This is a genomic window from Caulobacter sp. DWR2-3-1b2, from assembly GCF_049896345.1.
Classification (GTDB): Bacteria; Pseudomonadota; Alphaproteobacteria; order Caulobacterales; family Caulobacteraceae; genus Caulobacter.
Window position 1 is genome coordinate 297,328 of record NZ_JAFCUC010000002.1, and the last position, 56,598, is coordinate 353,925.

At 67.2% G+C, this 56,598-nt stretch carries 48 protein-coding genes, 1 tRNA gene and 2 pseudogenes (1 of these 51 only partly in view); 17 read left to right on the forward strand and 34 right to left on the reverse strand.

The genetic code is table 11. The annotated features are described in order from the left end of the window. The 3 genes in view from ACP694_RS07765 to dusB are tightly spaced (each overlapping or abutting the next) and all read right to left on the reverse strand, a layout consistent with a single transcriptional unit that may run on beyond the window. Positions 1-721: the 5' portion of a sigma 54-interacting transcriptional regulator gene (locus tag ACP694_RS07765; protein ID WP_426011563.1), read on the reverse strand. It extends 701 nt beyond the left edge of the window; only the first 721 of its 1,422 coding nucleotides appear in the window; its start codon is at positions 719-721; its stop codon lies beyond the left edge, outside the window. Beyond that, entirely contained in the window at positions 718-1,848 is a 1,131-nt protein-coding gene (locus ACP694_RS07770) for a two-component system sensor histidine kinase NtrB (protein ID WP_426011564.1), read from the reverse strand. Before ACP694_RS07770 ends, ACP694_RS07765 begins: the two co-directional genes overlap by 4 nt. Further along, positions 1,845-2,852, reverse strand: a complete 1,008-nt coding sequence (gene dusB, locus ACP694_RS07775; protein ID WP_426011565.1) for a tRNA dihydrouridine synthase DusB — start codon at positions 2,850-2,852, stop codon at positions 1,845-1,847. The genes ACP694_RS07770 and dusB overlap by 4 nt, the downstream gene beginning before the upstream one ends. 98 nt (positions 2,853-2,950) lie before the next feature. Here dusB and ACP694_RS07780 point away from each other — a divergent pair, with 98 nt between their 5' ends. From ACP694_RS07780 to ACP694_RS07790, 3 genes are all read left to right on the forward strand, one after another. Further along, complete coding sequence (locus ACP694_RS07780; RefSeq protein ID WP_426011566.1) at positions 2,951-4,102, forward strand: bifunctional 2-C-methyl-D-erythritol 4-phosphate cytidylyltransferase/2-C-methyl-D-erythritol 2,4-cyclodiphosphate synthase; 1,152 nt, start codon at positions 2,951-2,953, stop codon at positions 4,100-4,102. A gap of 103 nt (positions 4,103-4,205) precedes the next feature. Then, a complete protein-coding gene (locus tag ACP694_RS07785; RefSeq protein ID WP_426011567.1) occupies positions 4,206-4,697 on the forward strand; it encodes a CinA family protein in 492 nt (163 codons plus the stop codon). Between the two features lies 1 nt (position 4,698). Next, positions 4,699-5,826 carry an FUSC family protein gene (locus ACP694_RS07790; RefSeq protein WP_426011568.1) on the forward strand — a complete coding sequence of 376 codons (1,128 nt, stop codon included), beginning with the start codon at positions 4,699-4,701 and terminating at the stop codon, positions 5,824-5,826. On the opposite strand, the gene ACP694_RS07795 is transcribed toward ACP694_RS07790, so the two are convergent. Together ACP694_RS07795 and lipA are read right to left on the reverse strand one after the other, a co-directional pair. Continuing rightward, complete coding sequence (locus tag ACP694_RS07795) at positions 5,823-6,275, reverse strand: type II toxin-antitoxin system RatA family toxin (RefSeq protein ID WP_426011569.1); 453 nt, start codon at positions 6,273-6,275, stop codon at positions 5,823-5,825. The two genes, ACP694_RS07790 and ACP694_RS07795, sit on opposite strands and share 4 nt — an antisense overlap. Positions 6,276-6,277: 2 nt before the next feature. Further along, positions 6,278-7,252, reverse strand: a complete 975-nt coding sequence (gene lipA / locus ACP694_RS07800) for a lipoyl synthase (protein WP_426011830.1) — start codon at positions 7,250-7,252, stop codon at positions 6,278-6,280. An 82-nt stretch (positions 7,253-7,334) separates the two neighbouring features. On the opposite strand from lipA, the gene ACP694_RS07805 reads away from it, so the two are divergent. The 3 genes from ACP694_RS07805 to ACP694_RS07815 all read left to right on the forward strand — a co-directional run bounded on the left by ACP694_RS07805 (position 7,335) and on the right by ACP694_RS07815 (position 10,647). Then, entirely contained in the window at positions 7,335-8,372 is a 1,038-nt protein-coding gene (locus ACP694_RS07805; protein ID WP_426011570.1) for an alpha/beta fold hydrolase, read from the forward strand. Positions 8,373-8,529: 157 nt separating this feature from the next. Further along, complete coding sequence (locus ACP694_RS07810; RefSeq protein WP_426011571.1) at positions 8,530-10,083, forward strand: AMP-binding protein; 1,554 nt, start codon at positions 8,530-8,532, stop codon at positions 10,081-10,083. Positions 10,084-10,251: 168 nt separating this feature from the next. Further along, the gene (locus ACP694_RS07815) at positions 10,252-10,647 is read left to right on the forward strand and encodes a DoxX family protein (RefSeq protein ID WP_426011572.1); all 396 of its coding nucleotides are present in this window, start codon (positions 10,252-10,254) and stop codon (positions 10,645-10,647) included. Between the two features lie 173 nt (positions 10,648-10,820). Here ACP694_RS07815 and lpdA read toward each other — a convergent pair whose 3' ends face one another. The 13 genes and pseudogenes from lpdA to secG all read right to left on the reverse strand — a co-directional run bounded on the left by lpdA (position 10,821) and on the right by secG (position 23,822). Next, a complete protein-coding gene (lpdA, locus tag ACP694_RS07820; protein ID WP_426011573.1) occupies positions 10,821-12,221 on the reverse strand; it encodes a dihydrolipoyl dehydrogenase in 1,401 nt (466 codons plus the stop codon). Positions 12,222-12,307: 86 nt separating this feature from the next. Beyond that, a complete protein-coding gene (locus ACP694_RS07825) occupies positions 12,308-12,784 on the reverse strand; it encodes a glutathione peroxidase (protein WP_426011574.1) in 477 nt (158 codons plus the stop codon). Between the two features lie 13 nt (positions 12,785-12,797). Further along, a complete protein-coding gene (locus ACP694_RS07830) occupies positions 12,798-14,108 on the reverse strand; it encodes a pyruvate dehydrogenase complex dihydrolipoamide acetyltransferase (protein WP_426011575.1) in 1,311 nt (436 codons plus the stop codon). A gap of 12 nt (positions 14,109-14,120) precedes the next feature. Beyond that, positions 14,121-14,204, reverse strand: a pseudogene (locus tag ACP694_RS07835) (aldehyde-activating protein); the annotation flags it as partial. Positions 14,205-14,854: 650 nt separating this feature from the next. Further along, positions 14,855-16,240 (reverse strand): pyruvate dehydrogenase complex E1 component subunit beta, encoded by a 1,386-nt coding sequence (locus ACP694_RS07840; protein WP_426011576.1) that lies wholly within the window; start codon positions 16,238-16,240, stop codon positions 14,855-14,857. Beyond that, positions 16,240-16,839 (reverse strand): hypothetical protein, encoded by a 600-nt coding sequence (locus ACP694_RS07845; protein WP_426011577.1) that lies wholly within the window; start codon positions 16,837-16,839, stop codon positions 16,240-16,242. Before ACP694_RS07845 ends, ACP694_RS07840 begins: the two co-directional genes overlap by 1 nt. Before the next feature lie 37 nt (positions 16,840-16,876). Next, positions 16,877-17,902 (reverse strand): pyruvate dehydrogenase (acetyl-transferring) E1 component subunit alpha, encoded by a 1,026-nt coding sequence (gene pdhA / locus ACP694_RS07850; protein WP_426011578.1) that lies wholly within the window; start codon positions 17,900-17,902, stop codon positions 16,877-16,879. A 162-nt stretch (positions 17,903-18,064) separates the two neighbouring features. Beyond that, positions 18,065-18,361 (reverse strand): FtsB family cell division protein, encoded by a 297-nt coding sequence (locus tag ACP694_RS07855; RefSeq protein WP_426011579.1) that lies wholly within the window; start codon positions 18,359-18,361, stop codon positions 18,065-18,067. A 354-nt stretch (positions 18,362-18,715) separates the two neighbouring features. After that, a complete protein-coding gene (gene eno / locus ACP694_RS07860; protein WP_426011580.1) occupies positions 18,716-19,996 on the reverse strand; it encodes a phosphopyruvate hydratase in 1,281 nt (426 codons plus the stop codon). Between the two features lie 93 nt (positions 19,997-20,089). Continuing rightward, positions 20,090-21,088, reverse strand: a complete 999-nt coding sequence (locus ACP694_RS07865; RefSeq protein ID WP_426011581.1) for a retroviral-like aspartic protease family protein — start codon at positions 21,086-21,088, stop codon at positions 20,090-20,092. Between the two features lie 182 nt (positions 21,089-21,270). Further along, positions 21,271-21,453, reverse strand: a complete 183-nt coding sequence (rpmF, locus tag ACP694_RS07870; RefSeq protein ID WP_007671126.1) for a 50S ribosomal protein L32 — start codon at positions 21,451-21,453, stop codon at positions 21,271-21,273. A gap of 117 nt (positions 21,454-21,570) precedes the next feature. After that, positions 21,571-23,223, reverse strand: a complete 1,653-nt coding sequence (locus ACP694_RS07875; RefSeq protein ID WP_426011582.1) for a CTP synthase — start codon at positions 23,221-23,223, stop codon at positions 21,571-21,573. A gap of 77 nt (positions 23,224-23,300) precedes the next feature. Next, positions 23,301-23,822 (reverse strand): preprotein translocase subunit SecG, encoded by a 522-nt coding sequence (gene secG / locus ACP694_RS07880; RefSeq protein ID WP_426011583.1) that lies wholly within the window; start codon positions 23,820-23,822, stop codon positions 23,301-23,303. Between the two features lie 141 nt (positions 23,823-23,963). On the opposite strand from secG, the gene ACP694_RS07885 reads away from it, so the two are divergent. Both ACP694_RS07885 and ACP694_RS07890 read left to right on the forward strand, forming a co-directional pair. Further along, positions 23,964-24,482 carry a GNAT family N-acetyltransferase gene (locus tag ACP694_RS07885; RefSeq protein ID WP_426011584.1) on the forward strand — a complete coding sequence of 173 codons (519 nt, stop codon included), beginning with the start codon at positions 23,964-23,966 and terminating at the stop codon, positions 24,480-24,482. Positions 24,483-24,762: 280 nt separating this feature from the next. Further along, positions 24,763-27,147 (forward strand): DEAD/DEAH box helicase, encoded by a 2,385-nt coding sequence (locus ACP694_RS07890; protein WP_426011585.1) that lies wholly within the window; start codon positions 24,763-24,765, stop codon positions 27,145-27,147. Positions 27,148-27,295: 148 nt separating this feature from the next. Here the strand turns inward: ACP694_RS07890 and ACP694_RS07895 are convergent, their stop codons facing one another. Next, positions 27,296-28,474: an NAD(P)/FAD-dependent oxidoreductase gene (locus tag ACP694_RS07895; protein WP_426011586.1), complete on the reverse strand. Its 1,179-nt coding sequence runs from the start codon at positions 28,472-28,474 to the stop codon at positions 27,296-27,298. Positions 28,475-28,668: 194 nt separating this feature from the next. Here ACP694_RS07895 and ACP694_RS07900 point away from each other — a divergent pair, with 194 nt between their 5' ends. After that, on the forward strand, positions 28,669-30,009 hold the full coding sequence (locus tag ACP694_RS07900; protein ID WP_426011587.1) for an Hsp70 family protein: 1,341 nt from the start codon (positions 28,669-28,671) through the stop codon (positions 30,007-30,009). On the opposite strand, the gene ACP694_RS07905 is transcribed toward ACP694_RS07900, so the two are convergent. The 3 genes from ACP694_RS07905 to ACP694_RS07915 all read right to left on the reverse strand — a co-directional run bounded on the left by ACP694_RS07905 (position 30,006) and on the right by ACP694_RS07915 (position 34,642). Further along, a complete protein-coding gene (locus ACP694_RS07905; RefSeq protein WP_426011588.1) occupies positions 30,006-30,548 on the reverse strand; it encodes a GlcG/HbpS family heme-binding protein in 543 nt (180 codons plus the stop codon). The two genes, ACP694_RS07900 and ACP694_RS07905, sit on opposite strands and share 4 nt — an antisense overlap. A 44-nt stretch (positions 30,549-30,592) precedes the next feature. Beyond that, positions 30,593-33,292, reverse strand: a complete 2,700-nt coding sequence (gene ppdK / locus ACP694_RS07910; RefSeq protein ID WP_426011589.1) for a pyruvate, phosphate dikinase — start codon at positions 33,290-33,292, stop codon at positions 30,593-30,595. 273 nt (positions 33,293-33,565) lie between these two features. Next, positions 33,566-34,642 (reverse strand): carbohydrate porin, encoded by a 1,077-nt coding sequence (locus ACP694_RS07915; RefSeq protein WP_426011590.1) that lies wholly within the window; start codon positions 34,640-34,642, stop codon positions 33,566-33,568. A gap of 320 nt (positions 34,643-34,962) precedes the next feature. Between ACP694_RS07915 and ACP694_RS07920 the strand changes: the two genes are divergently transcribed. Then, a complete protein-coding gene (locus ACP694_RS07920; RefSeq protein WP_426011591.1) occupies positions 34,963-36,777 on the forward strand; it encodes a methyl-accepting chemotaxis protein in 1,815 nt (604 codons plus the stop codon). Between the two features lie 60 nt (positions 36,778-36,837). On the opposite strand, the gene glyS is transcribed toward ACP694_RS07920, so the two are convergent. From glyS to ACP694_RS07935, 3 genes are all read right to left on the reverse strand, one after another. Further along, entirely contained in the window at positions 36,838-39,003 is a 2,166-nt protein-coding gene (glyS, locus tag ACP694_RS07925) for a glycine--tRNA ligase subunit beta (protein ID WP_426011592.1), read from the reverse strand. A gap of 4 nt (positions 39,004-39,007) precedes the next feature. After that, entirely contained in the window at positions 39,008-39,919 is a 912-nt protein-coding gene (locus tag ACP694_RS07930) for a glycine--tRNA ligase subunit alpha (RefSeq protein WP_426011593.1), read from the reverse strand. Positions 39,920-40,018: 99 nt separating this feature from the next. Next, the gene (locus tag ACP694_RS07935) at positions 40,019-40,408 is read right to left on the reverse strand and encodes a hypothetical protein (protein WP_426011594.1); all 390 of its coding nucleotides are present in this window, start codon (positions 40,406-40,408) and stop codon (positions 40,019-40,021) included. Positions 40,409-40,816: 408 nt separating this feature from the next. Here ACP694_RS07935 and ACP694_RS07940 point away from each other — a divergent pair, with 408 nt between their 5' ends. Both ACP694_RS07940 and ACP694_RS07945 read left to right on the forward strand, forming a co-directional pair. Beyond that, entirely contained in the window at positions 40,817-41,155 is a 339-nt protein-coding gene (locus ACP694_RS07940) for a P-II family nitrogen regulator (RefSeq protein WP_007665036.1), read from the forward strand. Between the two features lie 27 nt (positions 41,156-41,182). Then, positions 41,183-42,718, forward strand: a complete 1,536-nt coding sequence (locus ACP694_RS07945; RefSeq protein WP_426011595.1) for an ammonium transporter — start codon at positions 41,183-41,185, stop codon at positions 42,716-42,718. A gap of 165 nt (positions 42,719-42,883) precedes the next feature. Here ACP694_RS07945 and ACP694_RS07950 read toward each other — a convergent pair whose 3' ends face one another. The 3 genes from ACP694_RS07950 to ACP694_RS07960 all read right to left on the reverse strand — a co-directional run bounded on the left by ACP694_RS07950 (position 42,884) and on the right by ACP694_RS07960 (position 47,309). Further along, a complete protein-coding gene (locus ACP694_RS07950) occupies positions 42,884-43,765 on the reverse strand; it encodes a 4-(cytidine 5'-diphospho)-2-C-methyl-D-erythritol kinase (protein ID WP_426011596.1) in 882 nt (293 codons plus the stop codon). Between the two features lie 61 nt (positions 43,766-43,826). Beyond that, positions 43,827-45,548, reverse strand: a complete 1,722-nt coding sequence (locus ACP694_RS07955; RefSeq protein ID WP_426011597.1) for a tetratricopeptide repeat protein — start codon at positions 45,546-45,548, stop codon at positions 43,827-43,829. 87 nt (positions 45,549-45,635) lie between these two features. Next, a complete protein-coding gene (locus ACP694_RS07960) occupies positions 45,636-47,309 on the reverse strand; it encodes an electron transfer flavoprotein-ubiquinone oxidoreductase (protein WP_426011831.1) in 1,674 nt (557 codons plus the stop codon). 174 nt (positions 47,310-47,483) lie between these two features. Here ACP694_RS07960 and ACP694_RS07965 point away from each other — a divergent pair, with 174 nt between their 5' ends. Both ACP694_RS07965 and ACP694_RS07970 read left to right on the forward strand, forming a co-directional pair. Further along, complete coding sequence (locus ACP694_RS07965; protein WP_426011598.1) at positions 47,484-48,305, forward strand: uracil-DNA glycosylase; 822 nt, start codon at positions 47,484-47,486, stop codon at positions 48,303-48,305. Between the two features lie 80 nt (positions 48,306-48,385). Beyond that, positions 48,386-49,933, forward strand: coding sequence for a lytic transglycosylase domain-containing protein (locus ACP694_RS07970; protein ID WP_426011599.1), 1,548 nt, complete (start codon positions 48,386-48,388; stop codon positions 49,931-49,933). 230 nt (positions 49,934-50,163) lie between these two features. Here ACP694_RS07970 and ACP694_RS07975 read toward each other — a convergent pair whose 3' ends face one another. The 3 genes and pseudogenes from ACP694_RS07975 to ACP694_RS07985 all read right to left on the reverse strand — a co-directional run bounded on the left by ACP694_RS07975 (position 50,164) and on the right by ACP694_RS07985 (position 51,897). After that, a complete protein-coding gene (locus ACP694_RS07975) occupies positions 50,164-50,649 on the reverse strand; it encodes a glycosyltransferase (RefSeq protein ID WP_426011600.1) in 486 nt (161 codons plus the stop codon). 26 nt (positions 50,650-50,675) lie between these two features. After that, positions 50,676-50,781, reverse strand: a pseudogene (locus ACP694_RS07980) (hypothetical protein). A 24-nt stretch (positions 50,782-50,805) separates the two neighbouring features. Further along, positions 50,806-51,897 carry a PA0069 family radical SAM protein gene (locus tag ACP694_RS07985; RefSeq protein WP_426011832.1) on the reverse strand — a complete coding sequence of 364 codons (1,092 nt, stop codon included), beginning with the start codon at positions 51,895-51,897 and terminating at the stop codon, positions 50,806-50,808. Positions 51,898-52,101: 204 nt separating this feature from the next. Here ACP694_RS07985 and ACP694_RS07990 point away from each other — a divergent pair, with 204 nt between their 5' ends. Together ACP694_RS07990 and ACP694_RS07995 are read left to right on the forward strand one after the other, a co-directional pair. Beyond that, on the forward strand, positions 52,102-52,254 hold the full coding sequence (locus ACP694_RS07990; protein WP_426011601.1) for a hypothetical protein: 153 nt from the start codon (positions 52,102-52,104) through the stop codon (positions 52,252-52,254). A gap of 44 nt (positions 52,255-52,298) precedes the next feature. Beyond that, positions 52,299-53,090 carry an exodeoxyribonuclease III gene (locus ACP694_RS07995; protein ID WP_426011602.1) on the forward strand — a complete coding sequence of 264 codons (792 nt, stop codon included), beginning with the start codon at positions 52,299-52,301 and terminating at the stop codon, positions 53,088-53,090. Between the two features lie 14 nt (positions 53,091-53,104). On the opposite strand, the gene ACP694_RS08000 is transcribed toward ACP694_RS07995, so the two are convergent. From ACP694_RS08000 to ACP694_RS08010, 3 genes are all read right to left on the reverse strand, one after another. After that, positions 53,105-53,178, reverse strand: a tRNA-Cys gene (locus ACP694_RS08000). Positions 53,179-53,265: 87 nt separating this feature from the next. After that, positions 53,266-54,327 (reverse strand): class I SAM-dependent methyltransferase, encoded by a 1,062-nt coding sequence (locus tag ACP694_RS08005; RefSeq protein WP_426011603.1) that lies wholly within the window; start codon positions 54,325-54,327, stop codon positions 53,266-53,268. Between the two features lie 42 nt (positions 54,328-54,369). Further along, complete coding sequence (locus ACP694_RS08010; protein WP_426011604.1) at positions 54,370-55,596, reverse strand: class I SAM-dependent RNA methyltransferase; 1,227 nt, start codon at positions 55,594-55,596, stop codon at positions 54,370-54,372. Between the two features lie 266 nt (positions 55,597-55,862). Here ACP694_RS08010 and ACP694_RS08015 point away from each other — a divergent pair, with 266 nt between their 5' ends. Beyond that, on the forward strand, positions 55,863-56,525 hold the full coding sequence (locus ACP694_RS08015; RefSeq protein WP_426011605.1) for a hypothetical protein: 663 nt from the start codon (positions 55,863-55,865) through the stop codon (positions 56,523-56,525). Positions 56,526-56,598 lie beyond the last annotated feature (73 nt).

Below are 56,598 nucleotides of genomic sequence, written 5' to 3' on the forward strand. Positions count from 1 at the left end.
GCATGTCGCCGATCTCGTCGAGGAACAGCGTGCCGCCATCGGCCTCGATCAGCCGGCCCTGGTCGCCCTCGCCGCGTCCGAAAAGTTCGGTCTCGACCCGCTCGCGCGGCACGGCGGCCAGGTTGATGACCACGAACTTGCCGTCGCGGCGGCGACCCAGTTCGTGCAGGGCGCGGGCCACCAGTTCCTTGCCTGTGCCGCTTTCGCCGAGAATCAGCACCGTCAGATCGGCGCCGACCAGCCGGGCGATCGTGCGATAGACCTCCTGCATCGGGGCCGAGCGGCCGATCAGCGGCAGGCGCTCGTCGCGCATGGCCCGGGCCTGGGCCTTGGAGGCCTCCGCGTCGGCCGGACGCGACAGGGCGCGGCGGGCGGCGGACGTGACGTCGTCCAGATCGAAGGGCTTGGAGATGTATTCGAACGCGCCCGCGTCGGCGGCGTTGACCGCCGTCAGCAGGGTGTTCTGGGCGCTCATCACGATGATCGGCAACTTGGGCCGTTCCTTGCGGATGCGCGGCAGAACGTCGAACACGTTCTCGTCGGGCATCATCACGTCGGTGACGATCAGGTCGCCCTCGCCGTCCATCACCCATTTCAGCAACGTGGTGGCGTTGCCCGTCGCCCGGACCTGATAGCCCAGCCGGGTGAAGGCCTGGCTGAGCACCAGACGCACCGAGCTGTCGTCGTCGGCGATCAGGATTTTCTTGCTGGCGGCGTTCATGCGTGGGCGTCTCCAGTGGAGGAAGCAAGCTTTCCGGTGGCCATGGGCAGCAGCACGCGGAACACCGTGCGGCCGGGCTCGGATTCGAAATCGATCAGTCCGCCGTGGCTGGTCACCAGCTTGGTGACCAGGGCCAGGCCCAGGCCCGTGCCGTTGGCCTTGGTTGTGACGAACGGCTGGAACAGGTGGTCGCGCAGGCTGTCGGGCACACCGGGACCGTTGTCCTGGACGCGAATCTCGATCGGCGCGCCCGCCGAGGCCTTGCCGTCGGCGCCGCGCACCCGGACGCCGGGACGCCAGGCGGTCTGGATCGACAGGATGCCCAGGCCGTCGCCGCGCATGTGGGCGGCTTCGGCGGCGTTCTTGACCAGGTTCAGGAACACCTGGATCAGGTGGTCCTCGTCGCCCCAGACATCCGGCAGCGACGGATCATAATATTCCTCCAGCGCCAAGCCGTCGGCGACGCCGTTGACGACCAGGGCGCGGACGCGGTCCAGAACCTGGTGGATGTTCACGGCCTCACGCGGGCTCGGGACCTCGTCGGAGAAGGCCTCCATGCGCTCCACCAAGCGGCGGATGCGGTCCGTTTCGTCCACGATAAGCTGGGCCAGCGGCTGGTCTGCGGCGCTGGCGCCGGTCTTCAGCAATTGGGCCGCGCCGCGAATGCCGGCCAGCGGGTTCTTGATCTCGTGGGCCAGCATGCGCCCCAGCCCGACCACCGAGCGCAGGCCGGCGGCGTCCGAGGCCCGCTCGACGCCCAGCACGCCCTTGACGTGCAGCGTCAACAGCACCGAGCCGTCGCCCAGCGGCGCAGCGGCGCCGTCCGCCTCGAACGGCGGCTGGCCGAACAGGTTGACCTCGACGCCGTGCTCGCGGACCAGCGCCCCTTCGAACAGGGCGCGGTCCATCATCGAGACCAGCACCGAGCCCGGCGGCAGGGCGGCGCGGAACCGGCCCCGGGCCAGCAGCGACAGGCCTTGGCCAAACAGCGCCTCGGCGGCCTCGTTGACCGCCACCAGGGCGCCTTCCCGGTCGACGACCAAGGCGGGTTCGGGGCTGAGGTCGAAGGCCGCGATCTTCAGGCTGTCGGCGATCTTGGTGGGGACGACGCGGGCATGATCGGTCATGCGGCGAGCCTCCGGTCGCCCAGCCACAGGTTGGCCAGGCCATCCTCGATCGCGGCGGGATCTTCCAGCCGGCACAGCGCCGAGCGGGCGATCCGGCGCGCTTCCTCGCTGTCGGGCCACGGCGCGGCCTCGATGTAGGAGGCAAGGTGCTTGCGGAACATCTTCAGGCCGACGCTCTGGCCGTAGAAGTCCAGGCTGCGGCGGAAATGGGTGACGGCGATGGCCAGGCGCTCGTCAGCATCCGGTTCGCGGAAGCCTTCGCCGCGCAAGGCCGCCTCGATGGCCTGGGCGATCCACGGACGGCCATAAACGCCGCGCCCGATCATCACGCCGTCGGCGCCGGACTGTTCGAGCGCCCGGCGGGCGGTGTCGCCGTCGACGATGTCGCCATTGACCAGCACCGGCACGCCGACCGCGGCCTTGACCGCCGCGACAGCCTCCCAGTCGGCCTCGCCCTTGTAGAACTGGCAGCGGGTGCGGCCGTGGACGGTGATGGCCTGGGCGCCGGCGTCCACCGCCCGGCGGGCGATGTCGGCGGCGTTGCGGCTGTGGTCATCCCAGCCCAGGCGCATCTTGACGGTGACCGGCACGTCCACGGCCTTGACGGCGGCGGCCACCAGGGCCTCGGCCAGGTCGGGCTCGCGCATCAGGGCCGAGCCCGAGGCGACGCCGCCGGTGACCTGTTTGGAGGGACAGCCGAAATTGAGGTCGATGATCTGGGCGCCGGCGTCGGCGGCCAACCGCGCGCCCTGGCCCATGAAGACGGGGTCACGGCCAACCAGTTGGACGACCATCAGCGGCAGGCCCTTACCTACCGCCGCGCGGCGCACGGCGTCGGGCCGACCTCTCGCGAATTCCGCGCAGGCGACCATTTCCGTCGCCACATAGGCCGCGCCGAGGCGGGTGGCGGTTTCCCTGAAAGGCAGATCCGAGACACCCGTCATCGGCGCGATCCATACGCGTCCGGGTACCTCGACCTTGCCGACTGCGAGAGTGTTGCTCATTTTATACGCATCCCCACCGCACTGTTTTTAGGCATATTGTGCGGCGCAGTAAAGCCCACATCGCTGGACAAGTTTCCGCATGCGGCTAAACAGCCACAATGACCTTCTCCGCCGTCATCGTCGCCGCTGGCTCCGGGACCCGCAGCGGCCCCGGCCAAGCCAAACAGTGGCGTATTGTGGCGGGCAAGCCCGTGTTGCGTTGGTCAGCCCAAGCGTTGCTGAACGCGGGGGCTCAAAGCCTTGTGATCGTGGCCGATCCGGGCGCGCGCGAAGCTCTGGACAACGCGTTACACGGCCTTTCAGGCTGGACGACGACGGCCGGCGGCGCGACGCGCGCCCTTTCCGTCCAGGCCGGGCTGGCCCTGTTGGCCGACCGCCCGGCCGATGAGCCCGTCCTGATCCACGACGCCGCCCGTCCCTTCCTCGGCGCCGCAACAATCGCCGCGCTCCTCACCGCCGTCGCGACCGCCGACGGCGCGATTCCAGCCTTGCCGGTGGCCGATACGCTGAAAAGCGCGGCGCTCGACGCTGGTCTTGTCACGAAACCGCGTGACAACCTCTGGCGCGCCCAGACTCCCCAGGCCTTCCGCCGGGAACGTCTGGTGAAAGCCTATACGGCATGGTCCGGACCGAGCGAACCGACCGACGATGCTCAGGTGGTCGAGGCCGACGGCGGGCGCGTGGTCGCGATCCCCGGCGACCCGATGCTGATGAAACTGACCTATCCGGAGGACTTCGCCATGGCCGAGCTGTTGGCGGGCGCCGCGCGCATCACCCGCATGGGCCAGGGCTTCGACGCCCATCGCTGGGGGCCGGGCCAATCCGTGTGGCTGTGCGGCGTGGAGATCGCTCACGACGAGACCCTGATCGGTCATTCCGACGCCGACGCCGGCCTGCACGCCCTGACCGACGCCATCCTCGGCGCGATCGGCGAAGGCGACATCGGCGACCACTTCCCGCCCACAGATCCGCAATGGAAGGGCGCGTCGTCGGACAAGTTCCTGATCCATGCCGTGGATCTCGTGCGAGCGCGGGGTGGGGCTTTGATCAATGTCGACGTGACCCTGATCTGCGAGCGGCCGAAGATCAAACCGCACCGCGCGGCCATGCGCGCGCGACTGGCCGAGATCCTCGACCTGCCGCTCGACCGGGTCAGCGTCAAGGCGACCACCACCGAAGGCATGGGCTTCACCGGCCGCGGCGAGGGTTTGGCGGCTCAGGCCATCGCCGTGGTCGAGACGCCGGCCTAGGGGCTGCGAACGGAGATCGGGACACACACTCCCCCATCGACATTGCCATGCGATCACCGGCCGTGGTGTGAGTGTGTCCCCGCATCAGCCGCAGGAGTCCCTTATGTTTCCGCTCGAAATCCAGACTCTGGCCCGCCTGCTGATCGATGAGGCCCGGCAAAGGTCCCTGCGGCTGGTCACGGCCGAAAGCTGCACCGGCGGCCTGGTGGCCGGCGCGATCTGCAACATTTCCGGGGCCTCCGACGTCTTCGAGCGCGGCTTCGTCACCTACACCAACCGCGCCAAGTCCGAGATGCTGGGCGTGCCGGGCGACTTGATCGCCGACCATGGCGCGGTGTCGGAGGTGGTGGCGCGAATGATGGCCGAAGGCGCGCTGGAGGCCAGCAACGGCCACGTCGCCGTGTCGATCACCGGCGTGGCCGGCCCCGGCGGCGGCTCGCCGCTGAAGCCGGTGGGCACGGTGCATTTCGCCGTGGCCCGCGCCAACCGCTCGGTCGTCCATCGCCACGAGCTGTTCGAGGGCGAGACCCGCGAAGGCGTCCAATTGGCGGCCGTGCGCACGGCGCTGGAGATGCTGCGCGAGGCGGTGGCCTAGCATGGCCGACCACCCGCCCAGCGACTCGCCCGGCCATTGGCGGCGGTTTGTCGGCCTCGGACTGTCTCGCGCCGCCCTGGCCAAGGCGGCCGGTCGCCAGACCGAGCTGCGCCACGCCGTCCGGGTGTCGGCGGCGGTGCTGGCGGCCTACGCCCTGGCGACCCTGTTGCGCCTGCCGCAGGGCTATTGGGCGGTGTTCACCGCCGTGATCGTCGTCCAGTCCAGCCTGGGCGCGACCATCACCGCCTCGATCGAGCGGCTGATGGGCACCGCCGTCGGGGCCGTGGTCGGCGCGGGGGCGGCGATGCTCCACGTCCGCTTCCCCGAGGCCGGCGGACCGATCCTGGCGATCACGGCGGCCCTGCTGGCCTTCATGGCCGCCGTCCGACCCGCGTTCAAGGTGGCCCCGGTGACCGCCGTAATCATGCTGATCGGCACGACCACCCACATGGACCCGCTGGTCGCCGCCTTCCTGCGGGTGGCCGAGATCACGGTCGGCAGCGTGGTCGGCATCGCAGCCACCCTGCTGATCTTCCCCGCCCGGGCCCACGCGTCGGTGGTGGAGAGCGTCGACAAGGTCACAAGCTTGCTGGCCGATTTGCTAGAGCATTATGCCCGCAAGCTGCGCGGCGGCGAAACCGAGTTCGACGCCCGCGCCCACTATGACGACACCCTCGCGGCCCTGGCCAAACTGCAGACCGCGATGGCCGAGGCCGAGCGCGAGAACGCCAGCAAGCTGAGCGACCATTCGGTGACCGACGCCCTGCCCCGCACGCTGTGGCGGCTGCGCAACGACTGCGCCCAGATCGGCCGGGCTCTGCGCGAGACCCTGCCCGCTCCGGGCCTGACCCTGCAGTCGGCGGCCATGCTTGGCGCCTGCGCGGCGTTCCTGCGCGCCTGCGCGGCGCTGCTGGCCGGCGCGCCTCGCCCCGACCGCCTGGCCTTCGGGGGGGCGCACCAGGCCTTTCAGACTGCGGTCGAGACCCTGCGCGAAACCGGCGGGACCCGCGCGCTCGGCTTTGACGACGCCGCCAGGGTGTTTGGGTTGGTGTTCGCCGTCGAGAACCTGTTCGGCAATCTCGGCGACTTCGAGGAGCGGGTGGAGGAGACGGCGGGGAAGCGGGGTTAGCTCTTCGCCCCATAGATCGCCGCCGCCCGCGCTTCGAAACAGCCGATCAGGGTATTGGCCGCGCGATCCAGATTGGCCGCCAGCAGCGCATCGAGCACGCGCGACTTGAACGCGAAGTCGATGACGAATTCCACAGATGTTCCAGAGACATGCGGCGAAAACCGCCACTGGTTCGATAGCCGCTTGAACGGCCCATAGAGCAGGCTGACGTCCACGCTCAGCGCCTCGGCGTCGCGCCGCACGCGGGTGGCGAACTTCTCGCGCAGGAACGAGAAGCCGACCTGGGCCTCGGCGTCGACGGTCGAGACCGCGCCTTCCACCCGGCTGTTCCAGGTACGCATGCTGGTCAGCCACGGCACGAACTGCGGATAGGACTCCACGTCGCCGACCAGGGTGAACAACTGCTCGGGCGCATAAGGCAGCACCCGGGTGACGACATGGCGATGCAAGGCTAGGCGCTCTTGAGGTCCAGCGCCCGGCGGGCCGCCGCCAGCTTTGCGAAATCCTCGCCGGCGTGGTGCGACGAGCGGGTCAGCGGGCTGGACGACACCATCAGGAAGCCCTTGGCCCGGGCGATCGCCTCATAGGCTTGGAACTCTTCCGGCGTCACGAAGCGGTCGATCGGCGCGTGCTTGCGGGTGGGCTGCAGGTATTGGCCGATGGTGATGAAATCGACGCCGGCCGAGCGCATGTCGTCCATAACCTGCATGACCTCCTCCTTGGCCTCGCCCAGCCCGACCATCAGGCCGGACTTGGTGAACTGGCTCGGATCGCGCTCCTTGACCCGCTCCAGCAGGCGCAAGGAGTTGTAGTAGCGGGCGCCAGGGCGGATCTTCAGATAGAGTCGCGGCACGGTTTCCAGATTGTGGTTGAAGACGTCCGGACGGGCATCGATGACCACGTTCTCGGCCCGGTCCTTGCGCAGGAAGTCGGGGGTCAGGATTTCGATGGTCGTGCCGGGCGCGGAGGCGCGAATTGCCAGCACCACCTGGGCGAAATGCAACGCCCCGCCGTCGGCCAGGTCGTCGCGGTCGACCGAGGTGATGACCACGTGCTTGAGGCCCATCTTGGCCACGGCTTCGCCCACGCGGCGCGGCTCGTCGGCGTCCAGAGGGTTGGGCATGCCTGTCGCGACATTGCAGAAGGCGCAGGCGCGGGTGCAGATTTCGCCCATGATCATCATGGTGGCGTGCTTCTGGCTCCAGCATTCGCCAATGTTGGGGCAAGCGGCTTCTTCGCAGACCGTGGTCAGCTTGTGCTCGCGAACGATGGCGCGGGTCTCATTGTACTGACCAGACCCGGGCGCGCGCACGCGCAGCCAGTCGGGCTTGCGCAGCACCGGCGTGTCGGGGCGGTTCTGCTTTTCCGGGTGACGGGCGCGCTCGCCTGGAACGCGGGCCTTCAACGTGTCGATCAAGGTGACCATAGTGCCTAGATCGGACTTCTTGGCCTCCGGATCAAGCATGCGATCTTGCATGTGGCCTAAAGGCGCGAAATGAGTGCCTGGAATGCGTCGCCAAGTTCTCGCCCTCCTGCTGGCCCTGCCCCTCGTCTCCTGCGGCGACGAGGCCGTCCGCTCGCCCTTCGCCGAGAGCCGCACGCCGCCCTCCTTGGCGGTGCGGTTCCAGCCGCCGCCTGGCTGGGCCTGGGGCTATGTGAAGGTCGGCGACGACGGCGTGCAGCGCTACGGCGTCTCGACCACGCCCAACGCGCCGCGCGGCCAGATCCTGATCCTGCCGGGCTATGGCGAACCGGCCGAGGTCTGGTTCGAGACGGCGCGGGACCTCAATGCCCGCGGCTATACGGTGTGGGTGCTGGAACGCCAGGGCCAGGGCGGCTCGGAACGCGCCAGCCCCTGGCGCGATCTGGGCCATGTCACCAGCTTCGCGCCCGACGTCACGGCGACCAAGGCCATGGTCAGGGCGGTGATCCGGCCGAACGGGCGTGACCCGTTCGCGGTGCTGGGACACGGCGACGGCGGGCTGGTGGCGCTGCGGGCGGCGGAAGAAGGTCTGCGGGCCGACTCGTTGATTCTGTCTTCGCCCAATTTCGACATCGCCGACCTGCCGCGCCCCAAGAGCGAACTGATCCGCATCGCGCGCTGGGCCCGGAGCCTGAAGCTCGGCTTCCTCCGCTATCCCGGTCAGGCCGGCTGGAAACGCGACGCAGGGGTCGATGGCGCGCTGAGCCACGACAAGGCCCGGGGCGGCGTGCAGCAGGCCTGGCAACTGGCTAATCCCGACCTGCGGATGGGCGCGCCAAGTCTGGCCTGGTACGCGGCCTTCTACGACGCGGTCGACGCCGTGGGCCGCGATCTCAAGCGCGTGCGGGTTCCAGTCGTCATGCTCGACGCGGGCCAGGACTCCAAGGTTCTGCCCGCCCCGCAACGCACTGTCTGCGCCGCCCTGCCCGCCTGTGTCGAAACCCGCTATCCCACCGCCCGTCACGCCCTCCACCTTGAGGCGGACTCGGTGCGCGGTCCCTGGCTGGCCGCCATTGACGACATGGTCCGCGCCCCCATGGCCTATCCGCCACCCCGGCGTTGAAGGGCCAATCCTTGAACGCCGAGGCGTCGATCGCATTTCAGAGGGATCGGTGCGGTGACGTGCGCGTCACCGGACTTTGCAAAGCCAGGCTCCATCGCTAGGGTCCCGCTTCAATCAGACGAGCGCGCCACGTCGCGCTTGGGGAGGTTTCGCCGGCATGCCGGTCGTATTTGACGCTCAGGCGGGCCAGAAGGCTCTCTTCGACGCCCTGTTGGACGCCCGTGACAAGTACGGGGCCCGAAAACCGATCCTGGAAGATCAGGACCGCAATCCGCTCAGCTATACCGATCTGATCCGCGCCGCGTTTGCCCTGGGCCGAAAGATCGCGGCCATGACCCAGCCGGGCGAGCATGTCGGCATCCTGCTGCCGTCAGGCTCCGGGGCGGTCGTGACCTTCTTCGCCCTGCACGCCTTCGGCCGCGTGCCGACCATGCTCAACTTCACGGCCGGCCTGCGCAACCTGCGCGCCGCCTGCGAGCTGGCCGGGGTCAAGCGGGTGCTCACGGCCCACAAATTCATCGAGCTGGGCAAGCTGCACGACATCGTCGACGCGCTGGGCGAAAAGGCGACGATCACCTATCTGGAAGACGTGCGCGGCACGATCGGCACCGGCGACAAGCTGTTCGCCGCCGTGGCCGGGGCCTTTCCCCGCACCCTGCGCGCCCATGCCAAGCCGTCGGATCCAGGCGTGGTGTTGTTCACCTCGGGCAGCTTCGGCGCCCCGCGCGGCGTGGTGTTGAGCCAGGCCAACCTGGTCTCGAACGCCGAGCAGATCGCCAGCCATATCGCGCTGGACCCGGCCTGGGTGTTCTTCAACCCGCTGCCGATCTTCCACTGTTTCGGCCTGACCGGCGGCGTGATCCTGCCGCTGTTGAAGGGCATGAAGGCCTTCCAGTATCCCTCGCCCCTGCACACCAAGCAGATCCCGGCCCTGGTCAAGGACACCGGCGCCTCGGTGCTGTTCGCCACCGACACCTTCCTCAACCACTATGCCCGCGCCTCGGACAGCGATGAGCTTTCTGGTCTGAGGTTCATCGTCTGCGGCGCTGAAAAGGTTCGCGAAGAAACCCACAACCTCATCAACGAGAAGTTTGGTGACGTGCCGGTTTTGGAGGGTTACGGGGCGACCGAGGCCTCGCCGGTGATCGCGGTCAACAAGCCCGAGGACAACCGCCGGGGCACGGTCGGCGGTCTGCTGCCCGGTCAGGAGTGGAAGATCGAACCGGTTGAGGGGATCGCCGGCGGCGGCCGCCTGCTGGTGCGCGGCCCCAACATCATGTCGGGCTATCTGCGCGAGGACGGCGGCGTCGACGCCCCCGAGGACGGCTGGCACGACACCGGCGACGTGGTGAACATGACGGACGACCTGTGGGTCACCATCAAGGGTCGGGTGAAGCGCTTCGCCAAGATCGGCGGCGAAATGGTCTCCCTGACCGCCGCTGAGGACCTGGCCAGCGCGGTCTGGCCCGACGGCCGCCACGCGGTGATCTCGATGCCCGACAAGAAGAAGGGCGAGAAGCTGGTTCTCGTCACCGACTGCCAGAACGCCGCTGTCACCTCGCTGGTCGCCCACGCCCAGAGCATCGGCGCGCCGGAACTGGCCGTGCCGCGCAAGATCCTCAAGGTGCAGGAAGTGCCGGTGCTGGGCAGCGGCAAGACCGACTATGTCGCCATCCAGCGGATGGCCGATCAGGACGCGAAGGCCGCCTAGGGCATTTTTCGAGCGAAGTGGTTCCGGTTCGCGTGAAGAAAAATGTGTCAAAACAAAAGATTAGAGCTCACGGCCTGACGCAGTCAGGTCGGGAAATGCTCTAATGCGATTGGGGACAGGCGCATGCGCCTGTCCCCAGCCTCGCCATCAATCGCTGGAGGGAAGATCATGGAACGCTTGAACGTGTGGGCGCCGCGGGTGCTTAGCCTGCTTCGGATCATCGCCGCCCTGCTCTTCATGCAGCATGGCCTGATGAAGGTGTTCCACTTCCCGGCCGCCCAGCCCGGGTCGCCCGATCCGCTGCCGACCTTGCTGCTGGTCGCCGCTTGGCTGGAGATCGTCGGCGGCGCGCTGCTGGCGCTCGGCCTGTTCACCCGGCCGGTCGCCTTCATCCTGTCGGGGCAGATGGCGGTGGCGTATTTTCTGGCCCATTTCAGCAAGGGCTTCTGGCCGGCCCTGAACGGCGGCGAGGCGGCGATCCTGTTCTGCTTCGTGTTCCTGTACCTGGCGTTCGCCGGGCCGGGTGAGTTGAGCATCGACGCCCAAGTGCGCAAGCGGCCGTAGTTTTCCCCTTCTCCCCTTGCGGGAGAAGGTGTCAGCGAAGCTGACGGATGAGGGTTGAAGAACGAAAACGCCGCGCCTGGCTTCAAAGCTGGGCGCGGCGTTTGGCTTTTGAGAGACCCCTGATCCGTCGGCCTTCGGCCGCCACCTTCTCCCGCAAGGGGAGAAGGATCAGATCAGATGTGCAGCACTCGCCCATAGGCGTCGAGCGCCGCCTCGTGCATGGCCTCGCTCATCGTTGGGTGAGCATAAACGATGCCGTGAAGGTCTTCCTCGGTGGCTTCCAGGGTGATGGCGGTGACGAAGCCCTGGATCATCTCGGTGACCTCATGGCCGATCATGTGGGCGCCGATCAGGGCGCCGGTCTTGCCGTCGAAGATCGTCTTGACGAAGCCCTCGGTCTCGCCGGCCGCCACGGCCTTGCCATTGACCTTGAACGGGAAGCGGCCGGCCTTGACCTCGATCCCGGCCGCCTTGGCTGCGGCTTCCGTCAGGCCCACCGAGGCGACCTGCGGGTTGGCGTAGGTGCAGCCGGGGATGGGCGAGTGTACGGCGGGCGTCTTGTAGCCGGCGATGTGCTCGGCGGCGTGGATGCCCTCGTGGCTGGCCTTGTGGGCCAGCCACGGCGGGCCGGCGGCGTCGCCGATGGCGTAGAGGCCCGGGACATTGGTCTCGCCGTGCTTGCCGGTGACAACATGGCCGCGTTCGAGGGTCAGGCCCACCGACTCCAGCCCCTCGGTATTGGGGGCGATGCCCACCGCGACGATGCAGACGGCGGCGGTCAGAACTTCGGCCTTGCCGCCGGCCTCGATGGCCACCGAGACGCCGGTGGCGGTCTTCTCGACCTTGGTCACCTTGGCGCCGATGCGGAAGGCGATGCCGCGCTTCTCAAAGGCTTTCTGGGCGGCCTTTGAGACCTCGGCGTCCTCGACTGGCATGATGCGATCGACGGCCTCGACGACGGTCACCTCGGCGCCCAGGGCGCGGTAGAAGCTGGCGAACTCGATGCCGATGGCGCCCGAGCCGATGACCACCAGCGACTTGGGCATGGCCTTGGGGGCCAGGGCGTCGCGATAGGTCCAGATCTTGTCGCCGTCCGAGACCGCGCCGATGGCGGGGATGTCGCGAGCCCGGGCGCCGCTGGCCAGGATCACGCTGCCGGCCTGGATCGTGCGGCTGCCGCCGGCCTTCAGGGCCACGACCACCTTCGGAGACGGCGTGCCCTTTTCCAGCCGGGCCTCGCCCTCGACGACCTCGATCTTGTGCTTCTTCATCAGGAAGGCGATGCCGTTCGACATGGTCTTGGCCACGCCGCGTGAGCGGTCGATGATCTTGGCGAAGTCGAACGAGGCCTTCTCGACCGCCAGGCCATAGCCGCCGAGGTGGGAGAGCTGCTCGAAGATCTCGCCGGACTTCAGTAGCGCCTTGGTCGGGATACAGCCCCAGTTGAGGCAGACGCCGCCCAGGTTCTCGCGCTCGATGATCGCCGTCTTCAGGCCCAGTTGGCTGGCGCGGATCGCGGCCACATAGCCGCCGGGGCCGGCCCCGATGACGACGACGTCGAATTCCGTGGACATGGTGTTCTTACCCTAGGTTTGACGCCTTCGGGGGGAGCCGGCGGGCGTCGGTCGATCGGCCCCAAGGCCGGTCCAGGAGAGAGTGTCTAAAGCAGCGCCTCGACGGCGAGCGTCAGGTCTTCGGGCTTGGTGGTCGGCGCGAAACGTTCGACCACCTCGCCGTCACGGCCGATCAGGAACTTCGTGAAGTTCCACTTGACGCCCTCGGTGCCCAGCAGGCCCTTCTGCTCGTGCTTCAGATAGGCATAGAGCGGGTGGGCGTCAGGGCCGTTGACGTCGATCTTGGCCAGCACCGGGAAGGTCACGTCATAGGTCAGCGCGCAAAAGCTGGCGATCTCCTCGGCGGTCCCTGGCTCCTGCGCCCCGAACTGGTTGCAGGGGAAGGCCAGGATCGTGAAACCGCGGTCCTTGTAGTCCCGGTACAGCGTCTCCAACCCCTCATATTGCGGGGTGAAGCCGCACTTGCTGGCCGTGTTGACGATCAGCAGCACCTGGCCGCGATAGTCGGCCAGGCTCGTGTCGTGGCCGTCTAGCGTCTTGGCGGAGAAGTCGTAGACCGACATCGTCGTTCCCCGCCTAGACCAGCAGCGTCAGCGGCTCTTCGATCAGCGGCTTGAAGGCGGCCAGGAACCTGGCCCCGATCGCGCCGTCGACCACCCGGTGGTCGCAGGTCAGGGTGATGGTCATCACCGTGGCCACGGCCAGCTCGCCATTCTTCACGACCGGCCGTTGCTCGCCGGCGCCCACGCTCATGATCGCGCCCTGCGGCTCGTTGATGATCGAGGCGAACTGCTTGATGCCGAACATGCCCAGGTTGGAGACCGAGAAGGTGCCGCCCTGGAATTCCTCGGGCTTGAGCTTCTTGGACTTGGCGCGGGCCGCCAGGTCCTTCACCTCGGCTGAGATCTGGGCCAGGCCCTTGGTCTCGGCGGCGCGGACGATCGGGGTGATCAGTCCGCCGTCGATGGCCACAGCCACGGCGATGTCGGCGTGCTTGTGCATCGCGATGCCCTCGGGCGTGTAGGAGGCGTTGGCCTCCGGCACGCGCTTGAGCGCCACGGCGCAGGCCTTGATGACGATGTCATTGACCGACACCTTGACGCCCTGGCCTTCCAGCAGGCGGTTGATCTTGGCGCGGGCGGCCAGCAGGGCGTCGATCTCCAGATCGATGACCAGCGGGAAGTGCGGCACGTCGCGGAAGCTGTCGGTCAGGCGGCGCGCGATGGTCTTGCGCATGCCGTCCAGCGGGATCAGGTCGTAGGAGCCGGCGGGGATGCCCATCTGCTCCAGCGACAGAACCTTGCGCGGCTCGGCGGCGGCCGTCGGAGCCGAGGCGGCCGCAGCGGCCTTGGGAGCGGCAGCGGCAGTCGCGCCGCCCTTGCCGGCGGCCTCGACGTCGGCCTTGACCACGCGGCCGTGGGGCCCCGAGCCGGTGATGGCCTTCAGGTCCAGGCCGGCGGCCGAAGCCAGGCGGCGAGCCAGGGGCGAGGCGAACACGCGGTCGCCGGTCGGCGCGACGGCGGGCGCAGCCTTGGCTGGGGCAGCGGTTTCGCCAGCGGCCTGGACAGGCGCAGCGGGCGTCGGGGCGGCCTTTGGCGCCTCGGCGACGGGAGCGGCCGCGGCCGGCGTCGGAGCCGGGCTTTCGCCCTCGCCCGTCAGCTTGGCGATCTGGGCGTTGACCTTGACGTTCTCGGTCCCGGCCTCGACCAGTATGGCTTCGATCACGCCTTCATCGACGGCTTCCACCTCCATCGTCGCCTTGTCGGTCTCGATCTCGGCGATCACGTCGCCGGCCTTGACGGTGTCGCCAACCTTGACGTGCCACTTGGCGAGGGTCCCCTCCTCCATGGTAGGCGACAGGGCGGGCATCAGGATGTCGATCGACATTGAGAGTCTTCCTCAAGCGTTCGGGACGGCTTCGACCAAGGTGGTCGGCGTCCAGCGAGCCTTGCGACGGGCAAGGCGTTGTTCGTCCGTTTCGTCATGATAGTCCAGCCGTTCAGGCTCGCGCTCGGCGAAACCCGGCAGGTCGGTCCCCACGACATTGAGGGTGGCGTAGGCCTGGCCCTCGTCCTCGATCAGCGCCGCGACGTAGACGGCGCATTCGCGGCAGATCAGAAAGTCCACCTTGCGGCGTCCGAACCGGTAACGCGTCAGCGACCCCGGCGCGGCGGTGATGTGCAGCCGGCTGCCTGGATCACTGGTGGTCCGCGCGCCGTGCCGACGGCAGAAGCCGCATTGGCAGGCCCGCAACGCCAGCTCGGCCACCGGCTTGCCGGGGTCGAGCTGCACATGGACCGCGCCGCAGTGGCAGGAGCCGTTGAGGGTGTTAGTCATTAGCCCCTCCCACTACCCGCGCGACTGCGTACGGATTGCTTCCACAGGTGTAGCCGCCAAGTTGGTCTTCGGACTTCATCATTGGCTGAACGTCCAAATGGGAAGTCCGCTTTTTTTACCCCATCGGCCATTCAAGTAACCACTGACGATTTCGCCCTCAGTTAAGTGCTTAGCGACTAAGGCTTTCAAACAGCCCGAAAGCTGACGGTTGCTCATTTCGGAAACTGGAACGACAGCTTGAAAAACTTTCTCCAAGCTGTCGTACACAGTGATTTCCCAACGGAGACCGCTGGCCATTAGCGGTAGCAGACCGCCTTGGCCGCCTTGACGATCTTGGGGACCGACGGCAGCGACAGGGCTTCAAGATTGGCCGCATAGGGCAGCGGCACGTCTTCCTGGTGAACCCGCAGCGGCGGGGCGTCCAGATAGTCGAAGCCGAACTCGGTGATGCGGGCGACAATCTCGGCGCCGACGCCCATCGGGCCCCAGCCCTCCTCGACCGTCACCAGACGGTTGGTCCGCTTGACGCTTTCAAGGATCGTGGCGTGGTCCATCGGACGGATCGTGCGCAGGTCGACGACCTCGGCCTCGACGCCCTCCTTGGCCAGTTCCTCGGCGGCTTGCAGGGCAAAGCCGACCATCCGCGAATAGGTGGCGATGGTGACGCTGGGACCGGTGTGACCCTCGGCGACGAAACGACGGACCTTGGCCTTGCCGATCGGCACGACCCAGTCCTCGACATCCGGGATGTCGAACTCGTGGCCGTACATCATCTCGTGTTCGAGGAAGACGATCGGGTTCGGGTCGCGGATGGCGGCCTTCAACAGGCCCTTGGCGTCGGCCGCGTCATAGGGCGCGATGACCTTCAGGCCGGGGACGTTGCCGTACCAGGCCGCGTAGTCCTGGCTGTGCTGGGCGCCGACCCGCGAGGCCGCGCCATTGGGGCCGCGGAACACGATCGACGACTTGATCTGGCCGCCTGACATGTAGAGCGTCTTGGCGGCCGAGTTGATGATCTGGTCGATCGCCTGCATGGCGAAGTTCCAGGTCATGAACTCGACGATCGGCTTGAGGCCGGCCATGGCCGCCCCGACGCCGAGGCCGGCGAAGCCGTGCTCGGTGATCGGGGTGTCGATGACGCGCTTGTCGCCGAACTCCTGCAACAGATCGCGGCTGACCTTGTAGGCGCCCTGGTACTGGGCGACTTCCTCGCCCATCAGGAAGACCTTGTCGTCGCGGCGCATCTCCTCGGCCATGGCGTCGCGCAGGGCGTCGCGCACGGTGATCTTCTTCATCGGCGTGCCGGCCGGGATTTCCGGATCAGCGAAGGTCGAGGCGGCCGAGATCGGGCCAACGGCCGGAGCCGCGGCGGCGACCGGCGCGGGCACCGGAGCGGCTTCGGCGGCGGGCGCGGCGGCCGGAGCCGGGGAAGCGGCTTCCCCCTCGCCCTTCAGCGTGGCGATCGAGGTGTTGACCTTGACGTTCTCGGAGCCGGCCGGAACCAGGATGGCTTCGATCACGCCTTCATCGACGGCTTCGACTTCCATTGTCGCCTTGTCGGTCTCGATCTCGGCGATCACGTCGCCGGCCTTGACGGTGTCGCCGACCTTGACCACCCATTTGGCCAGGGTGCCCTCTTCCATCGTCGGGGAGAGAGCAGGCATTAGAATATCGATCGCCATTAAAGGGCCTCCACTGGCCAAATAGGACGATCGTCACGTCCTAGTACGTAGGGAATCGCACCGGAAGACAGTTTGAAAGCATCTCCAGGCCGGCGATCAGTTCTCATAAAATAGCTTCCCATGACCAGCATCGCTGCGGAGGCGCATTCCTCCTTGCCGCCCGAAGCGCCGGTTACTGGATTGCGACTGCTCTTGGGATACGCGAAACAGACCGACAAGGACCTGAGCGTCTTGCCGTCGACGACCTGCTCGTCGAGCTTTGTACGCCAGTGCCCGACGAGCACCTTCTTGTTGCCCGGATACCAGAGAAAGGCCTGGCCTTGGGCATCGGTATACTCGACCTGGGTTCCATGCTGGCCGTCACCGCCTATGACGGTCACGTCACGCAGGAAGCTCTGAACATAGGTCTCAAACTCCGCCGTCGTCATCGTCTGTGGCGCGGTTTCGTGCGCCTTAAACTCGAAAATGGCGCGCTCGGGATCATACTTCATATAGGCGCTAGAGCCTTCGAACGGCTTTGGCGGCGCGGCTTCCGCCGCCTGCCCCGCCGCGAACGCGTCGGCCCAGGCCACCGGCTTGATGGAGCCCGCGACGACCATGCAGAGCGCCACTCCCAGGAGTACTTTGCCCCGCACGTCAGGCCTCCAGATAGACGTCGGTATAGAGTTCGGAGGGATCCGGCTCGGGGCTGGTGCGGGCGAACTCGGCGGCTTCGGCGACGATGCGCTTCACCTCGGCGTCGACCACCTTCAGATCGTCCTCGGTGACGCCGACCTTGGCCAGGCGTTCCTTCAGGTGGTCGATCGGATCGCGGGTCTGCTTGACGTTATCGACCTCGTCCTTGGTGCGGTACTTGGCCGGGTCGGACATCGAGTGGCCGCGATAGCGATAGGTCTTCATCTCGAGGATGAAAGGACCCTGGCCGCTACGGGCGTGCTCGGCGGCGCGGGCGCCGGCCTCGGCGACGGCCGTGACGTCCATGCCGTCGACTTCCTCGCCGGGGATCCGGAAGGATGTGCCGCGCTTGTGGAAGGCGGTTTCCGACGCCGAACGCTCGACGCTGGTGCCCATGGCGTACTGGTTGTTCTCGATCACATACACGACCGGCAGCTTCCACAGCTGGGCCATGTTGAAGCTTTCGTAGACCTGGCCCTGGTTGGCCGCGCCGTCGCCGAAATAGGCGAAGGCCACGTTTCCGTTGCCCCGGTAATGGTTGTTCAGCGCCAGGCCGGTGCCGAGCGAGACTTGGGCGCCGACGATGCCGTGGCCGCCGTAGAAGCCGGTTTCGATGTTGAACATGTGCATCGAGCCGCCCTTGCCGCGCGACGAGCCGCCCGCGCGACCGGTCAGCTCGGCCATGACTTCCTTTGGATCCATGCCGGCGGCCAGCATGTGGCCGTGGTCACGGTAGCCGGTGATGATCTGGTCGCCCTTGACCTTGATCGACTGCATGCCGACCGCGATGGCTTCCTGACCGATGTAGAGGTGGCAGAAACCGCCGATCAGGCCCATGCCGTACAGCTGGCCGGCGCGCTCCTCGAAGCGGCGGATCAGCAGCATGTTCTGGTAGAATTTCAGAAGCTCGTCCTTGCCGACGAAGGTGTTGACACCGGTGGCGTCGGCCTTCCCCGCGGGGGCTTCACCCTTGCGCGTGCGCGCCATTCAACTCTCCCTGGCCAATCTTCATCGCGGCCCTGCTCCTGGAAGCTCACCGTGCGAACCAACCTTCGGTTCCGCGCCGATGAGCCCTTGGTCAAACCCGAAAACAGGTCAGGTTCGCCTGATCCCGTCGGCAGCTCCGCAGAAACCAATCCGTACGGCGCCTTAGCGCTGGGTACGGATCACGTAGTCCTTGGGGTCGGCATATCCGAGGAGAGAACGCGCGCGCTCCTCCAACAGGTCCTCCGACAAACTGCCGCTGCGTAATAGACGAGCGCGGGCCTCAAGGTCCATCCTTTCGGCGTGGATCTTCTTCAGCTCCAGCGTCTCGGCGGCAAGATCTGCGTTGCGCTGCGACGTCGATAACAGGCCCCGTTCGCCCGTCAGGGCGTGAAACACGAAGTAAGTGATCAACAGGAGAAGCGCCGCAGTCGGCAGGAAGGGTTGCAGTCGGGCGAACATCATCGATTCCCAGCAGGGGAAGTTTACCCTGCCCGATCATGCTTAACGCCTTACTAAACGGGCGGTTTGGGCAGGTGACCGCAAGAGATCGAAAGCAGCATCATAACGCTTTCATTTGAGATGGTTTCAAAGGCATCTAGATACCGCATTGCAGCATCTAAACAGCCGTTTCGGCGCGTTTTTCACGGCGCTGCGGCCGCCCGGTCAGTTTTGCTTTTAGAAAAATTGTTGGTGAACCTTGGCGCCGGGCGCCTGGCGTTTAGGCGGTTGCGTCAGAATCACCTGCCGCGCGAACGTGTTCAAACAAAAAGGGGCGGCGCCGAAGCGCCGCCCCCTGTCGTTCGTTGGCGGAGATTAGCGTCCCTTGAGGACCGCGCGACCGGCATAGACGGCCTGGTCGTCGAGGGCTTCCTCGATGCGCAGCAGTTGGTTGTACTTGGCCAGCCGGTCCGAGCGGGCCAGCGAGCCGGTCTTGATCTGACCGCAGTTCAGGGCCACGGCCAGGTCGGCGATGGTGCTGTCCTCGGTCTCGCCAGACCGGTGGCTCATGACGCTGGTATAGGCGGCACGGTGGGCCATATCGACGGCGTCGATAGTTTCCGACAGGGTGCCGATCTGGTTGACCTTGACCAGGATCGAATTGGCCAGGCCCTGATCGAGACCGATCTGCAGGCGCTTGGGATTGGTGACGAACAGGTCATCGCCCACCAGCTGGACCTTCTTGCCCAGCGTGTCGGTCAGCAGCTTCCAGCCCTCGAAATCGTCTTCCGACATGCCGTCCTCGATCGACAGGATCGGGAACTTGTCGGCGAGGCCGGCCAGGTAGTCGACCATCTGACCCGGATCCAGGCTCTTGCCCTCGCCTTCCAGCTCGTACTTGCCGTTCTTGAAGAACTCGGTGGCGGCGACGTCCAGGCCCAGCACGAAGTCCTCGCCCGACCTGTAGCCGGCCGCCTCGCCCGCCTTGACGATGAAGGCCAGGGCGTCTTCGGCCGAGCCGAGATTGGGGGCGAAGCCGCCTTCATCGCCGACATTGGTGTTGTGACCGGCGTCCTTCAGGGCCTTCTTCAAGCCGTGGAAGATTTCCGCGCCCATGCGCAAGGCCTCGGCGAAGGTCGGGGCGCCTGTCGGCAGGATCATGAATTCCTGGATATCGATCGGATTGTCGGCATGGGCGCCGCCATTGATGATGTTCATCATCGGCACCGGCAGCACGCGAGCGCTGACGCCGCCGACATATTTGTAGAGCGGCAGGCCGGCCGATTCGGCGGCGGCCTTGGCGGTGGCCAGCGACACGCCGAGAATGGCGTTGGCGCCCAGGCGGCTCTTGTTGGCCGTGCCGTCCAGGGCGATCATCAAGGTGTCGAGGCGGCGCTGGTCCTCGGCGTCCACGCCCGACAGCGCGTCGAACAGCTCGCCATTGACCGCATCGACCGCCGACTTCACGCCCTTGCCGCCGTAGCGACCCTTGTCGCCGTCGCGCTTCTCGACCGCTTCGTGGGCGCCTGTCGAGGCCCCCGAGGGCACGGCGGCGCGGCCAAACGCGCCGTCTTCGAGGACGACATCGACCTCGACCGTCGGATTGCCGCGGCTGTCGAGGATTTCGCGGGCGATGATGTCGACGATCTCGGTCATGGGAGCTCCCTTTCAAAAGGCGCTTCCCCTTACCGGCGCAGACCCCGAACCGCAACCGGCGCGGGACGTCATCGTCCGAACGACCGTATGCCCTCAGGCCTGCAGCGCCGGCGGCGACCAGCCCTTGCCGAGCCGGAACTTGACCCGGTCGGAACCGAAATCGAGCTCGACCCGCGCGAACATCTTCAACACGTCCACCCCCAGCAGCACCGCTGGCCGCTTGTTGAGCTCCCAGAGGTCGAAGATATGCAGGTCGGCCAGCACCAGCGGCAGGTTGGTCATTCGCAGCGACCCCAGCTCGATCGAGCGGACGATCCGGAACTCGCCGAGCGTCGCCTCCCCTGCCGCGCCGATCAGATGAACCGCCATGCTCGGCTCGGGCCGGCGGCGCAGCCGCAGCTTGATGGCCTCGGCCAGGGCCAGGTTGCCGATGCTGGCGCCGGACCCTGAATCGATGAAGGCCACGCAGCGCACGCCGCTGACCCGCGCATTGGCGATCGTCAGACGTCCAAAACGCTGGTCGGCGATGACCGAGACCTCTCTCACCCCCGAAAAGGCCGGGCTGAGGGCGCTGCTACGACGCACCTCCAGTCGGTGGCGTCGGAAATCCATCACCACGTTGCGGTCCTCGAGCATGTCGATGCCCATCAGGCCATCGACTCCGAGTCGCTCAGGCGGCAGGACCGGAAGCTGGGCGTTCCTCATCCGCGAGTCGCCCGACACCATAAGCGCCACCTTCGCCGTCGGTGTCAGGGCCGAGCCGCTGACGCCGTGCAGCATCACGTCCTTCCCGCGCTCCAACCCCAGGCGCTCGGCCAGGGGGACGGAGATGGCGCTGCGGTCGGCGCCGGTATCGACCACGAAGTTGAAGGGGCCCTTCCCATCGATGAACACCTCGACGGTCATGCGGTCGGAGGCGTCCAGCGCGGTGTCGACGAAGATGGCTTGCTGGTCGGGCGCGACCAAAGGCCCTGCGGAGGACTGCGCCTGGGGCGCGATGGCCGGGGGCGCGGGCGTCGTGGATCTAGCCAGGGCCTGTTCGGCCAGTAGCGACAATCCCAGTCCCGCCGTTAGATTTCGGCGTGTGAGCATGGGCGGATCTCCCTTGTTACCAAGATAACATGGTTTTTCGACGAGATTGCCGAAAACGCCGTTCTTTGGAACACGGGTCAAGCCGTCGCGGCCTGGGGAAAAATGCGAAAAGGCGGCGATCCGGAGATCGCCGCCTTTCAGGCATCGTCGTGTCGCCCCGCCGGAGCGGAGAGACCGCGAAACTAGTCTTCCTTCGGCGTCAGGATCTGCTTGCCGTTATAGAGACCGGTCTTCAGGTCGACGTGGTGCGGACGACGCAGTTCGCCCGAGTCCTTGTCTTCCACGAAGGAATTGGCGCCCAGGGCGTGGTGCGACCGGCGCATGTTCCGGCGAGAAGGCGAAGTTTTTCTTTTGGGAACGGCCATCGAAGAGGACTCTGCTCGCTGAGCTTGGAAACTGGAGACGGCGACTCGGGAAGGACCCAGGCCGCCGTGTGAGGGCGCGTCTATGCCTGAAACTCCCCGAGGATGCAACCGGGGTTGTTAGACGAGTCTGCCCTGCTCCTTCGCCGCCGCGATGAAGCTCGCAAATAGCGGATGCGGGGCGAACGGGCGGCTCTTGAGCTCGGGGTGATATTGCACGCCGATGAACCACGGATGGTCCTCGCGCTCGACGATCTCGGGCAGCACGCCGTTGGGCGAACGGCCGGTCAGTTTCAGGCCGGCGTCCTCCATCAGGTGGGCGTAGCCGATATTGACCTCGTAGCGGTGCCTGTGGCGCTCGCTGATGTCCGTCGTGCCGTAGATGCCAGCGACCTTCGAGCCGGGCGTCAGGACGGCGTCATAGGCCCCCAGGCGCATAGTGCCGCCCAGGTCATCGTTGCTGCGCCGCTGGACGGTCTCGTTGCCCTTGATCCACTCGGTCATGATGCCGACCACGGGACGATCGGTGGGGCCAAACTCGCTGGACGAGGCGTCCTTGACGCCCGCCACGTTTCGCAACACCTCGATCACCGCCATCTGCATGCCAAAACAGATGCCGAAATAGGGCACCTTGCGTTCGCGGGCGAATTGGGCGGCTCGAATCTTTCCTTCAGCCCCCCGCTCGCCGAAGCCGCCGGGCACCATGATGGCATGGGCGTTCTCCAGGCGGGCCGCGGCCGCACCGGGGTCGCCCTCGAAGGTCTCGCTCTCGACCCAGTCCAGATTGACCTTGACCTTGTTGGCCAGGCCGCCGTGGTGCAGGGCCTCGATCAGCGACTTATAGGCGTCCTTCAAGACCGTATATTTGCCGACCACGGCGATGGTCACCTCACCGTCGGGGTGGTTGACGGTCTGGTCGATGGCTTCCCAGCGGCTGAGGTCGGGCTTGGGCGCGTCGCCCATGCCGAACACTTCCAGCACCTCGGCGTCCAGGCCTTCCTTGTGATAGTCGATCGGCACTGCATAGATCGAGGCGCTGTCCATAGCCTGGATCACGGCGCTGGGCCGCACGTTGCAGAACTGGGCGATCTTGCGCTTTTCCTCGACCGGGATCTCCTGCTCGCAGCGGCAGAGCAAAATGTCCGGCTGTATGCCGATCGAGCGCAGTTCCTTGACCGAGTGCTGGGTGGGCTTGGTCTTCATCTCGCCGGCCGTCTTGATGAAAGGCAGCAGCGTCAGGTGCACGTAGCAGCTCTGGCCGCGCGGCAGGTCCTGGCGCAGTTGGCGGATGGCCTCGAAGAACGGCAGGCCCTCGATGTCGCCCACCGTGCCGCCGATCTCGACCAGCACGAAGTCGACCGGCTTCTCGCCGGTCTCGTCCATCGCCGGCGAAAGGACAAAGTTCTTGATCTCGTTGGTGACGTGCGGAATCACCTGGACGGTCGCGCCCAGATAGTCGCCGCGCCGTTCCTTCTCGATGATCGTCTTGTAGATCTGGCCGGTGGTGATGTTGTCGGCCTTGGTCGCCGACACGCCGGTGAAGCGCTCGTAGTGGCCCAAGTCCAGGTCGGTCTCGGCCCCGTCGTCGGTGACGAAGACCTCGCCGTGCTGATAAGGGCTCATCGTGCCCGGATCGACGTTGAGATAGGGGTCGAGCTTACGAAGGCGGACCTTGTAGCCTCGCGCCTGCAGGAGCGCTCCGAGCGCTGCGGAGGCGAGGCCTTTTCCCAAGGAGGAAACCACGCCGCCGGTGATGAAAATGTACCGGGTCATGGGCAATCAGATTAGCCGCGATTCGGGGGCAGCGGCGAAAAGACCGCTGTTCATCAACATTAAAATGTAGCCGACCCTTACTGGGCCGGCTTTTCCGTCGAGGCGGCCGGCGCCGTGATCGCCGGTGGCGGGGCTTCGACGACCGTCTTGGCGGCAGGCCTGGCGATCGAGGCGGCCGGCTTGGGCGTGGCGATCGTCGGGGTCGGGGCGCTGATCTGTGGGGCCGGAGCCTCGATGGCCGCCGGGGCGGCCGTCGAAGGCGTGGTGGCGGCCGACGGCAGGGTCGCGCCCGGCGCTGGCAGGGTCGCTGGCGCCAGGGTCTTGGTGTCCAGGCCGTCCAGCTTCAGGCGATCGACCACCGAATTGCCGCCCGACATCCGGCCGGTCAGGATGGTCAACGTCAGGCTGATGATCAAGAACACCGAGAACAGGATCCAGGTCGTGCGGGTCAGCAGATCGCCGGCGCCGCGCGCGGTCATGAAACCGCCGCCACCGCCGCCCATGCCAAGGGCGCCGCCCTCGGAGCGCTGAAGCAGCACCACGATGATCAAGACGACGCAAACAATGATGTTGATGGCCAGCAGAACGCCGATGAGCATGTGTAATTCGATCTCGATCCGGGCGACGGACGATTCCACCGCGAAAAACGAAGCGGCCCCTCTATCACTTGCGACAGGCCCACGCCATAGCTGGGGATCAACCAGCCCCACTCAAGTCCGTCTTCAGGTTTGTTCGCGCGCATGATCCTCGAGACCGAACGCCTGACCTTGGCGCCGCTGACCGTCGAGGACGCCCCCTACGTCTATCCGTTCATGAGCGATCCGGAGGTGATGGCCCACTGGGACCGCGCCGCCATCGAGGATCCCGACGAGGTGAAGGCCGCCGTCGCGGGCCAGGTCGCCGAGATGGCTGACCGGACCGGTCTCTACTGGGCCATCCGCCACACCCATTCCGGGGCGTTCCTCGGCTATTGCGAGCTGGTCGATCTCGACTGGCGCCACTATCGCGGCGAACTGGGCTTCATCGTCGCCCGGGCGGGCTGGGGCCAAGGCTTCGCCACTGAAGCCGCCGCTGCTCTGCTGGCCCATTGCGCCTCGCCGCTCGGCCTAAAGCGGATGATCGCCCGCACCCATGTTGGCGACATCCGCTCGGAGAAGGTGCTGCGCAAGCTGGGCTTCGAGGAGGAAGGCTATCTGAAGGGTCATGTGGACCGCGATGGCGAGCGGCGGGATTGCCGACTGTTTGGGCTGCTATTCTAAGTCCTCCCACGTTGAGAGGGCTTTAGAGGTACGCGCGGCCGACCTTTTCGCCGCACCGCAGCAATCTTTCCCCAGCCCTCTTGCTTTCCGCAACGTTTTGGCCTCCTTAGGCCGCCCAACAGGCCCCTTTTGTCCCGCCCTTCTCGGCATCCGGACGAAAACGGTCTATTCTCTAAAGATTATTGACCAAGAACACGGTCCGCTTGGGGGTCGTATTTGGTCGTGGTGCGAGCCGCGCGCTTTGTGTGTGCGCCGTTCGCTTGAAACGAACTGGACCTGTATGCCCTTCCCCGCCTCCCACCCCGCTCTTGAGCGGGCTCTTGCCGCTCAAGGTTACCTTGAGCCCACCCCCGTCCAGGCCGCTGTGCTGGAAGAGGGCGCCGTCGGCCGCGACCTGCTGGTCAGCGCCCAAACCGGCTCGGGCAAGACTGTCGCCTTCGGTCTCGCCGCCGCCACCACCCTGCTGGGCGACGCCGAAAAGTTCGGCAAGGCCGGCCTGCCGATGTGTCTGGTCATCGCCCCGACCCGCGAACTGGCCATCCAGGTTAATCGCGAACTGGCCTGGCTCTATGCCGACGCCGGCGCCGTGGTCGTCAACTGCGTGGGCGGCATGGACGCTCGCCGCGAGCAGCGCGCCCTGAACTTTGGCGCCCATATCGTGGTCGGCACCCCCGGCCGCCTGCGCGACCACATCGAGCGCGGCCACCTGGACCTGTCCGAGCTGAAGGTCGCCGTCCTCGACGAGGCCGACGAGATGCTCGACATGGGCTTCCGCGAGGACCTGGAATTCATTCTCGACGCCGCGCCGAGCGAGCGCCGCACCCTACTGTTCTCGGCCACCCTGGCGCGCGAAATCGTGCAGCTGGCCAAGAGCTATCAGAACGACGCCCTGCGCATCGACACGGTCGGACGCAACGAGCCGCACCGAGACATCGAATACCGCGCCGTCCGCGTGGCGCCCAACGAGATCGAGCACGCGGTCGTCAACCTGCTGCGCTATTTCGAAAGCCCCGGCGCCCTGGTGTTCTGCAACACCCGCGAAAGCGTCCGCGCGCTGCACTCCAAGCTGCGCGAGCGCGGCTTCGCCGTGGTCGGGCTGTCGGGTGAACTTTCGCAACGCGAACGCGCCGACGCCCTGCAGGCCCTGCGCGACGGCCATGCCCGCGTCTGCGTCGCCACCGACGTCGCCGCCCGCGGTTTGGACCTGCCCGACCTGGGCCTGGTGATCCATGCCGAAATCCCGGTCAACAAGGCCACCCTGCTGCACCGTTCGGGCCGCACCGGCCGGGCCGGCAAGAAGGGCGTCTCGGCGCTCGTCGTGCCCTATACCCGTCGCCGCAAGGCCGAGCAGTTGCTGATGGCCGCCGGCGTTGAAGGCCATTGGGGCGGCGCCCCGACCGCCGACGAGATCCGCCTGAAGGACACCGAGCGCCTGCTCGACGACCCGATCTTCGACGAACCGTCGATGGAAGAAGACGCCCCCCTGGCCGAGGCCATGCTGGCCAAGCGCACGCCGATCGAGATCGCCTCGGCCCTCATCCGCACCCGCCGGGCCAAGCTGCCGGCTCCGGAAGAGATCTATGACGACCCGCGCCACGGCGCCGATCCGGGCCCCCGTAGCCGAGAAACGGGCTCGCGCGACGCCGGCCCGCGCTCCAACGACGCCGCCGACCGCTTCGCCGACCGCGCCCCGCGCGACTTCGGTTCGCGGGATGGGGGTTCGCGCGACGACGGCGACCGTCCCGAGCGCGAGCCGCGCGCCGACATGGCCAATTCGGCCTGGTTCCGCCTCAATACCGGCCGTCGCAACAACGCCGATCCCAAGTGGCTGATCCCGCTGATCTGCCGCCTGGGCCACATCACCAAGAAGGACATCGGCTCGATCCGGATCTTTGACTACGATACCAAGTTCGAGATCTCGGCCGAGGCGGAAGTGAAGTTCGGCGCCGCCGTCCAGAACACCGTGCGCGACGACGTGACCATCACCCCGACCACGGCCCCGGCCGCCCGTGATGCTTCCGGTCCGCGCAAGGAATACGCGCCGCGTCCGCCGCGCGACGACAACGACGGCCCGCGTCGCGAATACAGCCCGCGTCCGCCACGGGACGACGCCCCCCGTGCGCCACGCGCCAACGCCCCTGGCTCGCGCGACAGCTCGCCGCGTCCGTCGTCCTACAGCGCCGACGGCGTTTCGAACGCCAGGCCCTATGCGCGCGGCGAAGAGCCCAAGCGCGACTACAAACCCCGTGACGACGGCCCCAAGCGTGATTTCAAGCCGCGCCCGGCCGCCCGCGACGAGGCCCCGCGCGACTTCAAGCCCCGCGCCCCGCGCGACGAGGCTCCCAAGGCCTATTCGCCGCTGAACGAAGGCCCGGCCCCGCGCCGCGCCCCGCGTGAAGCCCGCGAGAGCGTGCCCTATGATCCGGAAGCCAAGCCGGCCAAGGCCCCCTACGTCGCCCGTCCCCGCGACGGCGCGACGGGCGGCAAGCCCTATGCCGGCAAGAGCAATGACGGCCCCGCCAAGCCGTTCAAGGGTCCCAAGCCCTTCAAGGCCCCCAATGCCTTTAAGAGTGGGGCCGCGTTCGGTGACAAGCCGGCGTTTGGCGCCAAGCCCGCCTTCGGCAAGAAGCCGGCCGGCGCTAAGGCGCCGTTCAAGAAAAAGTAGTGACCCGAAGGCCTCCCCCTGTGGGGGGAGGCGATCGCGCAGCGATCGGTGGGGGAGTTTTAGGGTCGATCCGGGCCAAGGCTGGCGGCCGATCACTCCCCCCTCCGTCGCCCATTGGGCGACACCTGCTCCACAGGGGGAGGACTTTCTAAACCGCCTGCCCCGCGCACCAGCCCGACGCCCAGGCCCACTGGAAATTATACCCGCCTAGCCAGCCGGTGACGTCCACCACCTCACCGATGAAATAGAGCCCTGGCGCCGCCTTGACCTCCATCGACCGCGAGTCCAGCCCGTCGGTGTCGACCCCGCCCAGCGTGACTTCCGCCGTGCGATAGCCCTCCGACCCCACCGGCTTGAACGTCCAGGCGTTGACCGTGGCGGCCACGCCGCGCAGCAGCACATCCGAGCAGTCGGCCAGATTGCCATAGGCCCCAGCGTCCTCGGCGATCAGTTGGGCCAGGCGCTTGGGCAACAGCTCCGACAGCACCGTCGCCAGGGCCCGTTTGGGGGTAGCGGTGCGGGCGGTCTTCAGCATCGCGAACACGTCGGCGCCCGGCGCCATGTCGACGCTGATCTCGCCGCCTTCGCGCCAGTAGGACGAGATCTGCAGAATCGAAGGCCCCGACAGGCCGCGATGAGTGAACAGCATGGCCTCGGCGAACCTCGTCCTGCCGCTGGTCACGACGGCGTCCAGCGCCACGCCCGACAGCGGAGCCAGGCGCTCCAGGGTCTTGACCTCGAAGGTCAGGGGCACCAGCGCTGGCCGGGTTTCGACGATCGCCAGGCCGAACTGCTGGGCCAGGTCGTAGCCCAGGCCCGTGGCGCCCATCTTCGGGATCGACTTGCCGCCGGTGGCGACCACCAGCGAGGCGCAACGCATCGGACCGCGCGAGGTGCTGACCACGTAGCCGCCCTCCTCCCGGGCCACGCCCTTGATCTCGGTCTCGATCCGCAGTGTGACCCCAGCCCTGTCCATCTCGGTCAGCAGCATGTCTATGACCTGCTTGGCCGAGCCGTCGCAGAACAGCTGGCCCAGCGCCTTCTCGTGGAAGGCGATGTCGTACTTCTGAACGAGCGCGATGAAGTCGGACGGCCGGTAGCGGCGCAGGGCCGAGACGCAGAACTTCGGATTGGCCGACAGGAAGTTGGCCGGCGCGGTGTTGACGTTGGTGAAGTTGCAGCGCCCGCCCCCGCTGATGCGGATCTTCTCGCCCGGGGCCTTGGCGTGGTCGAGCACCAAAACCCGGCGCCCGCGCTTGCCCGCCTCGATAGCGCACATCATGCCGGCCGCGCCGGCGCCCAGCACCACGACGTCGAAATCTTCCAAGGCCGGAGCCCTCCTGTTGAGGGCCGTTTCGACAGGAGGCGGGCGAGCGAGTCAATCGCGAGGATGCTGGGGCTATCCAAGCCGCGATCAAAGCGATGTGTCTCAACGGTTTGCGGACCCAAACGTGCGCCCACGCTTGACGTGTGCGCCTGGGGGTTTAGGAACCCTGCCTCCTCCCGCCCAGGCTCCCCTCCATGACGTCCGCCTCCCCGCCGGCGATCGGCCCGACGATCGGTATCGACTTCGGCACGACCAACACCGTGGTCTCGATGACCCAGGGCGATGGACCCGCCACGCTGGTGCGGTTCCCGACCACGGACGGCGACATCTTCGCCTTCCGCTCGGCCTTGAGTTTCCATGCGGTGATGGGAACCGACGGGCGCCCGAACGAACGGGTGGTCGAGGCCGGCCCCTGGGCCATCGAGGCCTATGTCGAGGACCCGCTGGAGACCCGGTTCATCCAGTCGTTCAAGACCTTCGCCGCCAGCGCTGCCTTCACCGAGACCAAGATCCTCAGCAAGCGCTACCTGTTCGAGGACCTGCTGGCCGCCTTCCTGCTGAAGCTCAAGGAGCACGGCGGCGCGGCCATGAGCGCCTTGCCCGCCCGCGTCATCGTCGGCCGGCCCGTGACCTTCGCCGGTGGCAACCCCAACGAGGCCCTGGCCCTGCAGCGCTACGAGGCGGCCTTTGCGCGCCTGGGCTTTACCGACATCCGCTATGCCTATGAGCCGGTCGGGGCGGCGTTCTTCTTCGCCCGCCAGCTGACGCAGGACGCCACCGTGCTGGTTGCCGACTTTGGCGGCGGCACCAGCGACTTCTCGATCGTGCGGTTCGAGCGGTCCGGAGGAGCATTGCGCTCCACGGCCCTCGCCCGCTCGGGCGTCGGCGTGGCCGGCGACGCCTTCGATTACCGGATTATTGACCATCTGGTCTCGCCAGAACTGGGCAAGGGCAGCCTTTATCGCGCGTTCGACAACCGCTTGCCGATCCCGCAACGCTATTACACCGCCTTCGCCCGATGGGATCAGTTGGCCCTGCTGCGGGCCTCCAAGGACATGCGCGACATCCGCGCCCTGGAGCGCACGGCCATGGAGCCGGAAAAGATCGCCCGGCTGATCGAGGTGCTGGACGACAACCACGGCTACGCCCTCTACCGCGCTGTGTCGGCGCTGAAGGAGGCGCTGTCGAGCCATGACGAGGCTACGTTCCGCTTCGAGGCCGGCTCGGTGCTGATCGAGAAGGCGGTGAAGCGGTCGGACTTCGAAGGCTGGATCGCCCCGGAGCTCAAGGCCATCGAAGGCGCCGTTGATCAGGCGCTGGCGCGTTCGGGCCTGGGTCCCGACGGCGTGGACCGCGTCTTCCTGACCGGCGGCAGTTCGTTCGTGCCAGCGGTGCGCGACATCTTCCTGCGCCGGTTCGGCGAGGCGAAGATCGAGAGCGGCGGGGAGTTTGAGTCCATCGCTTCAGGGCTGGCGCTGATCGGGCGTGAGAGCGATTTGGACCTGTGGAGCGAGAGGGCGGGGGTAAAGCCCTAGTTCAACCGGTCACCAAACTTCGCCAGCGCCGCCCGCGCGCAGGCGTCGGCCGCTTCGTGGGTGGTGTCGGCCACGGCCAGGCCGCCGACCAGCTTGCCGTCGATGTGCAGCGGCAGCGAGCCGCCGTGCGGATTGAGGCGATCGGGCTCGGCGGCGATCAGGGCGGCGAAGGCGGGGTCGGCTTTCTGGCGCGGCTCCATCTCGGAGCCAGGAGCATCGAACTGCACGGCGGTCGCCGCCTTGCGCGGCGCGGCGATCGGCGGCTTTTGGCTGGCGGGCGACCGCAGCACGACGAGCGGGTTGCCCTTGTCATCGACCACGCTGGCGCTGACCGGCAGGCCCTTGGCGGCGCAGGCGTCGACGGCGGCGCGGGCGAGGTCGATGGAGAGCGGGAGGTCGAGGGCGCCTGGCGTCTGGGCGAAGGTTGGGGTGGCGACCAACAACAGGCCTGCGATCATCATCCGCGTCATCACCGCTTCCTCGCCCAGGTTTTCACAGGGATGACGGAGTTCGGAGATGATCGCAACGAAGTAACCCACGCCCTTCATCTCCCGAACAGGGGGGGATGAAGGGTTGAGGTGAACTACCCCTTGTTCGCCAGCGCCGCTTGCGCCGCCGCCAACCGGGCGATCGGCACGCGGTAGGGCGAGCAGGAAACGTAGTCCAGGCCCACGCTTTCGCAGAAGGTGATCGAGGCCGGATCGCCGCCGTGTTCGCCGCAGATGCCCATCTTGATCCCCGGACGGGCCGCGCGACCGCGTTCGGCGGCGATGCGGATCAAGTCACCGACGCCTTCCTGGTCGAGCGAGACGAAGGGGTCCTTGTCGAAGATGCCCTTGTCGATATAGGCGCCCAGGAACTTGCCGGCGTCGTCGCGGCTGATGCCGAAAGTGGTCTGGGTCAGGTCGTTGGTGCCGAAGCTGAAGAATTCGGCGTTGGCGGCCAGGTCGCCGGCCCGCAGGGCGGCGCGCGGCAGCTCGATCATGGTGCCGACCGTGTAGACGATGGTCATCCCCTGCTCTTCCAGCACGGCCTTGGCGGTGCGGTCGGTCAGGTCGCGCAGGTACTTCATCTCCTCGCCCTTGGCGACCAGCGGGTGCATGATCTCGGGGATCGGCGCGGTCTTGCCCGACTTGGCCCCATCTCGGGCGATGTCGCAGGCCGCCTCGATGATCGCCCGGACCTGCATCTCGTAGATCTCGGGATAGGAGACGCCCAGGCGGCAGCCGCGATGGCCCAGCATGGGGTTGGTTTCATGCAGCTCCTTGGCCCGCTGCATCAGCTTACCGGCGTCCAGGCCGGTGGCCTTGGCCACCGCCACGACGTCTTCTTCCGTATGCGGAAGGAACTCGTGCAGCGGCGGATCGAGCAGGCGGATGGTGACCGGCAGGCCTTCCATGATCGTGAACAGCTCGACGAAATCGGCCTTCTGGAAGGGCGCGATCTTGGCCAGGGCGGCGCGACGGCCGGCCTCGTCATCGGCCAGGATCATCTCGCGAACGGCGGCGATCCGGGTGTCGTCGAAGAACATGTGCTCGGTGCGGCACAGGCCGATGCCCTCGGCGCCGAACTGGCGGGCCGTCTTGGCGTCGAGCGGGGTCTCGGCGTTGGCGCGCACCTTCATGCGGCGGGCGGCGTCGGCCCACACCATCAGGGTGGCGAAGTCGCCGGTCAGCTCCGGCTCGATCATCTTGGGCGAACCGCTGAGGATTTCGCCGGTCGAACCGTCGATGGTGATAATCTCGCCGGCCTTGAACTCGCGGCCGCGCACCCGGAACAGAGCCTCCTTGGGGAAGATGCCGACCTCGCCAGCGCCGGAGACACAGGCCCGGCCCATGCCGCGCGCAACGACGGCGGCGTGGCTGGTCATGCCGCCCCGGGCGGTGATGATGCCCCGGGCGGCGTGCATGCCGTGGATGTCTTCGGGCGAGGTTTCCTCGCGCACCAGGATGACGCTCTCACCGGCGGCGGCGGCCTTTTCTGCGGCGGCGCTGTCGAAGACGATCTTGCCGGTGGCCGCGCCCGGCGAGGCCGGCAAGCCCTTGGCGATCACGTCGCGATGGGCGGTCGGGTCAATGGTCGGGTGCAGCAGTTGGTCCAGCGAAGCCGGCTCGACCCGGTTGATCGCCTCGTCGCGTGAGATCACGCCCTCGGCGGCCATGTCGACGGCGATCTTCAGCGCCGCCTTGGCCGTGCGCTTGCCGCTGCGGGTTTGCAGCATGTAGAGCGTGCCCTGCTCCACCGTGAACTCGATGTCCTGCATGTCGCGATAGTGGCGCTCCAGCGTCTCGACCACGGTCTTGAACTGCTGGAAGACGGTCGGCATGGCCTCTTCCATCGAGGGGGCGGTGTCGCCCATCTCCTCGCGGGCGGCCTTGGTCAGGGACTGCGGCGTGCGGATGCCGGCCACCACGTCCTCGCCCTGGGCGTTGATCAGGAACTCGCCATACAGGCGCGCGTCGCCGTTCGACGGGTTGCGGGTGAAGGCCACGCCGGTGGCCGAGGTCTCGCCCATGTTGCCAAACACCATCGACTGGATGTTGACGGCGGTGCCCCAGGCCTCGGGGATGTCGTGCATGCGGCGATAGAACTTGGCCCTGTCGTTCATCCAACTGGCGAACACCGCGCCGATCGCGCCCCATAGCTGCTCCTGGACATCCTGCGGGAAGGGCTTGCCAAGCGCGTCGCGCACGGCGGCCTTGTAGTCCTTGATCACCGCGGCCCAGTCGTCGGCGGTCAGAGCGGTGTCGACCCTGATGTCCAGACGGTCCTTGTGGTCATCGAGGATCTCCTCGAACAGGTGATGCTCCAGGTCGAGCACCACGTTCGAGTACATCTGGATGAAGCGGCGATAGCTGTCATAGGCGAAGCGGCGATCGCCCGACAGGATGGCCAGGCCCTCGACGGTCTCGTCGTTCAGGCCCAGGTTGAGGACGGTGTCCATCATGCCCGGCATCGAGGCGCGCGCGCCCGAGCGCACCGAGACCAGGAGCGGGTTCTTCACGTCGCCGAAGCTCTTGCCCGTGAGCTTTTCCACCGTCGCGAGACCGGCGTTGAGCTGATCTGTCAGCTCGCCTGGATACTGCTTGCCGTTGGCGTAGTAGTGGACGCAGGCCTCGGTCGTCACCGTGAAGCCTGGCGGCACAGGCAGACCCAGGGACGACATCTCGGCGAGATTGGCGCCCTTGCCCCCCAGCAAGTTCTTCATCTTGGCGTCGCCGTCCGCGCCGCCTCCTCCGAACGAATAGACCCACTGCGTCTTGGTCAGCGTATCAACCGGCATCTCTGGTTCACCCTGCGATAAGTGAAAATAACCGGCGGTCCTCTATCGGAACCGTCCTGGCCTGGGACAAAAAGCGTAAACGCCCATCCCGCACTGCAATATCCGGGCGTTCACTAGCATCTTGTCAAAGAACGCGTCCACCGGCGGTTTGCATAACGCAGTCTAAACGGAAATTTCGGCAAATTCTTCCAATGACAACGTTGTCCTGATTGAGTTTTGCGCGTCGGCCCGGCGTCTCGAAAACAGATGTGAGTCTGCGGAATGGAGTCACCGCTAGAACAGGGTGACCGTCATGCGCAGCGCCATCACCACCACGTTCGCGGCGCCGCGATCGCCGCCGGCCCGGCGAATGACCTGCAGGTCGGGCTGCAGGGTGATTCGCGGCGCGATCTTGTCGGAATAGGTGATCTCAAGGCTCGATTCTGCGTCGGCCGGGACGAGGCCTTGGTCGTGAGTGTTGTCGCGTTGCTTCGTCGACAGCCTCCCCTGCTCCATCCCCACCGAGAAGGCGCTGTCAGGGCGCGAGGCGAAGACCCGTTCCACCAGCACACCTGCCTGCCAACCCGAGTTGAACGGGGTGGTGTCGCCATCCGACAGGCCGATGCGGGCGAAGCCGCGAACCGACCGGCCAGTCTCTCCGCCGTCGACGAACGGATATTCCGCCAGCACGTAGCCGCCGTGGGCCTTGCTGAGGGCCGGGTCACCGTTGATGTCCAGGTTACGCAGGTCCGGTTGGCGGCGGGTATAGAACCAGGCGCCGGCCGCGACACGCCAACTGGCGCCGATCCCCGCTTCGGCAATCAGGATCGCGCCGTTGTCGAACTTCGTGGACGGCCCCTCGGGATCACCCACCGTGCCGGCCTCGGCGTTCAGCGCGGCGGCCTGGACATAGCGTCCTTGCTCGCCCTCAAGCCGCACCCGCACGGCCAGGGCTGTGGACGGAAAGATCGACGGACCATTGGGACCGGTGGACGCGAACTCCGAGCCGATCCCGAACGGCGGGGCCAGAAGCAGGCCCGAGGCCTCGGTCGAATAGAACTCGCTGTTGAGGTCGTAGAGACCCGTCAGGGCCGATCCCTTGCCATCGGCGAAGCCAGTCTTCAGCCAAAGCTCGTAGAGCCGAGTCCGGGGCCGACCGACCTCGATATTGTCGATGCCCTGCAGCGTGCCCGCCACGTCGTTGGGCGCGCCGCCGCTGTTGTTTAGCAGGTAGGCGTGAAGGGTTGCACCGCGCCAACCCACGAGCTTTTCCAGGTCGCCATCGAGGATCACGTCAAGATTGTCCAGCGCCTTGCCCGCGCGCGCCGCGCCGCCCTTCACGGCGCCGGTGACGTCGGCGGTATAGGTCACCTCGTGGGACCATGCGCCTTGTCTGGCAACCGTTTGCGCCATCGCCGACGGCCCCGCCCCCGCCCCCGCCATGAACAGCGCAGCAGAGAACCATGCTACGCCACGTAGTATAGGTCTAAATAAACTCATGGCGGGGCCCCGTTTCAATCATTCAAAATAGACCTGAGGCTTGAACCGCCTGTTAAATTCCCGAGGCGCGGCTTTTTGCCTCACTTGCCGGCAGTTACCAACATTATAGGTGGGACTCGACGCCTTTGAAGATGTCGTTAATCTAACTGGCCGAAGGTACGCCGGATCTCACAAGAATGCGGAACCTCGAAATGCTTCGGACGATCAACCAAAAGGTGATAGCCGCGGGCGCGGCTGTCATGGTGCTGTGCACGGCCGGCGCGGGCGCGGGCCTATGGTCCACCACGCGGCTGGACGGCGCGCTGCGAGAAGCCAACGCGTCGGCTGGAGTCCTGCGCAACCATATGGAGGCCGACATGATGCACGACGCCCTGCGCGCCGACGTCCTGTCGAGCCAATTGGCCGGTGACGCGGGATCGGGCATCCAGATCGCCGACGTCCGCAAGGATCTCACCGAGCACACCGCGATCTTCCGCAAGGCGATCGCCGACAATGACGCCCTGGCCACCGATCCGGCCAGTCGCGCGGCCTTGGCCGATCTGAAGGCTCCGCTCGACACCTACGTCAAGTCGGCGACCCAGATGGTCGCCTTGGCCGGCGCCGATCGCGTGCAAGCCATCGCGGCCATGCCGGGCTTTATGACGCAGTTCACCACGCTGGAAGGCGCGATGAACAGCGCTTCGGACAAGATCGAGGCGGCCTCGAACGCCTCGACCCAGCGCGCCCAGAAGGTCGGCGCCTTCTCAGAGATCCTGATGAGCGCCGCCGTACTGGCGGGCATCATCTTCGCCGCCATCCTGATCGTCATGTCGCGCGCCGCCATCGTCCGCCCCGTGCTGGAACTGGCTGGCGACATGCGTCGCATGGCGGCGGGCCAGAACGACATCACCGTCTCGGGCGCGGACCGCGCCGACGAGATCGGCGAGATGGCCAAGAGCGTCCAGGTGTTCCGCCAGTCGGGCCTGGAGCGGGCCCGTCTCGAGGTCCAGGCCGCCGGCTTCCAGCAGGAACTGGACAAGAAGCTCAAGGACATGGAGGCCGCCTTCGAACTGGCCGGCCGCGAACAACAGGCCGTCGTCGAGATCATGGCCAAGGGCCTGTCCAGCCTGGCCAGCGGCGACCTGTCGACCCGCATCGCCGCTCAGGTGGCCAGCGACTACGCCGCCCTCAAGAGCGACTTCAACGCCGCCGCCGCTGGGCTGGAAGAGGCCATCCGCACCATTTCCGACGTGGCCGGCCAGATCGGTTCCGGCACCGATGAGATTGCCCACGCCTCCAACGACCTGTCGCGCCGCACCGAGCAGCAGGCCGCCAGCCTGGAGGAAACCGCAGCCGCCCTCGACGAGATCGCCGCCACCGTGCGCCAGACCGCCGACGGCGCCCAGCGCGCCACCGTCGAGGTGTCCTCGGCCCGCACCGAAGCCGAACGCTCCGGCGAGGTGGTCGGTCAGGCCGTCAAGGCCATGGGCGCGATCGAGGACAGCTCGCGCCAGATCACCCAGATCATTGGCGTGATCGACGAGATCGCCTTCCAGACCAACCTGCTGGCGCTGAACGCCGGCGTCGAAGCCGCCCGGGCTGGCGACGCCGGTCGCGGTTTCGCGGTCGTGGCCCAGGAAGTGCGGGCCCTGGCTCAACGCTCGGCCGAGGCGGCCAAGGAGATCAAGACCCTGATCTCGACCTCCTCGCAGCAGGTCGGGGCCGGCGTCGATCTGGTGGGCCAGACCGGCGAAGCGCTCAGCCGCATCGTTGGCCGCGTCGCCGCCATCGACGACCTTGTGCGCGGCATCTCGGCCTCCAGCCAGGAACAGGCCTCGGGCCTTAACGAGGTCAATATCGCGGTCAACCACATGGACCAGGTGGTGCAGCAGAACGCCGCCATGGTCGAACAGGCCACCGCCGCGACTCATTCGCTGAAGGGCGAGACGGCGCAGTTGGTGTCGCTGGTCAGCCAGTTCCGCACCAGCGGCGGCGAGCGCGAAACCCCGGCGCGGCGCCGCGCCTAAACCCTCTCAAACCTTGTTCCGGGCGCAATGCCCGGGCTGACGGCTGCCAGGTGAGTTGATCTACCCGCCAACCAGCGAGAAGTCGGCCACCTTGCCCATGGCGTCCCGCACGGCGGCCAGCGTCTTCAGCCGGTTGTCGCGCTCGGCGGCCACCTCGGAATTGACGAACACGCCGTCGAGGAAGGCGTCGACCGGACCGCGCAGGCCGGCCAGTTCCTGCATGGCGGCGGTGAAGTCCTCGCGCGCCAGGGCCGTGGCCAGGGCAGGTTCGACCAGGCGCAGGGCGTCGTGAAGTTGCACTTCAGGGGCCGAGGCGTCGTCCAGCAGGTCGCGGCCGCCCTCGGCTTTCCAGCCCTTCTTCTCCTCGGCCTTGAGGATGTTGGAGGCGCGCTTGTAGCCGGCCAGCAGGTTCTTGCCGTCGTCGGTCTTGAGGAACCCGTCCAGCGCCTCGACCCGGGCGACGATGCGCACCAGGTCGTCATCGGCTTTCCCGTTTATGGGCGCGAACACCGCGTCGACGAGATCGTGGCGCTTGCCTTGGTCACGGAGCATCACTGCCAGGCGGCTAGCGAAGAACGCTAATAGATGTCCCGCAAGCGAGACTTCCGGTGTCTCAACTGCACGCTCATAGACGAGTTCATGCCCTTCGACACGACCTGCCATTAGCTTGGCATGGCCTTCCCAGAAAGAAGGGTCGACTCCACGATCGAAGAGGAGACGAGCATGCTTTGCGAGGAGAACACGCAAAGGTAGGCGCACATTGTTTTCGATAACGGGCCGTGCCACCCCAAGCGTCGCGCGACGCAGTGCATAAGGATCCTTCGAACCGGTAGGCACTTCGTTGATCGCCCAGAAGCTCACCAGCGTGTCCAGCTTGTCCGCCAATGCCACGGCCACGCTCAGCGGCGCTGTCGGGACGGCGTCCGAAGGCCCTTGCGGCTTGTAGTGGTCGCGGATGGCGTCGGCGATTTCGGGGTCCAGGCCGGCGGCGCGGGCGTAGTAGCCACCCATCAGGCCCTGCAGTTCGGGGAACTCGCCGACCATCTGCGACACAAGGTCGGCCTTGGCCAGTCGCGCGGCCTCGGCGGCCTTGTCCGGATCGGCGCCGACCAGGGGCGCGATCTCGCGGGCCAGGGCGACGATGCGCTCGACGCGTTCGGCCATGGTCCCCAGCTTGGCGTGGAAGGTCACGCCGTTCAGCTTCTCCAGCCACGGCGCGAAGCCGACCTTGACGTCCTCGTCCCAGAAGAACCGGGCGTCCGACAGCCGCGAGGACAGCACCTTGGCGTTGCCCTCGGCGATCACCTTGCCGCCGTCGGCCGACTGGACGTTGGCGATGGTGATGAAGTGCGGGGCCAGGCCGCCGGTCGCCGGGTCGCGGACCGCGAAATACTTCTGGTGAGTGCGCATCGAGGTGCGGATCACCTCGGCCGGCAGGTCGAGGAACGCCGGGTCCATGTCGCCCAGCACCGGGGTCGGCCATTCGGCCAGACCGGCGACTTCTTCCAGAAGTCCCTGGTCTTCGACCAGTTCGAGATTACGCGCGAAGCAGAGCGTCTTGCAGCCTTCCAGGATGCGCGCCTTGCGCTCCTCGACGTCGAGCACGACGAAGTGGTCCAGCAAGCCTTTGGCGTATTCGTCGAAGTCGCGAACCTTGAACGGCTGGCCGCCCCAGCCTTGGCCAACGCGCATGAAGCGGTGCCCCTCGGTGATGTCGCCGCTCTCGATACCCTCGATGGCGAACGGCACGATCTCGCGATCGAAGACGCACAGGATGCGCTTCAACGGTCGCACCCAGCGCAGCTTGCCGCTGCCCCAGGTCATCGACTTTGGCCAGGCGAAGCCGCGGACGATCGCTTCCACCATCTCGGCGACGATGTCGGGGGTCGGGCGGCCGGTCTTCTCGAGGAAGGCCATCCAGACGCCGTCGCGCTCCACCAATTGGTCCTGGGTCAGGCCCGCCTTGCGCAGGAAGCCTTCCAGGGCCTGGGGCGGAGCGCCGACGCGGGGGCCCTTCAGCTCTTCCTTGCGGTCGGCCTGGGCGATCGGCAGCCCCTCGACCACCAGGGTCAGGCGGCGGGGGCCGGCGAAGGTCTTCAGGGCCTCCGGTAAAAAGCCGGCGGCGGCCAGATGCTCGCGCGCCATCCGCTCCAGGTCACGGGCCGCCTGCGTCTGCATGCGGGCGGGGATCTCTTCGGAGAACAGTTCGAGAAGGAGTTGGGGCATCGGACTACGCGGCTTCCTGCTGCTCGACCCAGGCGCTGGCGCACATCTTACAGAGGTCGCGGATGCGGCCGATGTAGGAGGCGCGCTCGGCGACGGCGATCGCGCCGCGGGCGTTCATCAGGTTGAAAAGGTGGCTGGCCTTGAGGACCATGTCATAGGCGGGCAGCACCAGAGACTTGCCCTGATAGGAGCGGGCCAGCATCAGCGGCGCCTGCTGTTCCATCTGCTCGAACTGCGACTTGAGCACCGCCACGTCATAGCCGTGGAAATTGGCTTCCGACTGCTGGCGCTCGTTCTCCAGGAACACGTCGCCATAGGTCAGGTGACCCAGGGGCGCGTTGGGGTCGTTGAACGGCAGGTCATAGACGTTGTCGACGCCGAATACGTACATGGCCAGGCGCTCCAGGCCATAGGTCAGCTCACCGGCCACCGGCGAGACGTCCAGGCCGCCCACCTGCTGGAAGTAGGTGTACTGGCTGACCTCCATGCCGTCGCACCAGACTTCCCAGCCCAGGCCCCAGGCCCCGACGGTGGGATTTTCCCAGTCGTCCTCGACGAAGCGGATATCGTGGATGCGCAGGTCGAGGCCGATGGCTTCCAACGAGCCGAGATACAGGTCCTGCATGTTCGGCGGGTTCGGCTTGAGGATCACCTGGTACTGGTAATAGTGCTGCAGGCGGTTGGGGTTTTCGCCATAGCGGCCATCGCCCGGACGCCGTGAGGGCTGGACATAGGCCGCGTTCCACGGCTTGGGACCGAGGGCGCGCAGGACTGTGGCGGGGTGAAGGGTGCCGGCGCCCACCTCGACGTCGTGCGGTTGCAGGATCACGCAGCCCTGGGCGCTCCAATAGTCATGGAGCGTCAGGATCAGGCTTTGGAAAGACCTGGGCTTTTCTTGGGGTTTTTCAGCGGGCATGAGGTCCGAACGCGCCTGGAATCTGGGCCAGAAAAAAGTCGGCGGACCTTAGGGCCCGCCGACTTTCGCTTCAAGCTGAGTTCGAGACCCTCGAAAGGCCTAGTTGCCCTTGGCGGCCGAGCGCTTGCCGGCGTTCGACATCGGCTTGCCGTAGAGCTTGCGGTTCTCGGGCGTGTCGGCCACCGGCGGGTTGGAGGTGACGTTGGCGTCGCCGGCCTTCAGCGTCGCCTGTTGCTCGGCCGGCATGGACGAGACGCGGCCGGCGGTGTCGCTCGCCATGCCCGTCGCGGCGGGCGCGGTGGTGGCGGTCGGATCGGTCGGCGTCATGGTGGCGGCCGAGGGATCGGCGGCGGGCATGGTCTGGTCGGCCGGGGCGGCTGCGGTCGAATCGGGATTGACCGGTATGGCTTGGGGCGCGGTGGACTGGGCCACGGCAACACCGGACATCAGCGCCAGGGCGGCGGTGGCGGTAGCAAGACGTATAAACATCGGGCTCGTCCTTCTGGGAAATCCAGCCTGAACAGCGTTCCAGCCCCACCTTCCGTTGCGCCCGTCACGGGCTCGTGATCTGCGGGCTCGGTGGGCTCGACGCGATTTGGTTTGAAGCCGCTGATTGTATGGGTAACGCGACAGCTCCGATCGGAGGCCGGATCGCCGGCCGAAACGCCACCTTTGCAAGCGTCCCGCGCTCTCGGCGCCTAATTTTCGGGCGCCGCCTTCCTTTCGTTTCCAAAACCCTACCGCGCGACGGTGATGTCGGAAGCGCGACCGATAGCGTGCATCGGCCGGGGAAAACGATGGCGGCTCCTAGGAGCCTTCGTCGCGGTGCAAGTGAGCAACGCGCTCTAAAACCAATTCAAGGGGAACCCGCGAAGTCGGCGGGTCGGAGCAAGGCGGATGAAACTGATCATAGCGATCGTCAAACCCTTCAAGCTCGACGAGGTCCGGGAGGCGCTAGTCGCCGCCGGCGTCGAGGGCCTGACGGTGTCCGAGGTCAAGGGCTACGGACGTCAGAAGGGCCAAACCGAGATCTATCGCGGCGCCGAATATCAAGTGAACTTCGTGCCCAAGGTGAAGCTGGAAGCCGTCGTCGACGACGCTTCGGCGGCCAAGGCGGTCGAGGCCGTGAAGGCCGCGGCGGCCACGGGCAAGATCGGCGATGGCAAGATCTTCGTCCTCAATGTCGAGGAAGCTGTTCGCATCCGGACCGGTGAAACCGGCCCGGCCGCTCTGTAAATCATCGGGGAAAAGGGGATACCAACGATGAAAATCACAAAGATGCTTTTTGGCAAACCGCTGGCCGGACTGTTGCTCGCCGCGACCCTGGCGGGGGCTCCGCTAGGGGCCGTCGCCTTCGCTCAGGAGGCCGCGCCGGCCGCCGCCGCGCCCGCCGAGGCCACGCCGGCTCCGGTCGCCGCGCCAGTCGCCGCTCCGGCTCCCGCCGCCGCCGCGACCATCACCGACAAGATGGACAAGGGCGACAACGCCTGGATGCTCGTCTCGTCCCTGCTCGTCCTGCTGATGATCATTCCGGGCCTGGCCCTGTTCTACGGCGGCCTGGTCCGCTCGAAGAACATGCTGTCGACCATGATGCAGGTCTCGACCGTCGGCATCATCGGCATCCTGGCCTGGGTGTTCTGGGGCTACAGCTTCGCCTTCACCAGCGGCGGGTCGTGGGACCTGTTTGTCGGCGGTCTTGATCGCCTGTTCCTGAAGGGCGTGACCCCGTCGAGCATGGTCGCCACCTTCTCGACCGGCGTCGTGATCCCCGAGTTCACCTACATCGTCTTCCAGTCGACCTTCGCCGCGATCACCGCCGCCCTGGTCGTCGGGTCGCTGGTCGAGCGCTTCAAGTTCTCGGCCATGGTGGTGTTCGCCGTCCTGTGGCCGCTGCTCTCCTACTACCCGATCGCCCACATGGTCTGGTGGTGGCCGGGTCCTGACGCCATCGCCCTGCACCCGACCGACCCGATCAAGGCCGGTCTGAGCTGGGGCTTCGGCGCTCTGGACTTCGCCGGCGGCACCGTGGTGCACATCAATGCCGGCATGGCCGCTCTGGTCGGCGCCCTGATCCTGGGCAAGCGCCAGGGCTACGGCAAGGAACCGATGCCGCCGCACTCCCTGACCCTGACCCTCGTGGGCGCCGGTCTGCTGTGGGTGGGTTGGTTCGGCTTCAACGCCGGTTCGAACCTGGAAGCCAACGGCTTGGCCTCGCTGGCCATGATCAACACCTTCGTCGCCACCGCCGCCGCAGGTCTGTCCTGGATCGTCGTCGAGTGGGTCACCAAGAAGAAGCCGTCGGCCCTGGGCCTGGCTTCGGGTCTGGTGGCCGGCCTGGTCGCTGTCACGCCCGCCGCCGGTTTCGCCGGCCCGATGGGCGCCATCGTCCTGGGCCTGGTCGTCTCGCCGATCTGCATCTTCTTCTGCTCGGTCGTGAAGAACGCCTTCAAGTATGACGACAGCCTGGACGCCTTCGGCATCCACGGCATCGGCGGCATCGTCGGCGCCCTGGCTACCGGCCTGCTGGTCAACCCCGCCTGGGGCGGCGCCGGCGTGGTCGATTACACCACCTGCGCCAAGGACGGCGACATCTCGACCTGCGACAACGCGGTCTACAGCCTGGGAACCCAGATGATGTCGCAACTAAAGGCCGTCGGCGTCACCGTCGTCTGGTCGCTGGTCGCCTCGATCATCGTCTTCCTGATCATCAAGCTGATCATGGGCATCCGCGCTTCGCCGGACGCCGAGGAAGAAGGCCTGGACATCTCCGAGCACGGCGAACGCGCCTACCATAGCTAAGGCTGAGGTTCGGAAAGACAGAAGAAGGGCCCGGAAGCTTCGGCTTCCGGGCCTTTTCTATGGATGGGTACGCTTCGGGCGGCCCGGCTGGGGACACGCACTTGTGCGTGTCCCCAGCAAAGGCAAGGCGGCTTTTGGGGACACGCGCAAGCGCATGTCCCCAGCCTAGAACGGCCCGCCGAGGCGGCAGCGCTTGACCCACCAGTCGGGCCGCATCTGTTCGATGCGCTCGGCCAGGCCCTCGGCTTCGATGTCGCCAGCGCACAGCGCGAAACAGGTGGCGCCAGAACCGGACATCCTGGCCAGCAGGGTCTCGGGCTCGTCGGCCAACAGGTCCAGCACCTGGCCGATGCGCGGCTCCAGGGCGACGGCGGGCGCCTGCAGGTCGTTGCGGGTATAGCCGGCCAGCCAGGCGCTGACCTCCTCGACGCTCTCCAGCCCGTCGAGCAGCGGCGGCATGGCCTCGCCCTGCGCCGCCACGGCGGCGTCATAGGCGCGGTAGACCGCGCCGGTCGGCGACGGGATCAAGGGATTGACCAGCACGGCGTTGAGCGCCGGCAGGACGGGCGCGGGCGACAGGCGCTCTCCCCGTCCCTGGGCGATGACCGGCGCGCCCCACAGGCAGGCCGCGCCGTCCGCGCCGAGACTTCCGGCGACCGCTTCGAGGTCGGCGTCGGAGAGGCCCGGCGCCAGGGCGTCGCGCAGTAGCCGCAGCGCGGCGCCCGCGTCGCTGGAGCCGCCACCCAGACCGGCGGCGATCGGCAACGCCTTGTCGAGCAGCAGGCGGAACGGGGGTGTGGGCCCGCCGAGCTTGGCGCGCAGCGCGGTGGCGGCGCGGACCACCAGGTTGCCATCGTCCACGGGAATGTCGCCGCCAAACCGGCCGGTGGTCTCAAAGCTCAGAGCGTCGGCCGGCTGCAGGCTGACCGTGTCGCCGACATCGGCGAACACCATCAGGCTGGAGATCGGATGATAGCCCGCTGCGTCGGGGCCGCCGACATGCAGGAACAGGTTGACCTTGGCCGGGGCAAAGGCGTCGAGGCGCATGGCGGGACCTTGAAGAGACTTTATCGTCGGAACCCGATGTATCCGCGTGGCCGAAGCAGCGCTACCGCGTCGAGGCGATCTTGGCCGGTGGACCGTTCAAGCCGTTCTTCAGCTTGGCCTCGGCGTCCAGCTTCTGCTTCTCGTCCGGCTCCAGGCTGAGCACGCGCTGCCACTGGTAACGGGCCTCGACCGTGCGTCCGATGCGCCAATAGGCGTCGCCCAGGTGGCCGTTGACGTCCGGATCGCCCGGCTCTAGCTCAACAGCCTGTTCCAGCTTGGCCACGGCGGTCTTGAAGTCGCCCTGGCGGTAATAGCCCCAACCCAGGGAGTCGAGCATCGCGCCCGACTGCGGCCGGGCCTCGACGGCCTTCTGGACCATGGCGATGGCCTCGGGCAGGCGTTCGCCGCGGTCGATCCACGAATAGCCCAGATAGTTCAGCAGGTCGGGCTCGTTGGGGCTGAGCGCCAGGGCCGCGCGCAGATCGCGTTCGGAGTCGCTCCAGCGGTTGGCGCGCTCCAGGGCGATGCCGCGCATGTAGAGAAGCCGCCAATCGGGCTTGGCGGCCTCGGCGACGATCAGCGGGTCCAGCACCGCCACGGTTTCTGCCCAGCGTTCGTTGGCGCGCAGCACGTCGGCATAGCCGACCTGGGCGTCGCGATCGGTCGGGGCGGCGGCGGCGGCCTGCTGGGCCACGGCGATCGCCTTGGTCTTGTCACCTGCGGTCTGGTAGCTCCAGGCCAGCTTGGTCTGGGCGGCGACATAGCGGGTCGAGCCCGCCGGCACCTTGGCATAGGCCTCGCGCGCGCCGGTTTCGTCATCATCCTGGGCGAGCATCTCGCCGACCAGCAGCCAGGCGTCGTCGCGCTTGGGGTCCAGCCGCAAGGCCAGGCGCAGATAGGCCAGGCTGAACTGGCTCTGGTGCTCGCTGGCGAAGGTGGCCGCGCAGGCCACCAGCACGTGGGCGGCGCCCTGACGCACCGTGTCCATTGCCGGCGGGCCGCCGCGCGCCACGGCCCGCGCCCGGGCCCGGATCAGGCCCTGGTCGGTCGCGTCAATGGCGAGGCCCGAGTCGTACAGCATCACGGCGTCGGCGGCGCGTTTGCGCCGTTCCAGGAACTCGCCGTAGTCGAGCATGAACAAGGCCCGCACGGGCTCCACCGCCATCAGGGCCTTGTAGTCGGTCTCGGCCTCGTCATAGCGCTTGGCCCGCTCATAGAGCTTGGCCTGGCTCAGCTGGCCGAAGAACTGCACGAAGCGATCACCCTGCAGTTCCGGGCGAGTCACCGCGCCGTCGGTATCGCCCGTCGCGGCCGCCAGCCAGGGCGCCAGCAGGACCACGGCGGGACGATGCGGAAAGCCGATGGTCTGGGCCTGCAACAGCGCCTTGGCGTCGCGCCCCTTGCCCTGGGCCAGCAGATCGATCGCCTGGGTCAGGGCGCCCAGGCGCCGGGCGTTTTCGTTGGTGTCGGGTCCATGGGGCGCGATCGTCGCGGCCCGTTGAACGTCGCCGGCCAGGAGGGCCGCGGTAAAGGCGCGTTCGCCGATCACCCCAGGGTCATCGCCCAGTTGCAGGGCCTCGTCGAAATAGCTGGCGGCCTGACCGCTGGCCCCGCTTTGCAAGGCGGCTTGGCCGGCCAGGAACTGACCATAGGCCGAGCGCGACTCGCCCCAGCCGGCGCTGCTGGAGACCTTTCCACGCAGCGTGGGCGCGGGTGTTGTCGTGGCGCAGGCAGTCAGGGCGGAGACCGAGACCAAGGCGAGAAGCAGCTTCACACGTATCATGTCCGCACCCTCATCGCTTTCCCGCGTCGCCGCAAGAATGGCGCTAAGAAAAAGGCGCGGTCCGGGCGATCGGACCGCGCCTTGCGCTTACATGTTCGGATAGTTGGGCCCGCCGCCGCCTTCGGGCGTGGTCCAGACGATGTTCTGCGACGGATCCTTGATGTCGCAGGTTTTGCAGTGGACGCAGTTCTGGGCGTTGATCTGGAAGCGCGGATCGGTCCCCTGCTCGTTGTAGAGCACCTCATAGACGCCCGCCGGGCAGTAGAGCCGGGCGGGTTCGCCGTACTTGGGCAGGTTCACGGCGATCGGGATCGACGGGTCCTTCAGCTTCAGGTGGGCCGGCTGGTCTTCCTCGTGATTGGTGGCCGAGATGAACACCGAGCTCAGTTTGTCGAAGCTGATCACGCCGTCCGGCTTGGGATAGACCAGCGGCTTGTAGTCCTTGGCCAGGCCCGTCGACTCCGCGTCGGTCTTCTCGTGCTTCATCGTGCCGAAGAACGAGAAGCCGCCGGTCAGGTGGGTCACCCACATGTCGAACATGCTGACCGCGCCGCCGAGGGTCGTGCCCAGCTTGCCGATCAGCGGCTTGGCGTTGCGGACGACCTTCAGTTCCTTGGCGACCCACGAGTTCTCATAGGCGGTCTGGTATGCGACCAACTCGTCGCTGGCCCGGCCCGCGCCCAGCGCCGCGAACGCGGCCTCGGCGGCCAACATGCCGGTCTTGATGGCGTTGTGGCTGCCCTTGATGCGCGGCACATTGACGAAGCCGGCCGAGCAGCCGATCAGCGCTCCGCCGGGGAAGGTCAGCTTGGGCACCGACTGATAACCGCCCTCGGTGATGGCCCGCGCGCCATAGGCGATGCGCTTGCCGCCTTCCAGGTGCGGCTTGACCGAGGGATGGTGCTTGAAGCGCTGGAATTCGTCGAACGGCGACAGCCAGGGGTTCTTGTAGTTCAGGTGCACCACATAGCCGATGGACACGTAGTTATCGCCGAAATGGTACATGAAGCTGCCGCCGCCGGTCGTCTGGTCCAGAGGCCAGCCCGTGGTGTGCTCGGCCAGGCCCGGCTGGTGCTTCTCGGGCGGCACCTGCCACAGCTCCTTGATGCCCAGGCCAAACTTCTGCGGCGACTTGCCGGCCGCCAGGTCGAACTTGTTGATCAGCTGCTTGGCGAGCGAGCCGCGCACACCCTCGGCGATGAACACATATTTGCCGTGCAGCTCCATGCCCGGCTGATAGTCGCCCTTGTGGCGGCCGTCCTTGGCGATGCCCACCACGCCGACGATCACGCCCTTCAGCGAGCCGTCATCATTCCAGACCGTGTCGGAGGCCGCGAACCCCGGATAGATCTCGACGCCCAGTTCCTCGGCCTGGGTCGCCAGCCAGCGCGACAGGTTACCCAGGGAGGCGATGTAGCAGCCGTCATTGTGCATGAACGGCGGCAGGGCGAACATCGGCAGGGCGATGTCGCCTGACGGACCCAGCACACGGAAGACATCCTTGGTGACCGGCGTTTCCAGCGGCGCGCCCAAGGCCTTCCAGTCGGGGAACAGCTCGGCCAGGCCCCTGGGGTCGATGACCGCGCCCGACAGAATGTGGGCGCCGACCTCGGAGCCCTTCTCCAGCACCGCCACCGAGACCTCGGTTCCGGCCGCAGCCGCCATTTGCTTCAGCTTGATGGCCGCCGACAGGCCGGCCGGACCACCGCCGACGATGACCACGTCATATTCCATCGACTCGCGTTCGAGCTCTGGGCTCAGCTCTTCGCTCATGGGGTCTCCCGTGCGGGCGCACGCTGCCCGCGTTCTTGCTGTTTGAGTCGAAGCTTATCGGGACGTGACGCCGGGGTGGTCAAGAATAAACGCGCGTCTATTGCTGCGATGCAGCGCGGCGTGACCGTGGCGACGTTCGAAAGTTCGTACTAAGATGAAGGCATGGACCTCGCCGTCGATCCGCGCGCCGTGGAAAGCCTGCTCGCCTTCTGGGCCGATGCGGGTGTCGAGGCCTCGTACGCCGACGAACCGATCGACCGCCTGGCCGAGGGCGCGGCGATGCTGCGGGCCCGTCGCGAGCCCGCGCCCCCCGTCGCCGTCGCGCCCATCGCCGCGCCAGCCTTCGGACGCGGGCCGGACCTCGACACGGTCGTCACCCAGGCCAAGGCCCTGGCTGGCGCCTGCAACGACCTGCCCGCCCTGGCCGCTGCCATCGCCGCGTTTGACGGCTGCCCGCTGAAAACCCAAGGCGCGCGCCAGGCCGTGGTGTCGCGCGGTCCCGTTGACGCCCCCCTGATGGTCATTGGCGAAGCGCCTGGCGCCGACGAGGATGCGCAAGGCGCGCCGTTCGTCGGCAAGGCGGGCCAGCTATTGGACCGCATGCTGAAGGCTGCGGGCCTGTTGGACCGCGCCTTCGTCACCAACACCGTGTTCTGGCGGCCGCCGGGAAACCGCACGCCGACCCCCCAAGAACAGGCCGCCTGCGCGCCGTTCCTCGAAAGGGCCATCGAATTGGTGCAACCGAAGATGCTGCTGCTGGTCGGCGGAGCCTCGGCCAAGAGCATCCTCAGTCGCGACGAGGGCATTTTGTCGCTGCGCGGTCGGTGGTTCGAATGGACCTCCAGCGACGGCCGAACCGAGCTTCCGGCCCTGCCCACCTTGCATCCGGCGTTCCTGTTGCGGCAGCCGGCCGCCAAGAAAAAGGCCTGGATCGACATGCTTATGCTCAGTGAGAGGCTTGATCGCCCGCACCGTCCCAACTAGAGACTCAGGGGGCCAGTTGGACACGGCCAGCTTTTGGGGACGCGTGGGGGGCCTCTTCGGAGGTCAGGCGCGGAAACGCTTTGCAGCTTCTAGCTCGCCCTCTGGCCGTTTTGTCGGCCTTCGTGATTGGTGTCGTGGCGGCGTTCGGCGCGCACGCGTCGTCGCTTGAGCCGCTGTCCGAAAGCGACGCCCGCCACTACCGCGCCGCCTTCGCCGCCTCCGACCACGGCGACTTCGACGCCGCCGAGGCCGCCCTGGCCAACACCCGCGACAAGAGCCTGACCGGCCGCCTCGAATTTTCCAAGGTCATGCACCCGCGCGCCTATGCCGCCAGCTACGATGAGTTGACCGGTTGGATCGACGCCTATGGCGATCAGGCCGGGGCCGACCGGGTCTATGCCCTCGCGGTCAAGCGCAAGCCGGTCAAGGTCGCCGCGCCTCGGGCGCCCGCCCTGTTCGTGGCCAGCGCCAAGGGCCCCGCCCCGGCCGACAAGTCCCGTGCAGCGCGTGAGGCCTACTATTCCGGCGACGTGAAGAGTGCCCTCAGCCTGGCCCAGGGCGCGGGCGAACCCTGGATCGCCGGCCTGGCCGCCTTCCGCCTGCAGGCCTATGCCCAGGCCCGCACCTATTTCGAGCGGGTCGCCAATGACGACAAGCAGGACGAGTGGCTGCGCTCGGCCGCGTCGTTCTGGGCGGCGCGTTCCGCGGCGTCCAACGGCCAGACCGGCGACGTCGAGGACCTGCTGAGCGCCGCAGCCCGTGCGCCCCAGACCTTCTACGGCATGATCGCCGCCCGCCAGCTGTCGATGGCCGGCCAGCAGTTGGCCCAGGACGACCCGATCGCCGCGCTGCTGACGAAAGTGTCCTACGACGGCCCGGACGTCGCCTCTCTGGGCCGATTGCTGACCGCCGATCCCCGCGCCCGCCGCGCCGCCGCCTTGGCCCAGATCGGCCGCTGGAGCGAAGCCGGCCAGGAACTGCGCGCCGGCCTTTCCCTGGCCAGCGACAAGGCGCGGGGCGATTGGACCGCCCTGACCCTGGCGCTCAACGAGAAGGCCCCGCTCAATGCGGGTCGCCCCGCCGGCCGGGTCGGCGGCGAGGACTATCCCCTGCCCCTGCTGGAGCCCAAGGGCGGCTTCACCATCGACAAGGCCATGGTCTACGCCCTGGTGCGCCAGGAGAGCCGCTTTGACCCCTATGCCGTGTCGGGCTCCGGCGCCGTGGGCCTGATGCAGCTGATGCCGATCGCTGCGGCCCGCGCGGCCGGCGACGACAAGCTGCTGGCCGACAACAGCCCGCTGCTCGACCCGGGCTTCAACCTGCGGGTCGGCCAGGACTATTTCACCTGGCTGATGGACAGGGGCCTGCAGAGCCCCGACCTGTTCCGCGCCGTGGCGGCCTATAATGGCGGTCCGGGCGCCCTGCTCAAGGCCCAAGGCCAGCTGGGCGGCGCCGACTGTGACCCGCTGATGTTGATCGAGAGCCTGCCGGCCCTGGAAACCCGCAACTATGTCGAGAAGGTCATGGCCTCGTACTGGACCTATCGCAAGCTGATGGGGGCCGAGACGAGGACCCTGGACGCGGCGGCCAGCGGGGCTCGGGTGATCGATTTTCGGCTGGATCAGTAGGGCCGCCACGGAGCGGTGTGAGGGTGAGAGGTTTCACCGTTAGCCGGGAAATCCCGATTTCTACCGTTGAGTCTGCAATTGAGGGGTCGCTCCTTTATGGAGCGATCTGCGACACAGCGGGAGCCCTCCCAACGGTGCTCCGATCGGCGAGTGTGTAACCTCTCACCCTCCCACCGCCTCCGGCGGCGGGCCCCTCCCTCTCTCAAAGAGAGAGGGATTCGCGGCCGCCTCTACACCCGGAGTCGTAGGGCCTTAGGCTTCAGCCGCCTCAGTAAGGCCTTTAGGGGATTACCACCCGGCTTGAACCCGCCAGCCGCCTCGACGGCCTCCAGCTTGACCAGCACCGCCAGCGGCCGTCCCGGCAGGCCCAGAGGCCCCGGCGCGGCGACGAACGCGGGCTTGCCGCCGCCGCCGGCCAGATGCGCCTCGACGGGCACGCGCCAGGCTTCCGGTAGGGTCAGGTCCTCCCCGAGGGCCAGGATCCAGGCGCTCGTGGCCGCCGCGCAGCCGGCCGCCAGCCGTGTCCCGGCGTCGCCCTGCACCGTGACCACCCGCGCGCCGCTGTCCTCGGCGATGTCGAGGGTGGCGTCGGTGGAGCCGGCGTCGGCGAAGATCACGGTCTTGACCAAGCCATCGACCGCGGCGGGCACCAGCAGGGTCAGGACCTGGATCAGGCGCGCGGCGCTGTTGTGGGTGGGCAGGACGACGGAGATCATGGGGCTGGTTCAGGCGATTGCGGGGCTTAGGTCAAGGGGCGCCGTGCGTCCTTCGAGGCCCGCTGCGCGGGCGCCTCAGGATGAGGAACTCAAAAGCAACCTACTTACCTCATCCTGAGGTGCGAGCCGCAGGCGAGCCTCGAAGGACGCACAACCTCAAAACAGCGACAGCTGATCTCCTGCCTTGGTCGGCACGGCGAACTGGGTCAGGTCCATCGGTCCCAACCGCCCCGTCAAGCCGAAACGCTTCTTCGCCAGATCGAACCGCTGGCCCATCACCTCGGCGACCGGCCCCTCGCCCGTCATCCGCTTGCCCCATTCCGAACTATAGGCCGCCCCACCGCGCATCTGGCGGACCAGCGACATCACCCGCTTGGCGCGGTCGGGATGCTCGGCGGCCAGCCATTCCTCGAACAGATCCTTGATCTCCAGCGGCAGGCGCAGGGCCACGTAGCCAGCGGAGGTGGCGCCGGCGCCGGCGGCGGCCTCCAGCACCCCCTCCATCTCGTGATCGTTCAGCGACGGGATCGACGGCGCGAACATCACCGTGACCGGCACGCCCGCCGCCGTTAGCTGCCGCACGGCGTCGATCCGGCGCTTGGGCGTGGCGGCGCGCGGCTCCATGCTGCGTGACAGCCGGTGGTCCAGGCTGGTGATCGACACCGCCGCCCGCGCCAGACCCGCCTGGCCCAGCGGTCCCAGCAAATCCAGGTCGCGGGTGATCAGCGCCGACTTGGTGATGATCGAGAACGGGTGGCGAAACCGGCCCAGGGTCTCGATTACCGCCCGGGTCACGCGAAGCTGCTTCTCGTCGGGCTGGTAGGGATCGGTGTCGCCGCCGATATGGATGATCTTCGGCGCGTAGCCCTTCTTGGACAGCTCGCGCTCCAGCAGCTTGCCGGCCTCGGGCTTGAAATAGATCTTGGTCTCGAAATCCAGGCCTGGCGAGTGGCCGAGATAGGCGTGGGCCGGGCGTGCATAGCAGTAGATGCAGCCATGACTGCAGCCACGATAGGGATTGATCGAGGCCTCGAAACCGATGTCGGGACTGTCGTTGCGGGCGATGATGCTTCGCGACTTCATCGGCTGCAGCGTGGTGGCGATCTGGGCCGGCTCCTCCTCTGCGGCCCAACCGTCGTCGAAGGTTTCACTAACCTGGCTCTCGAAACGACCGGTGCGGTTGGACTTGGCCCCACGGCCGCGCGCGAGGACGGGAGGATGACCTGGGAGATTGGCGGGGGCGACCATGGCCAGATCATGGATCATCAGCGAGAACAATTCAAGAACACGCTGTGTCGCGGCCCTGATGGCCCTGCTTGGACATCGGGCGTCGCGCCGAAGTCGCCGCTCAAATCCGCCCCGATGGCCGACAGCGAACCTTGACCGTTGCAATCTCCACCATCAGGCCCGCCGGGTTACCGTCGCCCGGCCGCTCGTACCGGGACGCTCTCCATGACCACCACGCCAGAAGACAGTGCCGCCACCGAGGTCGAAGCTCCGCACTCCGCCAAGGTCGGCGTCGTCGACACCAGTCACAACGTCACTACCGCCTTCAACGAGCCGATCAACGGCCCGATCGCCGACCTCGCCGACGGCGACGCCTGAAGTCCACGACCGCCGGCGGCGCGCCTGCCCCTTGGCGACGTCTCGTGCGTTTGCTGCGGGCCATGAAGATCGCCACCTTCAACATCAACAATATCAACAGGCGGCTCGACAACATGGTCGCCTGGCTGGCCGAGGCCGAGCCCGACGTCGTCTGCCTGCAGGAGCTGAAGGCCGAGCAAGGCTCGTTTCCTGCCGACGTCCTGGCCCAGCTCGGCTATGGCGCGGTCTGGCGCGGCCAGCGCCTCTGGAACGGCGTCGCCATCCTGGCGCGCGGCGCGCAGCCGGTGCTGACCCGCACCGCCCTGCCCGGCGCGCCAGAGGACCTCCAGGCCCGCTATATCGAGGCGGCGGTGGATGGCGTGCTGATCGCCTCGCTGTACCTGCCCAACGGCAATCCCCGACCCGGACCGAAGTTCGACTACAAGCTAGCCTGGTTCGCCCGCCTGATCGCCCACGCCGCCGCGCTGAAAGCCACCGGCGCGCCGGTGGTCTTGGCCGGCGACTATAATGTCGTGCCAACCGAAGCCGACCTCTATCAGCCGCATTCGTGGAAAGACGACGCGCTGCTGCGGCCCGAGGTCCGCGCGGCCTACCAGGCGTTGCTCGCCCAGGGTTGGACCGACGCCCTGCGCGCCGCCCATCCCGAGGGCCCGCTCTGGACCTTCTGGAGCTATCTTCGCCACCGCTGGCCGGCCGACAAGGGCCTGCGGCTCGACCATCTTCTGCTGACCCCCGACCTGGCCGAGCGCTTGGTCGAGGCCGGGGTCGATCGCTGGACGCGTGGCGAGGAGGACGCCAGCGATCACGCGCCGGCCTGGGTCGTGCTGGATCGCTAAAAGGCGGAAAAGGTTGGAGGCCCGGCCCGGAATCGAACCGGGGTGCACGGATTTGCAATCCGCTGCGTAACCACTCCGCCACCGGGCCATCCGGCGTCAACGCAAGGTGCGTCGGCGAAGAGGTCGGTTCGATACAGGAGCCCGCCGGACTAGGCAATGGCCATGATGCGGTGGCTCAGGCGGGCTTTTCCAGCAGCAAGGCCTTGGTGAGGAAGGCTTGGTCCTGATCAATCAGACGCAGGCCCGCGCCGCTGAACAGGGCCGGCAGATCGGTCTCGGCATAGGTCGAATAATAGGGCTCGTGGAAATAGGCCGGGAACGCTTCCAGCAGGCGCGACAGGTTCGGCTCGTCGGCCGGCTGCACCGAATCGGCGAAGGCCAGCACGCCGCCGGGCTTCAGCACCCGGGCGATCTCGGCGGCCACCACGGGGCGAACGCGCGGCGGCAGTTCGTGGAACAGGTAGACGCAGGTCACCGCGTCCAGGCTGGCGTCGGCGAAGGGCAAATGTTCGGCATTGGCCTGCACCCCGCCGCGCTTGGAGCGACTGCGGGCGGCGGCCAGATAGGCTCTCGACAGGTCCAGCCCGCCAATCGCGGCGCGGGGGAAGGCGCCGTCCAAGTCACAGAGAAACGAGCCTGAGCCGCAGGCCAGGTCGATCAGTTTCAGGCCGCGCTGGTCCTGACCGCGCCAATGCTTGGCGAGCAGCGACAAGGCTCGCCGGCGCATGGCCCCAGCCGCACCGGAAAACAGCGCCTCGACCTGGGCCTCGTAGCGCTGGGCGCTGGCGTCGGTGAACCAGCCGCCGGACTGGTAATGGAAGTTCTGGCGATAATAGGTTGGATAGCCCTGGCTTTCCGGCTCGTCCCGCACCTCGACCCCGTCGCCCCGGCGACGGCGTTGGTCGACGGCCTTGGCGTCGGCGATGACGTCCAGCGCTCGGCGGAAAGCCTGGGCCGGATTGCGCGGCCCGTCTTCCATCGGCGGATAAAGACCGGCGGCGACATCGGCGGTATCCTTGTCGAAGGCGGCCAGATAGGCCCTGCGAAGTCGAGCAGCGGAAACCGGCGGCCCCTGGGGTTCGAACTTGGTCTTGGCCTCGCCGCGTGTCGGATTGGCCAGGGCGCGGGTCACGCTGCCCGCGGCGCCCCACCAGGCGGCCTTGACCGCCGCCTTGGCCCGTTGGCTGGCGCCGTCCAGGGCGAAGGCGCTTCTGCCGCTGCCGCGTTGCTCGTCCATCACCATCTCCCGGACGGCCCCGCCTCCAAGGCGTGGGCCGACCTAGCGCGAAAACACCCCGACTAGCTCAATATGGGGTGACCATAGGAACTGGTCCACCGGCAAGACCCGCTCCAGGCGGAAACCGGCCTGGATCAGCACCTTGGCGTCGCGGGCGAAGGTGGCGGGATTGCACGAGACGCCCACCACGCGGGCGACCTTGGAATTGGCGATCTCGACATGCTGCTCGAACGCCCCGGCGCGGGGTGGGTCGAGCACGGCCACGTCGACCTTCTTCAGCTCCATCGACAGCATCGGCCGGCGCGCCAGGTCGCGGGCCTCGGCTGTGATGGCCTTCAGGCCGGTGGCGGTGCCAACCGCGCCCTTCAGGGCAGCGATGGCCAGGGCCGAGCTGTCGGCGGCGTGGACCCCGCCCACCTGCGCCAGGCGGAAGGTGAAGGTGCCCACCCCGCTATAGAGATCGACGATCCGCGAGGCCCCCTGGGCGGCCTCGACCGCGAACTCGACCATGGCCTGCTCGGCCTGTGGCACGGCCTGCAGGAAGGCGCCGGCCGGCAGGGCGACGATGGCCGGACCCAGTTTCACGATCGGCTGGCGGGCCATGTAGATCATCTCGCCGGCCAGGGTGACGCGGGCGAAGTCCGACTCACCAGCGATCATCGCCGCCCGAACCCGAGCGTCGGACGACAGCCCGCCGCTCTTGGCCTCGACGCCGGTGATGTCGATGTCCAGGCCCGTGGCTGTGATGGTGACGTGCAGGGTTGGGGCCGACTTCGGGTGTTCCATGAACGGACCGGCCAGGCGTCGAAGGGCCGGCAGGGCGGCGACCAGCTTGGGGTTGGACACCGGACAGACCTCGATCTGCACCAGGTTCCACGAGCGACGCTCCTTGAAGCCCAGGCGCACCCCGCCCTTGCCGCCGCGAGCATGCAGCGCCACCCGGCGACGCGAGTTCGGGGGCGAGGCGAAGGTCGGCAGGATCTCGGTCTCCAGGCCCTCGAAGGCCAGCTGGATGCGGATTTGCTCGCGCTTCCAGTCGAGATAGGGCTGGGCGTCCCAGTGCTGCAGGGCGCAACCGCCGCAGACACCGAAATGTGGGCAAGGCGGCGCCACGCGGTCGGCGCTGACCTCCAGCACGTCGAGCAACTCACCGCGCGCGCCGCTCATCTCGGCCGTCACCAACTCGCCGGGCAGGGTCAGGGGGATGAACGCCCCCGCCGACAAGCCGTCGCCCTGGGCGCCGACCGCCTCGATCCTCAGTTCACGCATGGCAGATCGTCCGTCCGTCCGGCGAAACCTTGACCGGTTCCGCGCATTTCAAAAGGCGCGTGAGCGCCGCCACGTCTACGCCACGATCGACGCCGACAAGCTTTCGAGACGTCCCATAGCGCATTCGCGCCCTCCGAGGGTGAAATGAAGGCGCGTGAGGGGGCTGAAGATGAACGGGTCGCTCAACAGCCGTTCATCAAGAGCTTGGCAATTTGCGGTGAAGGTCGGGCCTTCTGGATCGGCGGACCCGTTCGAGGAGCTACTCAATGATGTTCAAGACCGTTCTCGGCCTCGTCAGCGCCGCCGCCCTGGCCAGCGCCATGGCCCCGACTCTGGCCTCGGCCCAAGCCTATGGCGCCTATGGTAATTCCGGGGCCTATGCCGGCAACCGCAGCAACTATGACAGCAACGGCTCTTACTACGATCCCTGCCGCCGCAGCACGACGCAGCGCGGCACGGGCGGAGGTCTGATCGGGGCTGGCATCGGCGCGGCGATTGGCAGTGGCGTGTCGGGCCACGGCGCCCGCACCGAGGGCACGGTGCTCGGCGGCCTGGTCGGCGCGATCGCTGGTTCGGCGATCGGTCGCAACTCTGCCGCCTGCAGCCCCGGCGCGGCTCCGCCGCCTCCGGCAGCTTACAACCAGGGGGCCTATAGCCAGGGCGCCTATAGCAGCCAACCCTATGATGACCGCTATGACCGCGACCGTCAGGACGACCAGGCCCGTTATGAGGATAGCCGTTACGGCGACCGTCGCGGCGGCTACAGCTACCAGTCCGAGCGCTCCTACACGGTGACTGACAGCAGCAAGGCCGACGTCAACGGCTGCACCCTGGCCGAAAGCCCGATCTACCTGCCCGATGGCCGCGTTCAGAAGCGCTTCGTCCGCGTCTGCCCCGACGCCCAAGGGCGTTATCAGGTCGTCGATTAGGGTTTTCCCCTTTCCCAAAGGGAGAGGTTGGGGCCCGCGCGAAGCGTGGGAGGGTGAGGGGTCTGGACGTCAG

Bases quoted from the DNA above. Each gene is read 5' to 3' on its own strand.
- ACP694_RS07770 (WP_426011564.1), bottom strand. From the start codon at position 1,848: ATGACCGATCATGCCCGCGTCGTCCCCACCAAGATCGCCGACAGCCTG.
- dusB (WP_426011565.1), bottom strand. From the start codon at position 2,852: ATGAGCAACACTCTCGCAGTCGGCAAGGTCGAGGTACCCGGACGCGTA.
- ACP694_RS07780 (WP_426011566.1), top strand. From the start codon at position 2,951: ATGACCTTCTCCGCCGTCATCGTCGCCGCTGGCTCCGGGACCCGCAGC.
- ACP694_RS07785 (WP_426011567.1), top strand. From the start codon at position 4,206: ATGTTTCCGCTCGAAATCCAGACTCTGGCCCGCCTGCTGATCGATGAG.
- ACP694_RS07790 (WP_426011568.1), top strand. From the start codon at position 4,699: ATGGCCGACCACCCGCCCAGCGACTCGCCCGGCCATTGGCGGCGGTTT.
- lipA (WP_426011830.1), bottom strand. From the start codon at position 7,252: ATGGTCACCTTGATCGACACGTTGAAGGCCCGCGTTCCAGGCGAGCGC.
- ACP694_RS07805 (WP_426011570.1), top strand. From the start codon at position 7,335: ATGCGTCGCCAAGTTCTCGCCCTCCTGCTGGCCCTGCCCCTCGTCTCC.
- ACP694_RS07810 (WP_426011571.1), top strand. From the start codon at position 8,530: ATGCCGGTCGTATTTGACGCTCAGGCGGGCCAGAAGGCTCTCTTCGAC.
- ACP694_RS07815 (WP_426011572.1), top strand. From the start codon at position 10,252: ATGGAACGCTTGAACGTGTGGGCGCCGCGGGTGCTTAGCCTGCTTCGG.
- lpdA (WP_426011573.1), bottom strand. From the start codon at position 12,221: ATGTCCACGGAATTCGACGTCGTCGTCATCGGGGCCGGCCCCGGCGGC.
- ACP694_RS07825 (WP_426011574.1), bottom strand. From the start codon at position 12,784: ATGTCGGTCTACGACTTCTCCGCCAAGACGCTAGACGGCCACGACACG.
- ACP694_RS07830 (WP_426011575.1), bottom strand. From the start codon at position 14,108: ATGTCGATCGACATCCTGATGCCCGCCCTGTCGCCTACCATGGAGGAG.
- ACP694_RS07840 (WP_426011576.1), bottom strand. From the start codon at position 16,240: ATGGCGATCGATATTCTAATGCCTGCTCTCTCCCCGACGATGGAAGAG.
- ACP694_RS07845 (WP_426011577.1), bottom strand. From the start codon at position 16,839: ATGGTCGTCGCGGGCTCCATCAAGCCGGTGGCCTGGGCCGACGCGTTC.
- pdhA (WP_426011578.1), bottom strand. From the start codon at position 17,902: ATGGCGCGCACGCGCAAGGGTGAAGCCCCCGCGGGGAAGGCCGACGCC.
- ACP694_RS07855 (WP_426011579.1), bottom strand. From the start codon at position 18,361: ATGTTCGCCCGACTGCAACCCTTCCTGCCGACTGCGGCGCTTCTCCTG.
- eno (WP_426011580.1), bottom strand. From the start codon at position 19,996: ATGACCGAGATCGTCGACATCATCGCCCGCGAAATCCTCGACAGCCGC.
- ACP694_RS07865 (WP_426011581.1), bottom strand. From the start codon at position 21,088: ATGCTCACACGCCGAAATCTAACGGCGGGACTGGGATTGTCGCTACTG.
- rpmF (WP_007671126.1), bottom strand. From the start codon at position 21,453: ATGGCCGTTCCCAAAAGAAAAACTTCGCCTTCTCGCCGGAACATGCGC.
- ACP694_RS07875 (WP_426011582.1), bottom strand. From the start codon at position 23,223: ATGACCCGGTACATTTTCATCACCGGCGGCGTGGTTTCCTCCTTGGGA.
- secG (WP_426011583.1), bottom strand. From the start codon at position 23,822: ATGCTCATCGGCGTTCTGCTGGCCATCAACATCATTGTTTGCGTCGTC.
- ACP694_RS07885 (WP_426011584.1), top strand. From the start codon at position 23,964: ATGATCCTCGAGACCGAACGCCTGACCTTGGCGCCGCTGACCGTCGAG.
- ACP694_RS07890 (WP_426011585.1), top strand. From the start codon at position 24,763: ATGCCCTTCCCCGCCTCCCACCCCGCTCTTGAGCGGGCTCTTGCCGCT.
- ACP694_RS07900 (WP_426011587.1), top strand. From the start codon at position 28,669: ATGACGTCCGCCTCCCCGCCGGCGATCGGCCCGACGATCGGTATCGAC.
- ppdK (WP_426011589.1), bottom strand. From the start codon at position 33,292: ATGCCGGTTGATACGCTGACCAAGACGCAGTGGGTCTATTCGTTCGGA.
- ACP694_RS07920 (WP_426011591.1), top strand. From the start codon at position 34,963: ATGCTTCGGACGATCAACCAAAAGGTGATAGCCGCGGGCGCGGCTGTC.
- glyS (WP_426011592.1), bottom strand. From the start codon at position 39,003: ATGCCCCAACTCCTTCTCGAACTGTTCTCCGAAGAGATCCCCGCCCGC.
- ACP694_RS07930 (WP_426011593.1), bottom strand. From the start codon at position 39,919: ATGCCCGCTGAAAAACCCCAAGAAAAGCCCAGGTCTTTCCAAAGCCTG.
- ACP694_RS07935 (WP_426011594.1), bottom strand. From the start codon at position 40,408: ATGTTTATACGTCTTGCTACCGCCACCGCCGCCCTGGCGCTGATGTCC.
- ACP694_RS07940 (WP_007665036.1), top strand. From the start codon at position 40,817: ATGAAACTGATCATAGCGATCGTCAAACCCTTCAAGCTCGACGAGGTC.
- ACP694_RS07945 (WP_426011595.1), top strand. From the start codon at position 41,183: ATGAAAATCACAAAGATGCTTTTTGGCAAACCGCTGGCCGGACTGTTG.
- ACP694_RS07950 (WP_426011596.1), bottom strand. From the start codon at position 43,765: ATGCGCCTCGACGCCTTTGCCCCGGCCAAGGTCAACCTGTTCCTGCAT.
- ACP694_RS07955 (WP_426011597.1), bottom strand. From the start codon at position 45,548: ATGATACGTGTGAAGCTGCTTCTCGCCTTGGTCTCGGTCTCCGCCCTG.
- ACP694_RS07965 (WP_426011598.1), top strand. From the start codon at position 47,484: ATGGACCTCGCCGTCGATCCGCGCGCCGTGGAAAGCCTGCTCGCCTTC.
- ACP694_RS07975 (WP_426011600.1), bottom strand. From the start codon at position 50,649: ATGATCTCCGTCGTCCTGCCCACCCACAACAGCGCCGCGCGCCTGATC.
- ACP694_RS07985 (WP_426011832.1), bottom strand. From the start codon at position 51,897: ATGGTCGCCCCCGCCAATCTCCCAGGTCATCCTCCCGTCCTCGCGCGC.
- ACP694_RS07990 (WP_426011601.1), top strand. From the start codon at position 52,102: ATGACCACCACGCCAGAAGACAGTGCCGCCACCGAGGTCGAAGCTCCG.
- ACP694_RS08005 (WP_426011603.1), bottom strand. From the start codon at position 54,327: ATGGACGAGCAACGCGGCAGCGGCAGAAGCGCCTTCGCCCTGGACGGC.
- ACP694_RS08010 (WP_426011604.1), bottom strand. From the start codon at position 55,596: ATGCGTGAACTGAGGATCGAGGCGGTCGGCGCCCAGGGCGACGGCTTG.
- ACP694_RS08015 (WP_426011605.1), top strand. From the start codon at position 55,863: ATGATGTTCAAGACCGTTCTCGGCCTCGTCAGCGCCGCCGCCCTGGCC.